This window comes from Saccharopolyspora galaxeae (assembly GCF_016526145.1).
Taxonomy (GTDB): domain Bacteria; phylum Actinomycetota; class Actinomycetes; order Mycobacteriales; family Pseudonocardiaceae; genus Saccharopolyspora_C; species Saccharopolyspora_C galaxeae.
This window is the reverse complement of record NZ_JADDUE010000008.1, coordinates 229,746-285,847: the sequence shown is the minus strand read 5'-3', so window position 1 is coordinate 285,847 and position 56,102 is coordinate 229,746. Positions and strand designations below refer to the sequence as shown.

The 56,102-nt window shown below is 69.0% G+C and carries 54 protein-coding genes and 1 pseudogene (2 of these 55 cut by a window edge); 33 read left to right on the top strand and 22 right to left on the bottom strand.

The features are described 5' to 3' along the window. The 3 genes in view from INP57_RS19865 to INP57_RS19855 are tightly spaced (at most 33 nt apart) and all read right to left on the bottom strand, a layout consistent with a single transcriptional unit that may run on beyond the window. A protein-coding gene (locus INP57_RS19865) for an AbgT family transporter (RefSeq protein ID WP_200071776.1) crosses the window boundary here: on the bottom strand, positions 1–921 show its 5' portion. It extends 624 nt beyond the left edge of the window; 921 of the gene's 1,545 nt are visible here — the first part of the coding sequence; it begins with the start codon at positions 919–921; its stop codon lies beyond the left edge, outside the window. A gap of 30 nt (positions 922–951) precedes the next feature. Further along, the gene (locus INP57_RS19860) at positions 952–2,118 is read right to left on the bottom strand and encodes an NAD(P)/FAD-dependent oxidoreductase (protein ID WP_200071775.1); all 1,167 of its coding nucleotides are present in this window, start codon (positions 2,116–2,118) and stop codon (positions 952–954) included. A 33-nt stretch (positions 2,119–2,151) separates the two neighbouring features. After that, positions 2,152–2,865: a GntR family transcriptional regulator gene (locus INP57_RS19855; protein ID WP_200071774.1), complete on the bottom strand. Its 714-nt coding sequence runs from the start codon at positions 2,863–2,865 to the stop codon at positions 2,152–2,154. 370 nt (positions 2,866–3,235) lie between these two features. Here INP57_RS19855 and INP57_RS19850 point away from each other — a divergent pair, with 370 nt between their 5' ends. Further along, positions 3,236–3,622 carry a hypothetical protein gene (locus INP57_RS19850; RefSeq protein WP_200071773.1) on the top strand — a complete coding sequence of 129 codons (387 nt, stop codon included), beginning with the start codon at positions 3,236–3,238 and terminating at the stop codon, positions 3,620–3,622. A gap of 141 nt (positions 3,623–3,763) precedes the next feature. Further along, a complete protein-coding gene (locus INP57_RS19845) occupies positions 3,764–4,597 on the top strand; it encodes an SDR family oxidoreductase (RefSeq protein WP_200071772.1) in 834 nt (277 codons plus the stop codon). Positions 4,598–4,850: 253 nt separating this feature from the next. Here the strand turns inward: INP57_RS19845 and INP57_RS19840 are convergent, their stop codons facing one another. After that, on the bottom strand, positions 4,851–5,246 hold the full coding sequence (locus INP57_RS19840; protein ID WP_233627899.1) for a hypothetical protein: 396 nt from the start codon (positions 5,244–5,246) through the stop codon (positions 4,851–4,853). A gap of 23 nt (positions 5,247–5,269) precedes the next feature. After that, positions 5,270–5,773: a MarR family winged helix-turn-helix transcriptional regulator gene (locus tag INP57_RS19835; RefSeq protein WP_200071770.1), complete on the bottom strand. Its 504-nt coding sequence runs from the start codon at positions 5,771–5,773 to the stop codon at positions 5,270–5,272. A 107-nt stretch (positions 5,774–5,880) separates the two neighbouring features. On the opposite strand from INP57_RS19835, the gene INP57_RS19830 reads away from it, so the two are divergent. The 5 genes from INP57_RS19830 to INP57_RS19810 all read left to right on the top strand — a co-directional run bounded on the left by INP57_RS19830 (position 5,881) and on the right by INP57_RS19810 (position 10,738). Continuing rightward, the gene (locus INP57_RS19830) at positions 5,881–6,864 is read left to right on the top strand and encodes an NAD(P)/FAD-dependent oxidoreductase (RefSeq protein ID WP_307850179.1); all 984 of its coding nucleotides are present in this window, start codon (positions 5,881–5,883) and stop codon (positions 6,862–6,864) included. A 321-nt stretch (positions 6,865–7,185) separates the two neighbouring features. Beyond that, a complete protein-coding gene (locus INP57_RS19825; protein ID WP_200071768.1) occupies positions 7,186–7,692 on the top strand; it encodes a CGNR zinc finger domain-containing protein in 507 nt (168 codons plus the stop codon). Between the two features lie 259 nt (positions 7,693–7,951). Further along, a complete protein-coding gene (locus tag INP57_RS19820; RefSeq protein ID WP_200071767.1) occupies positions 7,952–8,545 on the top strand; it encodes a TetR/AcrR family transcriptional regulator in 594 nt (197 codons plus the stop codon). A gap of 104 nt (positions 8,546–8,649) precedes the next feature. After that, positions 8,650–9,897: an alpha/beta hydrolase family protein gene (locus tag INP57_RS19815; protein WP_200071766.1), complete on the top strand. Its 1,248-nt coding sequence runs from the start codon at positions 8,650–8,652 to the stop codon at positions 9,895–9,897. A 319-nt stretch (positions 9,898–10,216) separates the two neighbouring features. Then, positions 10,217–10,738 (top strand): nitroreductase family deazaflavin-dependent oxidoreductase, encoded by a 522-nt coding sequence (locus tag INP57_RS19810; protein WP_307850178.1) that lies wholly within the window; start codon positions 10,217–10,219, stop codon positions 10,736–10,738. Between the two features lie 18 nt (positions 10,739–10,756). Here INP57_RS19810 and INP57_RS19805 read toward each other — a convergent pair whose 3' ends face one another. Together INP57_RS19805 and INP57_RS19800 are read right to left on the bottom strand one after the other, a co-directional pair. Next, positions 10,757–11,107 (bottom strand): YrhK family protein, encoded by a 351-nt coding sequence (locus INP57_RS19805; protein ID WP_200071765.1) that lies wholly within the window; start codon positions 11,105–11,107, stop codon positions 10,757–10,759. Next, positions 11,107–11,853, bottom strand: coding sequence for an AAA family ATPase (locus tag INP57_RS19800; RefSeq protein ID WP_200071764.1), 747 nt, complete (start codon positions 11,851–11,853; stop codon positions 11,107–11,109). The genes INP57_RS19805 and INP57_RS19800 overlap by 1 nt, the downstream gene beginning before the upstream one ends. Before the next feature lie 275 nt (positions 11,854–12,128). On the opposite strand from INP57_RS19800, the gene INP57_RS19795 reads away from it, so the two are divergent. The 7 genes from INP57_RS19795 to INP57_RS19765 all read left to right on the top strand — a co-directional run bounded on the left by INP57_RS19795 (position 12,129) and on the right by INP57_RS19765 (position 19,052). Next, the gene (locus INP57_RS19795) at positions 12,129–12,782 is read left to right on the top strand and encodes a TetR/AcrR family transcriptional regulator (protein WP_200071763.1); all 654 of its coding nucleotides are present in this window, start codon (positions 12,129–12,131) and stop codon (positions 12,780–12,782) included. 228 nt (positions 12,783–13,010) lie between these two features. Further along, positions 13,011–14,549: a flavin-containing monooxygenase gene (locus tag INP57_RS19790; RefSeq protein WP_200071762.1), complete on the top strand. Its 1,539-nt coding sequence runs from the start codon at positions 13,011–13,013 to the stop codon at positions 14,547–14,549. Then, the gene (locus INP57_RS19785; protein WP_200071761.1) at positions 14,549–15,475 is read left to right on the top strand and encodes a metal-dependent hydrolase; all 927 of its coding nucleotides are present in this window, start codon (positions 14,549–14,551) and stop codon (positions 15,473–15,475) included. Before INP57_RS19790 ends, INP57_RS19785 begins: the two co-directional genes overlap by 1 nt. A gap of 19 nt (positions 15,476–15,494) precedes the next feature. Continuing rightward, complete coding sequence (locus INP57_RS19780; protein WP_200071760.1) at positions 15,495–16,571, top strand: PDR/VanB family oxidoreductase; 1,077 nt, start codon at positions 15,495–15,497, stop codon at positions 16,569–16,571. A 30-nt stretch (positions 16,572–16,601) separates the two neighbouring features. After that, the gene (locus INP57_RS19775; RefSeq protein WP_200071759.1) at positions 16,602–17,114 is read left to right on the top strand and encodes an SRPBCC family protein; all 513 of its coding nucleotides are present in this window, start codon (positions 16,602–16,604) and stop codon (positions 17,112–17,114) included. Beyond that, a complete protein-coding gene (locus tag INP57_RS19770) occupies positions 17,111–18,079 on the top strand; it encodes a short-chain dehydrogenase/reductase (RefSeq protein ID WP_200071758.1) in 969 nt (322 codons plus the stop codon). Before INP57_RS19775 ends, INP57_RS19770 begins: the two co-directional genes overlap by 4 nt. 31 nt (positions 18,080–18,110) lie before the next feature. Further along, positions 18,111–19,052, top strand: a complete 942-nt coding sequence (locus tag INP57_RS19765; RefSeq protein WP_200071757.1) for an alpha/beta hydrolase — start codon at positions 18,111–18,113, stop codon at positions 19,050–19,052. Between the two features lie 16 nt (positions 19,053–19,068). On the opposite strand, the gene INP57_RS19760 is transcribed toward INP57_RS19765, so the two are convergent. Both INP57_RS19760 and INP57_RS30100 read right to left on the bottom strand, forming a co-directional pair. Continuing rightward, positions 19,069–19,701 carry a TetR/AcrR family transcriptional regulator gene (locus INP57_RS19760; RefSeq protein WP_200071756.1) on the bottom strand — a complete coding sequence of 211 codons (633 nt, stop codon included), beginning with the start codon at positions 19,699–19,701 and terminating at the stop codon, positions 19,069–19,071. A gap of 302 nt (positions 19,702–20,003) precedes the next feature. After that, a pseudogene (locus INP57_RS30100) lies at positions 20,004–20,204 on the bottom strand (enoyl-CoA hydratase-related protein); the annotation flags it as partial. A gap of 365 nt (positions 20,205–20,569) precedes the next feature. On the opposite strand from INP57_RS30100, the gene INP57_RS19750 reads away from it, so the two are divergent. After that, on the top strand, positions 20,570–21,895 hold the full coding sequence (locus tag INP57_RS19750; RefSeq protein WP_200071754.1) for an MCE family protein: 1,326 nt from the start codon (positions 20,570–20,572) through the stop codon (positions 21,893–21,895). Positions 21,896–22,053: 158 nt separating this feature from the next. Here INP57_RS19750 and INP57_RS19745 read toward each other — a convergent pair whose 3' ends face one another. Beyond that, positions 22,054–23,226: a saccharopine dehydrogenase family protein gene (locus tag INP57_RS19745; RefSeq protein WP_200071753.1), complete on the bottom strand. Its 1,173-nt coding sequence runs from the start codon at positions 23,224–23,226 to the stop codon at positions 22,054–22,056. Between the two features lie 151 nt (positions 23,227–23,377). On the opposite strand from INP57_RS19745, the gene INP57_RS19740 reads away from it, so the two are divergent. Beyond that, positions 23,378–23,593 (top strand): PDDEXK family nuclease, encoded by a 216-nt coding sequence (locus INP57_RS19740; RefSeq protein ID WP_200071752.1) that lies wholly within the window; start codon positions 23,378–23,380, stop codon positions 23,591–23,593. Positions 23,594–23,641: 48 nt separating this feature from the next. Here the strand turns inward: INP57_RS19740 and INP57_RS19735 are convergent, their stop codons facing one another. The 6 genes from INP57_RS19735 to INP57_RS19710 form a co-directional block, all read right to left on the bottom strand. Continuing rightward, positions 23,642–24,232, bottom strand: a complete 591-nt coding sequence (locus tag INP57_RS19735) for a hypothetical protein (RefSeq protein WP_200071751.1) — start codon at positions 24,230–24,232, stop codon at positions 23,642–23,644. Between the two features lie 124 nt (positions 24,233–24,356). After that, the gene (locus INP57_RS19730; RefSeq protein WP_200071750.1) at positions 24,357–24,953 is read right to left on the bottom strand and encodes a hypothetical protein; all 597 of its coding nucleotides are present in this window, start codon (positions 24,951–24,953) and stop codon (positions 24,357–24,359) included. A 27-nt stretch (positions 24,954–24,980) separates the two neighbouring features. Then, positions 24,981–26,522 (bottom strand): IQM protein middle domain-containing protein, encoded by a 1,542-nt coding sequence (locus tag INP57_RS19725; RefSeq protein ID WP_200071749.1) that lies wholly within the window; start codon positions 26,520–26,522, stop codon positions 24,981–24,983. A 95-nt stretch (positions 26,523–26,617) separates the two neighbouring features. Beyond that, entirely contained in the window at positions 26,618–26,818 is a 201-nt protein-coding gene (locus INP57_RS19720) for a hypothetical protein (protein ID WP_200071748.1), read from the bottom strand. Continuing rightward, complete coding sequence (locus INP57_RS19715) at positions 26,811–27,578, bottom strand: hypothetical protein (protein WP_200071747.1); 768 nt, start codon at positions 27,576–27,578, stop codon at positions 26,811–26,813. Before INP57_RS19715 ends, INP57_RS19720 begins: the two co-directional genes overlap by 8 nt. A 58-nt stretch (positions 27,579–27,636) precedes the next feature. Then, positions 27,637–27,933 (bottom strand): WXG100 family type VII secretion target, encoded by a 297-nt coding sequence (locus INP57_RS19710; RefSeq protein ID WP_200071746.1) that lies wholly within the window; start codon positions 27,931–27,933, stop codon positions 27,637–27,639. A 974-nt stretch (positions 27,934–28,907) separates the two neighbouring features. On the opposite strand from INP57_RS19710, the gene INP57_RS19705 reads away from it, so the two are divergent. The 3 genes from INP57_RS19705 to INP57_RS19695 are packed head-to-tail and all read left to right on the top strand — an operon-like array spanning position 28,908 to position 30,516. Further along, complete coding sequence (locus tag INP57_RS19705) at positions 28,908–29,810, top strand: hypothetical protein (protein ID WP_200071745.1); 903 nt, start codon at positions 28,908–28,910, stop codon at positions 29,808–29,810. A gap of 36 nt (positions 29,811–29,846) precedes the next feature. Next, positions 29,847–30,176: a WXG100 family type VII secretion target gene (locus tag INP57_RS19700; RefSeq protein ID WP_200071744.1), complete on the top strand. Its 330-nt coding sequence runs from the start codon at positions 29,847–29,849 to the stop codon at positions 30,174–30,176. A 43-nt stretch (positions 30,177–30,219) separates the two neighbouring features. Continuing rightward, positions 30,220–30,516 carry a WXG100 family type VII secretion target gene (locus INP57_RS19695; RefSeq protein WP_200071743.1) on the top strand — a complete coding sequence of 99 codons (297 nt, stop codon included), beginning with the start codon at positions 30,220–30,222 and terminating at the stop codon, positions 30,514–30,516. Positions 30,517–30,607: 91 nt separating this feature from the next. Here the strand turns inward: INP57_RS19695 and eccD are convergent, their stop codons facing one another. Further along, positions 30,608–31,924: a type VII secretion integral membrane protein EccD gene (gene eccD / locus INP57_RS19690; RefSeq protein ID WP_233627897.1), complete on the bottom strand. Its 1,317-nt coding sequence runs from the start codon at positions 31,922–31,924 to the stop codon at positions 30,608–30,610. 150 nt (positions 31,925–32,074) lie between these two features. Between eccD and eccCb the strand changes: the two genes are divergently transcribed. From eccCb to INP57_RS19670, 4 genes are all read left to right on the top strand, one after another. Beyond that, the gene (gene eccCb, locus INP57_RS19685) at positions 32,075–36,121 is read left to right on the top strand and encodes a type VII secretion protein EccCb (RefSeq protein WP_200071741.1); all 4,047 of its coding nucleotides are present in this window, start codon (positions 32,075–32,077) and stop codon (positions 36,119–36,121) included. Positions 36,122–36,336: 215 nt separating this feature from the next. Then, on the top strand, positions 36,337–40,809 hold the full coding sequence (locus tag INP57_RS19680) for an RHS repeat-associated core domain-containing protein (RefSeq protein ID WP_307850175.1): 4,473 nt from the start codon (positions 36,337–36,339) through the stop codon (positions 40,807–40,809). A 10-nt stretch (positions 40,810–40,819) separates the two neighbouring features. After that, a complete protein-coding gene (locus tag INP57_RS19675; RefSeq protein WP_200071740.1) occupies positions 40,820–41,230 on the top strand; it encodes a DUF7878 domain-containing protein in 411 nt (136 codons plus the stop codon). Between the two features lie 253 nt (positions 41,231–41,483). After that, entirely contained in the window at positions 41,484–41,846 is a 363-nt protein-coding gene (locus INP57_RS19670) for a hypothetical protein (RefSeq protein ID WP_200071739.1), read from the top strand. A 155-nt stretch (positions 41,847–42,001) separates the two neighbouring features. Here the strand turns inward: INP57_RS19670 and INP57_RS30550 are convergent, their stop codons facing one another. Then, positions 42,002–42,112 carry a hypervirulence associated TUDOR domain-containing protein gene (locus INP57_RS30550; protein WP_233627945.1) on the bottom strand — a complete coding sequence of 37 codons (111 nt, stop codon included), beginning with the start codon at positions 42,110–42,112 and terminating at the stop codon, positions 42,002–42,004. On the opposite strand from INP57_RS30550, the gene INP57_RS30545 reads away from it, so the two are divergent. Together INP57_RS30545 and INP57_RS19655 are read left to right on the top strand one after the other, a co-directional pair. Beyond that, on the top strand, positions 42,092–42,409 hold the full coding sequence (locus INP57_RS30545) for a polymorphic toxin type 30 domain-containing protein (protein ID WP_374220958.1): 318 nt from the start codon (positions 42,092–42,094) through the stop codon (positions 42,407–42,409). The two genes, INP57_RS30550 and INP57_RS30545, sit on opposite strands and share 21 nt — an antisense overlap. Positions 42,410–42,429: 20 nt before the next feature. Then, positions 42,430–42,738 carry a hypothetical protein gene (locus tag INP57_RS19655; RefSeq protein WP_200071736.1) on the top strand — a complete coding sequence of 103 codons (309 nt, stop codon included), beginning with the start codon at positions 42,430–42,432 and terminating at the stop codon, positions 42,736–42,738. A 160-nt stretch (positions 42,739–42,898) separates the two neighbouring features. On the opposite strand, the gene INP57_RS19650 is transcribed toward INP57_RS19655, so the two are convergent. Both INP57_RS19650 and INP57_RS19645 read right to left on the bottom strand, forming a co-directional pair. Beyond that, complete coding sequence (locus INP57_RS19650) at positions 42,899–43,108, bottom strand: hypervirulence associated TUDOR domain-containing protein (protein WP_200071735.1); 210 nt, start codon at positions 43,106–43,108, stop codon at positions 42,899–42,901. Positions 43,109–43,175: 67 nt separating this feature from the next. Further along, positions 43,176–44,348 (bottom strand): cytochrome P450, encoded by a 1,173-nt coding sequence (locus INP57_RS19645; protein WP_200071734.1) that lies wholly within the window; start codon positions 44,346–44,348, stop codon positions 43,176–43,178. A gap of 480 nt (positions 44,349–44,828) precedes the next feature. Between INP57_RS19645 and INP57_RS19640 the strand changes: the two genes are divergently transcribed. From INP57_RS19640 to INP57_RS19625, 4 genes are all read left to right on the top strand, one after another. After that, positions 44,829–45,608 carry an OBAP family protein gene (locus INP57_RS19640; protein WP_200071733.1) on the top strand — a complete coding sequence of 260 codons (780 nt, stop codon included), beginning with the start codon at positions 44,829–44,831 and terminating at the stop codon, positions 45,606–45,608. 80 nt (positions 45,609–45,688) lie between these two features. After that, a complete protein-coding gene (locus INP57_RS19635) occupies positions 45,689–46,060 on the top strand; it encodes a plasmid stabilization protein (RefSeq protein ID WP_200071732.1) in 372 nt (123 codons plus the stop codon). 386 nt (positions 46,061–46,446) lie between these two features. After that, positions 46,447–48,243 (top strand): thiamine pyrophosphate-requiring protein, encoded by a 1,797-nt coding sequence (locus INP57_RS19630; protein ID WP_200071731.1) that lies wholly within the window; start codon positions 46,447–46,449, stop codon positions 48,241–48,243. 84 nt (positions 48,244–48,327) lie between these two features. Continuing rightward, positions 48,328–51,252: an FAD-binding and (Fe-S)-binding domain-containing protein gene (locus tag INP57_RS19625; RefSeq protein ID WP_233627896.1), complete on the top strand. Its 2,925-nt coding sequence runs from the start codon at positions 48,328–48,330 to the stop codon at positions 51,250–51,252. A gap of 5 nt (positions 51,253–51,257) precedes the next feature. On the opposite strand, the gene INP57_RS19620 is transcribed toward INP57_RS19625, so the two are convergent. Both INP57_RS19620 and INP57_RS19615 read right to left on the bottom strand, forming a co-directional pair. Next, positions 51,258–51,890 carry a class I SAM-dependent methyltransferase gene (locus INP57_RS19620; protein ID WP_200071730.1) on the bottom strand — a complete coding sequence of 211 codons (633 nt, stop codon included), beginning with the start codon at positions 51,888–51,890 and terminating at the stop codon, positions 51,258–51,260. A gap of 67 nt (positions 51,891–51,957) precedes the next feature. Next, a complete protein-coding gene (locus tag INP57_RS19615) occupies positions 51,958–52,776 on the bottom strand; it encodes a bifunctional allantoicase/(S)-ureidoglycine aminohydrolase (RefSeq protein WP_200071729.1) in 819 nt (272 codons plus the stop codon). 419 nt (positions 52,777–53,195) lie between these two features. On the opposite strand from INP57_RS19615, the gene INP57_RS19610 reads away from it, so the two are divergent. The 4 genes from INP57_RS19610 to INP57_RS19595 form a co-directional block, all read left to right on the top strand. Beyond that, positions 53,196–54,665 (top strand): NCS1 family nucleobase:cation symporter-1, encoded by a 1,470-nt coding sequence (locus INP57_RS19610; RefSeq protein ID WP_200071728.1) that lies wholly within the window; start codon positions 53,196–53,198, stop codon positions 54,663–54,665. Positions 54,666–54,700: 35 nt separating this feature from the next. Then, positions 54,701–55,426 (top strand): aspartate/glutamate racemase family protein, encoded by a 726-nt coding sequence (locus INP57_RS19605; RefSeq protein ID WP_200071727.1) that lies wholly within the window; start codon positions 54,701–54,703, stop codon positions 55,424–55,426. Positions 55,427–55,564: 138 nt separating this feature from the next. Then, positions 55,565–55,954 (top strand): hypothetical protein, encoded by a 390-nt coding sequence (locus INP57_RS19600; protein WP_200071726.1) that lies wholly within the window; start codon positions 55,565–55,567, stop codon positions 55,952–55,954. A gap of 79 nt (positions 55,955–56,033) precedes the next feature. Beyond that, positions 56,034–56,102, top strand: partial view of a PucR family transcriptional regulator gene (locus INP57_RS19595; RefSeq protein ID WP_200071725.1) — the start only. It continues 1,461 nt past the right edge of the window; only the first 69 of its 1,530 coding nucleotides appear in the window; its start codon is at positions 56,034–56,036; the stop codon falls past the right edge of the window.

Below are 56,102 nucleotides of genomic sequence, written 5' to 3'. Positions count from 1 at the left end.
AACGGATCGCGTGATGCTGCCGTCCTCGCCGAGCAGCGGTGATCCGGGGATCGCCAGCAGCGCCACGATCGCAGCGACGTAGCCGGTGAACACGACCGCGGTCAGCTTCAGCGCGCGGCGCTCGGCCGGTGCGAGGTGGATGCGCGCGGGGTCGTGCTCGCCTGCCGGCTCATCGGCCGGAGCGGAGAATTCCGCTCGTTTCGCCAGCACGAGCTCGACCACCAGCGTGATGATCGCGGCGAGGAACACCGCGGAGACCGCGGAGAAGAAGTACGCCGCGACGGGCGTGACGTCGTAGCCGGGATCGACCGTCCGCGCGGCCGCAGCGGTGAGGGCGGCTCGGACGGCATCGGAGGGGTTGACCAGCGGGCTGGCGTTGAACCCGGCCGAGACCGCGACGTAGGCGACCAGTACGCCGAGCACTGGGCTGCGTCCCGCCGCGCGGAAAGCGAGCGCGCCGAGCGGGATCATCACGAGGTACGCCGAGTCGCTCATGATGTGCGCGATCATCCCGGTGAACGCGACCGCGAAGGTCACCCAGCGCCCGGGCAGCCGCACGACGGTGCTCCGCAGCAGCGCTTCGAGCAGGCCACTGCGCTCGGCGACGCTGACGCCGAGGATCATCACCAGCACGATCGCCAGCGGCGGGAATTCCGCGAAGTTGTCCATGACGGACTTCGCGGCGAACTCGATCCCGTCCAGCGAGAGCAAGTTCCGCACCGCGACGACCTTGCCGCTCTGCGGGAGGACGACGGAGACGTCGGCCAGCGACAGCACGAGGCTGACCACGGCCAGCACTGCGGCCAGGATCCAGAACAACCAGAACGGGTGCGGCAGCTTGTTGCCCGCTCGTTCGATCGCGCCGATCGCGCGGAAAAGTCCGTTCGTGCCGGTCTTGGGGGCAGTGTTGCGACGTTGCATAGCTGTCCTTGGCGTGACGGCGACCGCGGGCTATTGCTCGCCGAGGCGGGTCGCGTGCTGGTGCACTGTGTACTCCGAGCGTTGCCGCCCGGCGAAGCGGGTGGGGCGGAAGGTGCTGAGCAGGTCCTGGTGCCCGCCGGTGACGATCTCGGTGGCGGCGAGGCGCCCGAGCGCGGGCGCGAGCGTGATGCCGCTGTGCGAGACGAGGAAGTAGACCCGCGACTGCGGCGAGGTGCAGCCGGCGATCGTGAATCCGTCCGCGGGCAGGGACCGGAACCCGACCCGCAGGTCGATGTCCGGCGTGCCGCCGCGTTCGGGCAGCAAGTCGGTGAGCCGCTGCGTGATCGTGGCCGCGATCGGTCCGGTGCGGGTCGGCGGGTCGGCCGGATCGACGTCGGCGTTGAGGTCGAGCGCCTGCACGACGGCGCCCCCACCGGCCGCCGGGCGCAGGTTGAGCCCCGGTGAGTGGATCACGCAGCGCAGGTCGATCTCGGGGTCGCGGACGTGTCCGAGCAGCCCGACCGCGGGTGATCCGCGGTCGGCGGCAGTCAGCATGGGCAGCTCGATCCCGGCGTCCGCCGCGAGTCGTTCGGTCCAGCGGCCGGTTGCCAGGACGACGCGGTCACCGGTGAAGGTCCGCCCGTCGGCCGTGCTGACCGATGCTTCCCGGGCGTTGTCCTCGATCGCCACGACCTCGCCGATGAACAGCTCGGCGCCGTGCCGCTCGGCGTCGGCCAGCAGGTTCGCCACCAGCCGCTCCGGCAGCACGTAGCCCTCGCCGGGGAAGTGCGCGAACGAGGTGGCGGCCGCCGGAATCCGGAGTTCGCCCGCGATCCGGGCGGCTTCGGCTCGCTGAACCCAGCGGGCCGGGTAGTCGAGCGACCGCAGCCGCTGCACGTTACTCGCGAGCCATCCTTCGCTCGCGGCGTCGGCCCATTGCAGCGCACCGCTGGGGAAGTAGGACTGCGGACCGGGCAGCTGCGCGTCCAGGGCCGCGTGTTCTTCCATGCCGGCGACGTTGAGCCGGTGGTAGACGGGATCGTGCTTGCGGTTGGCGTTGGTCCAGGCGAACGTGGTCGCGGTGGTTCCGGTGCCCGCTCCCCGCTGGTCCAGCAGCTCGACGTCCGCACCGGCGACGGCCAGGGCTCTGGCGACCCCGGCGCCCAGCACGCCCGCGCCGACCACGATCACCTTCATGCGCGCTTCCTTTCCACAATGGACGGACACGGCTCAGACGGCCGATCCGGGCAGTTCCACGAAGAATTCCGCGGTTCCCGGGCGAACGAGGGTCTTGACCACCTCGATCACGGTCCCGTCCGGAACGCGCAACTCCCTGCGCCGCAGCAGAGTCGGTGTTCCCGGCGTGCTGTCGAGCAGCCGCGCGTCGCGCTCGTCGAGGACGACCGGGTCGAGGTAGAGCCGGACCGTGTCCACCTCGACTCCGCGAGCACGCAGGTGCCCCAGCGTGACGAGTTCTTCGAGCTCCTGGTCCAGCAGGTCGGGTGCGGCCGCGAACTGCACGACGTGCTTCTCGACGGACTGCACGCGTTCCAGCAGATCCAGCTTGCGGCGCACCAGCTCGATCACGGCCGCGTCGGGCTCGGCGCCGGGCAGTGGATGGACCGCGTCGGCAGCCCTGACCACTCGCGCGGACACCACCTCGTGCCTGCCCGGAACGCCTTTCCCAGCGGTCTCGGGCACGACGAAGTTGAGCAGGTTGAACCGGCGCACCGAATCGGCGACGAACGACCCGTGCCGCCGGTGGCGCACCGCCAGGCCCGCTTTGGCCAGGTCGTTGAGCGCTCGCTGGGCGGTGGGGCGACTGACGCCGTATTGCTCGCACAGCTCCTTCTCCGTCGGCAGCCGCGCGCCGGGAGCCAGGTCTCCGGCGTGGATCCGCCCTTCGAGCGCACGCCTGAGCTGTTCGTGCAGCGGCTCTGCCATGGTTTGAACTTACGATCGGTGAAATGACATGTCAAATGACCCGGTCGATGCGCCGTACGCCACCCGCGACCGGTCTCAAGCGCTGCGTCGGCCGGAACGGGCGCGGATCCGCGCACCACTCCTGTCAATCGGAAATGCGTGGAAAACTCCGGAAACACCGGCAACTCCCGATTTTCCCGGCTGCGGGCGCTCGTTGCGCGGAGGTCTACGGTTGTCCGCGGGAGTTGCCGCCTGCGCTGCGCCGAATCCCGGCAGCGGCGGGGCGGCCGCCCTTCGCGAGCAACGATTCGAATGGGGTTTGATGGTGCATTGCGTCACTTGTGGCGATCAATTGCCGGCCGATCGTGTCGAGTGGGGATACGAGTACTGCGTGAATCCCGGGTGCGTCGAGAAGAACTTCAAGGGTGTGCGCCTCGTCGAGGTGGCGGTCAACAAGAGCGCCCCGCAAGTCGTGGCCGCCGGTGAGGTCGACGACGCGCTGCGGAAGATGCGCGACGGCGAGTACGCCAAGAAGGACACCTCGCTCGGTGCGGCCGGCCATGGCCAGGCGGGGAACCGAGCCCGAAGCGGGAATCGGAACGTGCGCCGCCGACCGGCGCCCGCCAGGACGGCGAAACGCTGGACTCCGCAGCAGGAGAAGATGGTGCAGGTCTTCAACGAAATGGGCCTGCGCCCGCGGGAGATGATCGAGCGGGCTCCGCATCTGCGGCTCACCGAGAAGCTGATCACGGAGATCATCTGCGCCATCAAGCACTAGCGCGGACCACATCACGAGGACTCATGCCGCTGATGTGATGCGCCCGCGTGACTCGTGGTGGACCGCGCGGATCTCGTCCTCAACACGGCAGCGGCGTTTCCTCGGCCGCGCGCCGGGAAATGCCGGGACGGGAGGCGCGAGATGGCAGGTCAGCAGCAGACGCCGCCGGGACACGAGGCGCCGATGCGCCCGAAACCCGACCACGGCGAGCACAGCTACACCGGTTCCGGCCGGTTGACGGATCGGGTCGCATTGATCACTGGCGGGGACAGCGGGATCGGCAAGGCGGTGGCCATAGCCTTCGCGCGGGAAGGCGCCGACGTGCTGCTGTCCTACTTCTCCGAGCACGACGACGCTCGCGCCACCGCTGACCTGGTCGAACAGGCCGGTCGGCGGGCCGTGCTGGCTCCCGGCGACCTGGCCGAACCGGCGCACTGCCGCGAGCTGGTGGACCGCGCGCTGCGCGAGTTCGGCGAGCTGCACGTGCTGGTCAACAACGCCGCCCACCAGATGACCCGGCACCGCTTGGAGGACATCCCGGACGAGGAGTGGGACCGCACCGTCGCGGTGAACCTGGACGCGATGTTCCACCTGTGCAAGGCGGCCGTGCCGCACCTGCGCCGGGGTGCGTCGATCATCAACTCGACGTCGATCAACTCGGACATGCCGCCCTCGACGCTGCTGCCCTACGACGCGACGAAGGCGGCGATCGCGAACTTCAGCGCCGGCTTGGCGCGGATGTACGGGGACCGCGGCATCCGGGTGAACAGCGTCGCGCCGGGTCCGATCTGGACACCGCTGATTCCGGCGACGATGCCGCCGGAACAGGTGGAGAACTTCGGGCGGGACGTGCCGCTGGGGCGGGCGGGGCAGCCTGCGGAGTTGGCGCCGGTGTACGTCCTGCTCGCCTCCGACGAATCTAGCTACGTGTCCGGGGCGCGCATCGCGGTCACCGGCGGCAGCCCGATCCTGTGAGGCGGCAGCGCACCCGCTGCGGCTCAGCGCTCCGGTCGGTCAGCCGCGAGCGGTGTTGCGCGTGCAAGACTACCCGTCGGTGCTGCGGCACTTGCCGGTGCGGCCCGGGGCGAGACCATTCTCGTGCCGGGCGGCGCGATCCACAGCTTCGGCTCGCGCACACTCGAAAGCCAGGACAACGCCGTGTCAACCGAATGACCGGCTCGAGCGATCGGCTTCGTCCGTCCCACGTTGCAAAGGGCGCGGAACCGGCTCAGCCGGAGTCGGCCGGGTCCGGGTCGAGCAGCGAGCGCACTCGATGGCTGAGCAGGACCTCGTGCGGCGCGCGTTCGAGTTCGGCGGCTTCGACCGGAACGCCTTGACGCCGGGCGATCTCGCGCAGGTAGGCCCAGTGAGCTGCTTCCTCCTGCTCGTGCGAGAAACCATCACGTGGCTCGTCGGGTCCGACCACTGCGCGTGCCGTCCTGCGCACCTCGGTTGCCGAAGTCGTGTCCCAGCCGCCGGACGACGCCCATCCCCGGTCGTCCAGGAGCACCACCCGTCGTCCGTCCACGAGTTCTGCCTCGTGCAGCAACGAAACGGCGAATCCTCCGGGCCTTTCTGCCGCGTCCACCTCAACGGACGTCACTAGACGCGCCACAGTGGACATTTGCGCTCCATGCTCGTCCGATGTCATCGCGAGTGTCCCGCGTTGAGGCGTGACTCCATCGCACCCGCGAAGCGGGTCATGGCCGCGAGGACTTCGTCGCGTTCGGACCCGAGCTCGGCGAGCACTTCCGCATGGGCTTCGAGTTCCCGGGGGAACAGGGCGTCGATGGTGTCCGCGGCTTCCTTGGTGATGCTCACGAGCGTGGCCCGCCGGTCGGCGGGTTTGGCGGAGCGCGTGATGAGGCCGCGTTTGTCGAGTTTGGCCAGGGTTTTGCTGACGCCCGCTCGGGACATGCCGAGTTGCGCGGCGAGATGGGCCGCGGTCACGGGCTGGTCGAGGTGGCGCAGCGGAACGAGCAGCCGGACCTCGGCCGGTGTGACGGTCGCGCCGTCGTAGACGTGCTCGACGGCGCGGTCGAGCGCGGCGTTGATGCGGTTGACCAGGGCTACGACTTCCATCGGAGACGTGTCCAGGCCGGGATTGCGCTCGGCCCAGAGTTCCTGGGTGCGCGCTTGGAGAGGAAGCACGGCATGACTTTCGTTAACCGGTGAACTACTTGTTACGGTAGTTCAGGGTACTGATCCTGCGAGGTGGGCGTCGCGCCCGGTGGGTGGCGATGCGAGGTGGTGGCCGCGTGCGCGCGGACGAGCTGTGGAGCAAAAGCTTGCTGGACAACGATGTTGTGGTGGTCGGCGGCGGTGCCGCGGGGCTGTCCGCTGCGGTGCTGCTGGGTCGATCGCGTCGGCGGGTTGTGGTCGTCGATGCCGGCGAGCCGCGCAACGCCCCTGCCGGGCACATGCACGGATTCCTGTCCCGGGACGGGACGCAACCGGCGGAGCTGCTGAAGATCGGCCGGGACGAGGTCGTGCACTACGGCGGCGAGATCCGCGCCGGTCGGGTGGACGGTCTCGAACGGATCGATGAACGCGGGTTCGCGGTGCGGCTCGCCGACGGGGGAGAGCTGACCGCGCGGGCGCTGCTGGTGGCCACCGGCCTGCGAGACGAACTTCCCGCGATTCCCGGACTTCGCGAGCAGTGGGCCAGGACGGTGCTGCATTGCCCGTACTGCCACGGATTCGAGGTGCGCGACGCCCCGCTGGCGGTCGTCGGTGGTGACAACCGGGCGTTTACCCTGCACCAGGCGCAGCTGATCCGGCAATGGTCGGACGATGTCGTGTTCTTCCCGCACCGGATCGTCCTGGACGACGACGAGCGCGAGCGGCTCACGGCGCGCGGTGTCCGCATCGTCGACGGCGATGTGGCGCGGATCGTGGCCGACGGCAGTGGTGTGTCCGATGTGGAACTCGCCGATGGTTCGGTGGTGCCGCGCACCGCGGTGTTCGTCGGGCCTTCTTTCCGTCCGTGCGACGAGTTGTTGACCGCGCTGGGATGCGAGGTCGGTGACAACGGTTGGGTCCGCGTCGATTCTTCCGGCCGCACCAGCGTTTCCGGTGTGTGGGCGGCGGGCAACGTCGTCGACAGCCCGGCTCAGGTGATCAACGCTGCCGGCGCGGGAGCACAAGCCGCCGTCGCGCTCAACCACCATCTGCTGGCCGCCGACGTCGATCACGCCGTCGCGCGGCATCGTGCTTCCGGTGGGCGAGCGGAATCGTCCTAAAAGGACGTAACGATGCTTCGCGGTGGGAGCGTCCTCGCGGTCATCCGGTGATCGCGGCGCTGGATCCGGCCGCAGTGGTCACTCGCCCGAGGAAGCCGCGGATGTATCCGGCGACGGTGTCGAGGTCGCTCTCGAGCGCGAAGTGGCCGGCATCGAGCGCGGTAGAAGATCCGGTGGTCGTCGACGGACGCGGTCCGGTGGTGCACTGCGATCATGGCTAACCCCTAACAGTGATTTATTTGGTTAGGCTCGGCTGCCGGAGACGCTAGGGACTGCGTGCTAACCTGTCAACTCGTCATGAATTGGTTAGGTCGGAGTCGAATGGTCGATGACCCGGAACTGCTGCTGGCGCTGCTCAACAGCCGGCCGGTGCTTGACGGCGCCGAACGGGACGAGCTGGGTGATGAGCGCAGCGGTCGTGCGTGGGCCACCGCCCACGGCGGTGTCGGGACCGCCGGTGAGCTGCGCCGGCTGCGGGCGGTCCGAGAAGAGCTCACCGAGGTGGTGCTCGGGAAGCGGGCTCCGTCGGTGCTGGCCCACGCGCTCGAAGGCGTGCACCAGCGGCCGGTGCTCGACGACGGCGGACTGAGCTGGGAACTGGTCGCAGGCACCGACGCGTTGCTGCCCGCGCGCGCCGTGTTGGCGTGGGCGTGGGTCGCCGAGCAGCTGCCGGGCCGCTTGCGTCCCTGCGGCAACGAAGAATGCCGGCTGTTCCTGCTCGACCGCAGCAAGGCGAACAAGGCCCGCTGGTGCTCGATGGCCACCTGCGGCAACCGGATGAAAGCCAGGCGGCATTACGAACGCAACCGGCCGCAGGCCCAGCAGTAGCCCGCGGCCGGGAGGGCGCATGAAGATCGTGCCGCTGACCATCGGCTCGCACGGCGATGTGGCCCGTTCGTCGGCCTGGGCGAGCCTTCGGGCGGCCGGTCGGTCGTGGTGAACCCGGTTGCAGAGCCTCGTCCGTCGGTATCGTCCGGAATCCCGCGGGCGGGGAATCCGGTTTTCGGGAGCTGAGCTTCAGCTCCATTCGGGGGAATTCCGCAAAACTAGGTGTACGACGTATACCGCCTTGGTATACGTTGTAGACATGTCGGAGAGGGCGACTCGGGAGTCGAACGCGGGACGGATCGTGGAAGTCGCGTTGTCCATCCTGTCCGAGGAGGGCGCCGATGCGGTGACGATGCGGCGGGTCGCCGCCGACGTCGGCGTGACGCCGATGGCGATCTACAAACATCATGCGAACCGCGAGGCTTTGTTGAAAGCCGTGGCGGATGCGGGTTTTCGCCGGATGGCCGCAACCAGGTCCGAGCGCTCCGGTGCAGCCGGCTTCGCCGAACGCATCGGCGGCCTGCTGGACGACTTCCTCGATTTTGCGCTCGGTGCACCGCACTTGTACTCCTTCATGATCACGGAGCGCCGAGAGCAGGCGCGGCGGTTCCCGGAGGACTTCCGCGAACGAGCCTCGCCCACGTTCACCCCGGTCGTGCGCGCCGTCGAGGACGGGATGCGCGAGGGCTACTTGCGCGACGACGACCCCTTCGAGGTCACGATCGCGATCACGGCGCAGGCGCAGGGGTTGGTGCAGCTGTACTTCGGCGGGCGCATCGACCTGTCCGAGTCGGCTTTCCGCGATCTGTGCCGACGCACCATGTGGCGCACGATCGGCGGCCTTCGCCAGTGAGCGGGTCAAGGGTTCGCGACGGGTCGTGCCGAGTCTCGACGAACAGCATTCGGCGCCCATAGCGCGCGAATGGAGAATTCGATGAAATCTGGGGGAACAACACCATGCGCAGGCAGACCGCACCAACAGAGCAGCCCGTCCGGGCCGCGTCCACGGGAACCGGCGATGCGAGTGCTGACGAGTCCGGGCTCGCAACGACCGGTCGAAGACGTCGATGGGGCCGAGTCGCGGTCGTCGCTGCCGTCGTACTGGTCGTGCTGCTGGTCGGCGGGACCTTCGGGGCCGGTTGGTACGTCAGCAGCCAGCAGCTCGAACCGAACCACTTCAAGAAGGGGCCGTCTGGACTGGTGCTCGGTTTCGGCACCGCACGCGGCGAGCCGACGGTGCTGCTGAGCGCGGCGGAGGGGACCGGCAAGCCCGGTGTCCATGCGCTGACCTGGAACGGCGGCGCGACAATGGTCGGCGACGTCGTGTCGCGCTCAGCCGGGCGCGTGCAGCGCCGGTTGTTGGGGGTGCCACCGCCGGTGGACGTGCAGGTGTCGGTCAAGCCGAAGGTCTACCCCTCCGACCCGCGTTCGTTGCTCGGGTTCCCGGCTGCACAAGTCAGCGTGCCGACCGAGCTGGGCCCGGCCCCGGCTTGGTTCGTGCCTGCCACCGGCCCGGCCGCGTCCACGTGGGTGATCGCGGTGCACGGCCAGCACGGTGATCCGTCGACGGCGATGACCGGGGTTCCGGCGATGCACCGCCTCGGCCTGCCGGTGCTGGCGATCTCCTACCGCAACGACATCGGTGCCCCCGCTTCGCCGGACGGGTTGCTGCACCTCGGGCAGTCCGAGTGGCGCGACGTCGACGCCGCGATCACGCACGCGCGGAAGATGGGCGCGCAGCGGGCGGTCCTGGACGGAGCATCGATGGGTGCAGCCGCCGTGCTGCAAACCCTGAAGCACTCGGCGCAAGCGGACGCGGTCGCCTCGGTGGTGCTGGATGCGCCCGCCCTGGACTACGAAGCGACCGGCTATCACGTGGGCGAGCAGATGGGAGCGCCCGCACCGGTGATCGCGGCGGCGAGCAAGATCATGGAATGGCGGGCCGGACTGGACTTCGACGAGCTCGACACGCTCGACAACCCACCCGCGATCAGGCCGCCGACGCTGCTCGTCCACGGTTCGGCGGACGAAGAACACCCGGTGGCCGGTTCGCGCGAGCTCGCAGATTCCGGGCCGCGGAAGCGTTGGCCGATCCAGTACGAGGAATTCCCCGGTGCCGGGCACACGCAGAGCTGGAACATCGATCCGGAGCGCTACGACCGGGTGCTGACGGATTTCCTGCGCCGCACAGCACTTCGAGGTTGAGCCGGTTGCGGGTAGGCAGCCGGTCCGGAAGTGGTCGCCGAGCAGTGACGCCTTGGCGCCTTCCGGCCGGTACTGCGGTTCCCCGGGGAGCCGTCCCGGACACCTCGCTTCGGGAAGCCCGGGCTTCGAGGAGACACGCCCGGAACCGGGACGGGGGCCGGGCGAAATGAAGGGGGCGCGCGGTCCAACGGGGACAGCTCCCGTTGGACCGCGCGACAAACGTGCATCGCCGCGGGGCGCGACTCGGCCGGACCGGGATGGATAGGAGTCTCTTGTCGTTGGCCCCGCTGGGAAATGCGTAAGGTGCTGGACCCGAGCGGTGCCCGGCTCGCGGATCCACCGCGGCGAAGGGCTGGTGAAGATGCGGAACAAGGGGAGACGGCGGCCGCCGACCGGATTGGCGCGGTGGATGTTCCGGCTGCCGATTCAGCTGTACCGGCTGGGGCTGGGCCGAGTGCTCGGGTCGCGGTTCATGCTGCTGACCCACACCGGGCGCGTGACGGGACGGCAACGGCAGGTGGTGGTCGAAGTCGTCGGCGGTGGCCCGCACGAGGGCAGCTACTTCGCGTGTTCCGGCTACGGGGAAAAATCCGCCTGGTACCGGAACGTGCTCGCGCAACCGCAGGTGCGCATCCAGGTCGGCGACCGCCGCATGATCGCGGACGCCGAGCCGCTCGGTCCGCAGCAGGCGTCCGAGGTGATGGCCCGGTACGCGGCCCGGAACCCGCGCGCGGCGCGGGCGCTGTGCCGGTTCATGGGCTTCGATGTGGACGGCGGTGACGCGGATTTCCGCGCCGTGGGCCGGGAACTTCCGTTCGTCCGGTTCACGCCGCGGCCGTGACCGGAGCTGCGCCGGTGCTCAGAAGTCGTGCACGGCGTGGACCGCGTGCGGTGCTTGCGGGTGGTATCTGCGCAGGTGCACCCGGCGGGTGAGCCGGATGAGCGGGCGGATCAGCATTTCGATGCTGCCCAGCACGAACAGCCAGGTTCCCGCGTAGGTCAGGGCATCGGAGAAGAAGAACAGGCTGCCGACGACGAACCAGGTGCCGATCAGCAGGTCGTTGATGATGCTGACGACTTCGTAGCGGCGGTGGATCACCAGCTCGTCGCGGCCGATGTGCAGGACAACGGTCCCGGCTCCGCCGTCGTCGGTCGAGGTGGAAATGATCGCCTTCCTTTCGCCTGCACGGACGTCCTCGGGGGAGCACATCATTCGACGATGTGTCGCAGATAAGCGGCGGGGTTGTCGAGGTAGCGGCGCCAGTGCCCGACGAGTTCGAGTTCCTCCCAGCCGGTGCGGTGGAATCCCTCCTCGCTCACTTCGACGATGTCGGCTTCCGGGGTGGCGGCCAGGATCGGGGAGTGGGTCGCGCACACCACCTGCGCCCCGCTGCGGCCGAGCTCGTGCATGAGCCCGACCAGTTGCAGGCACGAGGTGAAGCTCAACGCGGCTTCGGGCTCGTCCAGCACGTAGAAGCCGGGCTTGTCGAACATCGACCGGAACACCGCCAGGAACCCCTCGCCGTGGGACAGCTGCGCGGTGTCCTCCTCCCAGTACCCGTGGACTCCGCCGAGCTTCTCGGTCATCTGGAACGCGGTTTCGGCGCGCAGGAAGAACCCTTGCTTCTTGGTGCGCGGGCCGCCCAGCATCCGTGCGGCCGCGGCGGTCTTGTCCAGCGCCAGTACCGCGCCGAGCGGGGTCTTGGCAGCATCCGGTCGCCCGCGCAGGGCGGCCAGCCTGCCGCCATAGGAGTCCAGGCCGAAGCCTTCCGCGATCGCCTCGACGAGCGTCGACTTGCCGGAGCCGTTGTCGCCGACCAGGAAAGTCACCGGCTTGTGGAAGTCCAGCCCGTGCTCGGCGAGTGCGGCCACGCACGGCACGGTGAACGGCCACCGGTCGCGCTGCGCGCGGTCGGGCTGGTTCGCCTCCCGGATGAAGGCGCGTTCGACGAACACGGGACTCCTCGACGTCGTTGGCAGCACACCCGTCCGTCGCACGGCCACCGGCATTCGACCGGCGCGACGGGATGCACGAGCGGGCCGGGCCGAGGATCGCACGCCGTGGTCGGCCGGATGGCGAAGTGGGCGCGCAACTCGCGGACAGCGCCGGGAAAACACGCGCGGGCGGACCTTCCCGCGGCCGAGGTCGGGGGCCGGTCGTCGTGGCGGCAGCTGCGCGGGCGGAAGCGGCACCGGCCGATGCGGATACCGTGACATGCCAAGATGGTCCTATGGCCGAGCACCCGAACGCCGCAGCGCCGCACCGCGTTTGGCGGGGCGTGGACGCGTCGCAACGGCAGGCGCGGCGACGTGCGCAGCTGGTGGCCGCCGGGTTCGCGTTGATGGGTGGCGACGGGTCAAAATCCGTCACGATGCGCGGAGTCTGCCGCGAGGCGGGGCTGACGGAGCGGTACTTCTACGAGAACTTCGGCAACCGCGAGCAGCTGCTGGTCGCCGTGCTGGACGAGACTGTCGAGCAGGCCCGCCAAGTGCTGCTGGACGCCGCCGAGCAGGCGTCTTCCCAGCAGCTCGACACGGTGCGGTACCTGGTGAGCGCGTTCACCGAGTTCGTCACCTCCGACCCGCGGCGAGGCCGGGTGCTGTTCGTGGAATCGCTGGCGGCGCCCGAGGTGGCCCAGCGGGGGCTACGGCTCGTGGAGGAGTTCACGTCGACGATCGCGGAGCTCATGCGCGGCGCGGAGCTCGGTGCTGCGCGGGCGGACGAGCAGGACGTGCGGCTCAACGCCTCCGCGATCTTCGGTGCGCTGGCGCACCTCTACCAGGCGTGGCTGGAAAAGCGCGTCGTCGTCTCGCGCGAGCGGTTCGTGGAGCACGTGGCCCAGGTGATCGAGAACGTGGGCGGCGCCGCTTCGCAGGTCGGCTGAGCCATCCGCTCAGCGACGCTTTATTGACAGAGCGTTAATAGCCGCGGATGCTCTCCGGGTGCGATGAGCAGCGCTCGGCGAGCTGGTCGGGTCGACGCTCACGTCTCGGTTTCGCATGCCGGATTCCTGTTGTGCCAGCGGGGAAGTTGCCACCGAGCAATGTTGACTTCGACTGATGTCAGAAATACCGTTCGCGATGACGTCGGACTTCAGGCGAGGAGGCGGGCGATGGTCGACGCTGGATCAGCGGACGGCAGCGCCGAGTGTCAACAGCGCCGCGTGGTGATCATCGGCGCCGGGTTCGGCGGGCTGGGCACGGCCGCGATGCTCAAGCGCGCCGGGATCGACGACTTCGTCCTGCTCGAACGGGCCGCGGAAGTCGGCGGCACGTGGGCGGTCAACACCTACCCGGGCGCGCAGTGCGACATCCCGTCGATCCTGTACTCGTTCTCGTTCGCGCCGAACCCGGACTGGAGCCGGCTCTACCCGCTGCAGCCGGAGATCAAGGCGTACCTCAACCGCTGCGCCGAAGAATTCGGCCTGCGCCCGCACCTGCGGTTCGGGCACGAAGTGCTCGAGGCCGCCTGGGACGACGACGCGCAGCACTGGACCGTCGTGACCGACCGGGGAACCTGGCAGGCGCAGGTGCTCGTCGGCGCCACCGGCCCCTTCAGCGAACCTTCCGTGCCCGAGCTGCCGGGCTTGGAGAACTTCCGGGGCGCCGTGTTCCACTCCGCGGCCTGGGACCACGAGCACGACCTCACCGGCGAGCGCGTCGCGATGATCGGTACCGGTGCGTCCGGGGTGCAGATCATTCCGCAGGTGCAGCCGGTGGCTCGCGCGCTGAAGGTCTTCCAGCGCACGCCCACCTGGATCATGCCGCACCCGGACCGCCGCATGACGCGCTTCGAGCAGCGGCTGTTCCGGCGTTTTCCCGCCGTGCAACGGATCGCGCGGGAATGCTTCGACCTGTTGCAGGAAGCGCTGGTGCCGGGCTTCGTGCACCGGCCCGGGCTGCTCAAGGGCATGGAATGGGTCGCCCGCGCGCACCTGCGCCGCCAGGTCCGCGATCGTGAGCTGCGGGCCAAGCTGCAGCCGTCCTACTCCTTCGGCTGCAAGCGGCCCACGTTCTCCAACGCCTACTACCCGGCGTTGACGCAGCCCAACACCGAGGTGGTCACGTCCGGAATCCGGCAGGTGCGGGAGAACGGGATCGTCACCGCCGACGGAACGCTGCACGAACTCGACGCGATCGTGCTGGGCACCGGGTTCCGGATGACCGACAACCCCGTTTTCGACCGGGTGCGGGGAAAGCACGGCCGCAGCTTGAACGAGGTGTGGCAGGGTGATGCGCAGGCTTACCTGGGCACGACGATCAGCGGGTTCCCCAACTTCTTCTTCCTGCTCGGGCCGAACTCCGTCGTCTACACCTCGCAGGTCGTGACGATCGAGGCGCAGGTCAACTACATCCTGAGCTGCCTGCGCCAGCTCCAGCGGCAACGACTGTCCAGTATGGACGTCCGGCCGGAGGTGCAGCGGTCCTTCGCCGACGAGGTCGAGCACCGGCTGCGCGGCTCGGTGTGGAACACCGGCGGATGCAGCAGCTACTACCTCACCGAGGCGGGGCGCAACTTCGTGTTCTACCCGGGATTCAACCGGGGCTTCCGCGCCCGAACGCGCGAGGCCGAACTGGCCGACTACCACACACGCAGCGCTGACCGGGCGAACCGGCACAGCGCGATCCCCTCGCAGCGAAGGACGTCATGATGTTCCGATTTCCCCGCATCGGCAGGAATCCGGTCGTCGATCCGCGCGGCGCTCGGCGCTACACCGAGGAAGCGCACGTGATCACGCCGCGCGACGTGGAGTTCTCCTGGGACGGGGTCCCGATGCACTACATCCCCGGAGAACCGCTGGCTACGCACGTCATCAACTTCATGCACCTGGTGCTGCCCGAGGGCGAGCGGGCCATGTCCAAGGCGCTGTCCGAGTCGCTGCCGCTGATCGAAGATGCGCGGCTGCACGAGGAAGTCGTCGGTTTCGTCGGCCAGGAGGCCACGCACGCGTCCTCGCACGAAGGCGCGCGGGAGCACTTGACCTCGATCGGCCTGGACACCGAGCCGATGACGCGCAAGCTGGAGTGGATGGTCGACCACGTCCTCGGCGAACGGGGGCTCAAGGGCCGTGCCAAACATGCGTGGCTGTGCGAACGGCTCGGGATGTTCGCGGCGCTGGAGCACTACACCGCGGTGATCGGCGAGTGGTTGCTGCACGCGGAAGTGTTGGAGCGCAAGGGAATGCACCCGACGATGCTGGACCTCGTTCGCTGGCACGGCGCCGAGGAGGTCGAGCACCGCAACGTCGCCTTCGACGCGTTCATGTACGTCGACGGCAGCTACGCACGTCGGGTTCGCACGGCGCTGCTGGCGAGTTTCACGTTGCTGGTGCTGCTGCTGTCCTCGCTGAACTACCTGTTCAAGAAGGACCCGTCGAAGAACAAGGGCCGCTTCTGGTTCTTGCAACTGCTCAGCGCCATGCGCCGCGGCGTGGTCCCGAACATCATGCTGTTCCTGACCGAGATCCCGAAGTACCTGAACCCGCGCTTCCACCCTTCGCAGCTCGGCAGCATGGACGCCGCGGTGCGTTACCTGGCGCGGTCTCCAGCAGCCAACGCCGGTGGCACGGCCTCGTAGCGGTAGGCGGATCATGACCATGAGCACGCGACAAGACCGTCCCGCGTTCGAGCCTTCGTGGGTGTTGCGGGCGGTGGGCGGATTCAGCGCCGCCTACCGGCACCTGTTCGCCGCGAGCAGTGCCGCACCGCTCCTTTCGCGGCCGAAACCGGTGCGCCGCAGCGGATTCGACCTCTATCTCGTCATCGATCGAATACGTCCGGAAACCGCCGACGTCGTCAGCGTGCGACTGTCCGATCCGGACGGTGGTGCGCTGCCGAGCTGGGTTCCGGGAGCGCACATCGACGTCTTCCTGCCTTCCGGGAAGCAGCGGCAGTACTCGCTGTGCGGCGATCCCGCCGACCGGTTCGGCTACCGGATCGCGGTCCGCAGGCTCGCCGACGGCCTGGGCGGGTCGCGCGAGGTGCACGACGAGCTCGAACCGGGCGACCGCATCACGATTCGCGGGCCGCGCAACGCTTTCCGGCTGGTCGATGCGGAGTCGTACCTGTTCGTCGCGGGCGGCATCGGGATCACTCCGATCCTGCCGATGGTGCGGGAGTGCCACCGGCGCGGCTCGCCGTGGCGGATGGTCTACCTCGGACGGTCCCGGGAGAGCCTGCCGTTCCTGGACGAGCTGGCCGGATACGGCAGCGGGGTGGTCGACGTCCGCCCGGACGACGAGCACGGGCCGCCGGACATCACGGCGATCCTGCCCGAGGCGTTACCCGGCGCGGCGGTCTACCTGTGCGGACCGGCGCCGCTGATGACCACCGCCCGCGACCTGCTGCGCGAGATCAACCCGAGCGGTTCCTTGCACACCGAGCGGTTCTCCCCGTTGCCGGTGCGCGACGGCGTCCCGTTCGCGGTGCGCCTCGCGCGCAGCGGGATCGACGTGCAGGTGCCGTCGGACGAGTCCGCGCTGGCCGCGATCCGCCGCGAGCTGCCGGGTGTGCCCTACTCGTGCCAGCAGGGCTTCTGCGGCTCCTGCAAGGTCCGGGTGCTCGCCGGAGAGGTGGAGCACCGGGACAGGCTGCTGCCGGACGACGAACGCGCGGATTCGATGCTGATCTGCGTGTCGCGTTCGGCGGGCGAGCAGCTCACCATCGACCTCTGATCAGCCGCGCCGTGGAAGGACCGGTTCCGCATGACCCGCTGGTACCCGCTAGCCGAATCCGATGACGATTTCCTGTGCTACGCCGAATTCCGCTTCGCGCACACCGTGGAAGTGCCGGTCGCGGCCGAGCACGTGTGGGCGGCGTTCAGCGCCGATGACGCGCTGGTGTCGTTCTCCCGGTCGATCACCGCAGCGGAGTGGACCTCACCGCGGCCGTTCGGGGTCGGCACCACCCGGACGGTGACGGTCGGGCACGGTGCCGCGTCGCTGCGGGAGCGGTTTTACCGCTGGGACGGGGAATCGCGGATGACGTTCACAGTGGACGCGGCGAATCGGCCGGGCTTGCGGCGGTTCGCCGAGGACGTCGCGCTCGAACCGATCGCCGGGGGCACGCGGTTCACCTGGACCTTCGCGGTGGAGCCAGGGCCCGGGCTCGCTCCGGTGCTGGCGGCGTCCCGGCCGCTGCTGCTCAAAGCGACGCGGGGCTTCGCCGAAGGGGCCGCTCGCCGGGCGGAATCCGGTGCGCGGGGAGGTGCGCGATGACGAGCGGAACCGTTGAGCGAACGTCGGGAAGAGCCCGGCTTGCGGCGACTCTCCGCGATCTCGGCGTCCCGTTGCCCGGCGGAACCTGCTACGACGTCGCCGGCAAGGTCGTCGTGATCACCGGCGGAGCGGACGGGATCGGTTTCGCCCTCGCCCGGATCCTGCACGACGAGCGCGCCGTGGTCGCGCTGGTGGACGTGGACGGCGCTGCCCTGGCCGCCGCCGAGCGCGCGTTGGGCGGGCGACGAGTCCTGACCGCCGTCGCCGACGTCCGCGACCGCGCCGCGATGGACGCCGCTGTGCGCGAGATCGCAACGGAGGCCGGGGGCATCGACGTGATCGTCGCCAACGCAGGCGTGACGCCACCGCCCGCGACGCTGCGCCAGATCGACCCGGCCGACTTCGACCGCGTGGTGGACATCAACCTGACCGGCGCGTTCAACACCGTCCGCCCGGCGATCGACGAGGTCATCGCCCGCCGGGGACACGTGGTGGTGGTCTCGTCGGCGGCGGCGTTCTCGCCCGCGCTCGGAGGTGCCGCGTACGTGCTGAGCAAAGCGGCCGTCGAGCAGCTCGGCCGGATTCTGCGCCTGGAACTCGCCGGACACGGTGCCACCGCGGGAGTCGCCTACTTCGGCATCGTGGACACCCGCCTCGCGCGGTCCACACTGGACGAAGATGAACTGGGTGCGGAGCTGAACTCGCGGCTGCCATGGCCGCTGCGCCGCCGCATCACGCCGCAGCGCGCGGCGCGCTCGGTCGCTCGCGGGATCGCCCGGCGGGCCGGCAGCACCACGGTTCCTCGCTCCTGGCAGCCGTGGGGGCTGCTGCGCGGGCTGCTGAACGTGCTCATCGACGGTCAGCTCGTCACCGACCGGCGCAGCCACGCGTTCATCCGCGACTTGGAAGCCAGGACCGACCGGCAGGCGGCGAACTCGCCCGCGGATTCGGGAAAACCGTCATGACCCTCCGCGCGGTGCGGGTGACCAGCGCTGCATGACCGTCCGGATGCCGATCGGCGGCCGAGTCTCGGTCCGCTCCCGCGCACTCGCGGCGGTGCTGCGCCGGACGCTGCGGCCCCTGATCGAGCGGGCTCCGATCACCGCGGACAGCGTGCGGCGCGTCCGGTCGATCACCGGTGAGCTGGGGCCGCTGCTCGGCCCCGCCCCGCGCGGAACGCGGGTGCACCGGGTGCCCGAAATCCGCGCGGACCTGGTCCGCACGGGACGCGGCGCGCGGCGGGTGATCCTCTACGCCCACGGCGGCGGATTCGTGCTGGGTTCGTCCAAGCTCTGGCGCGCGCAGGTCGCGCGGCTGTCGTCACTGTCCGGGGCGCCGGTGCTGTCGGTGGACTACCGGACCGTGCCGGAACACCGCATGCAAGACGGTGTCGAGGATTGCCTCGACGCGTACCGATGGCTGCTCGAGCGCGGGTATTCCGGCGATGACGTGGTGCTGGCCGGGGATTCGGCCGGTGCGAACCTGGCCTTCGCGGTCGCCCTGCGCGCGCGGGAGCGGGGGCTGCCGCGCCCGGCTGCGATCGCCGCGACGTCGCCATGGCTCGATCTCGCGGGCAGCGGCCCTTCCTACGAAGCGAACCGGCTGCTCGATCCGTACCTGCCCGCCAGGGCCGCCGCCGAGGTGGCGCGGATGTGCGCGCTCGACGCGGAGCCGACCGACCCGCTGCTGTCGCCCCGCTACGCCGCCTTGCACGGGCTGCCGCCCGCACTGATCCAGGTCGGCTCGATCGACCTGCTCCGCAGCGACGGTGAAGTGATGGCGCACCGGTTGGGAAAGGCGGGCGTGCCGTGTGAACTGCAGGTGTGGAACGGGCAGATGCACGCCTTCACCTTGCTGGCGGGTGTGCTCCCGGAGGCGCGAGCGGCGCTGCGCGAACTGGGCGCCTTCACCGCGCGGTGCACCGACCGGCCGGGCTGACGGTTCGTCCTGCCGCTCAGCCGGGCTCCTGCGAGGCCACCACGTTCGGAAAGGTCGTGACGAGCACGTGCAGGATCACGTCGGTCAGCAGCACGTGCAGATCGCTGCGCGAAAGCGCCCCGCGCACCAGCCATTCCCGCGATGCGGCGCGGATCATGCTGCCGTAGGAGCGGATGATAGCCCGCAGCGTCTCGCGGTTCTCGACGACCTCGGTCATCATCGCCGCTTCCAGCACGCGGTCGGCGGCGATCTCGTCGCCTTCCGCGAGGATCTCCTCGACCTCCGGGTCACGTCCCATGGCTTCCGGGCCGATCGCGGTCAGCCACATCTCCTTGTTGCGCTCCACCACGTCCAGCCACCGATCCACGCTGATGGCCAGGCGCTGCTCCATGCTGGTTTTGGGCAGGTGCTCGGTCACCGTCGCCGGGATGACCATCATCTGCCGGATCACTTCCAGGTACAGCCCGCGCTTGCCGCCGAAGTAGTGGTTGATCAGGCCGCGGGCGACGCCCGCCTCGTCGGCGAGGTCGGCGGTGGAGATCGAGGAATAGGTGCCCGCACCGAACACCCGCCGCGCGGCGGCGAGGATCTCCGCTTTGCGCGCTTCCGGATCGAGGCGCCTGCGTGGTGCCGAGGACCGCACACTCATGCGCACCACCTTATCTTCAGCGGGTCAACGGTCTCATCCGGAAACGGCGCGGAAGCCGTGAATATCCGCTGCGACGTGGGAATCGAGTTGTTGGCGATCCGCCAATCAGCGGCCGTGCCCGCCGGTCGGCGCTGGATCAAGTCGCGCGGGTCGTGGGAGCACCCTGCTGGACCCAGGGCAGGTGACTCGGCAGATCGCGCCCGACGGTTCCGGGGAAGTTCGGGGCGCGGCGTTCCAGGAACGACGCCACACCCTCCATCGCGTCCTCGTTCGCCGGCAGCCCCGCGATCAGCCGGGAGTCGATCGGCGCCGACGCAGAAGTCCTTGCCCTCGCCGGTGAACACGACGTCGCGGACGTCCTCGTCCCGGTCCGCGCGGTCGAACGCGTCGGCCAGCTCGTCGGCCATGCCGGCGGTGTGAGCGTTGCGGGCGCGCGGGCGGTTCAGCGAGATCGTGGCGACCGGGCCGGTGCGCGCGTAGCTGATCTCTTCGCAGTGCTCCACTGGCGCACTTCCTCTCTTGCGGCGGCAAGCGTAGCCAGTGGTGAAATATTGACAAGTTGTCAATAATTCACCAACGCTGGGTCGTTGCCGCGATCCGTTGCGGCCCAAGGAAGTTCGGCCGCTTCCATCGGCCGGCTCGGGTCGGTGCCGAGGCGAGCGCCCGATGCAATGACAGCGCCGGAAGAGACGCTCGACGCGGCGTTGTGCGAGGACGGCTCGCCGACCTGAGCAGCCGTGACCCGAACTCTATTGACAGTGCGGCAACGGATCGTGAGGGTGGCGCAGGTCATACGTGGTGCCGTCCGGCGCGGCCGCGGGGCGGCCCCGGCCAGGTGGTGGTGACGGCGAAGGCGAAGGGGCCTGCGATGAGATCACTGGTGGCTCTCCGGCGACGCCTGCTCGGGCTGACCTTCGTCGCGTTCGTGGTGCTGATCCCGGTGCTGTGCATCGCCGTCTACCGCGGTGCCTTCAGCCGCGATTCCGAGGTCGTGCTGCGCGCCGGATCGCTCGGGAACCAGATCCTGCCGCAGTCCAACGTCAAGGTCCGCGGCATGATCGTGGGCCAAGTCCGCGAGGTCGTCCCGGTCCCCGGCGGCGCGCAGCTGCGGTTGGCGATCGCCCCGGACAAGATCAGCCGGATTCCCGCGAACGTCTCGGCGCAGCTGTTGCCCAGCACGCTGTTCGGCGAGCGGTACGTCGCGCTGCGGCCACCCGCGGACGAGTCGTCGAGGCCGCTGACCGCCGGTGACGTCATCGAGCAGGACCGCTCGAAGGCATCGGTCGAACTGCAGCAGGTGCTCGCCGACACGATGCCCGTGCTGCAAGCGGTTCGTCCGCAGGACCTCGCGGTCACGCTCAACGGACTGAGCCAGGCGCTGGACGGCCGCGGCAGATCGGTTGGCGAGACGATTTCGGAGCTGAACCGGTACGTGGCCGGGCTGAACCCGTCGCTGCCGCAACTGCAGCAGAACCTGCGCGAAGCAGTGGGTGTCGCCGAAACCTACGAGCAGGCGGCGCCGGACGTCCTCGAAGGGCTCGGCGAGCTGAGCAGCACGGCCCGGACGCTGGTCGAACAGCGCGCGAACCTCAGCGCGCTGACCGGGCAGCTCACCGCGACATCCGAGGACACGACCGGTTTCCTCCAGGGCAACTCCGAGAACCTGATCCGGATGAACGCCTCGGCCCGTCCCACGCTCGACGTGCTGGCGAAGTACGCGCCCGAGTACCCGTGCGTGTTCGCGCAGAGCGCCGGGATCATCCCCGAGGTCAACCGGGTGTTCGGGGTGGGCACCGCGGAGCCGGGTGTGCACATCACGCTGGAGGTCGTGCCCAACCGGGGCAAGTACGTGCCCAGCGATGCCGCGGTCTACGGCGACGAGCGCGGGCCGCGCTGCTACCCGATGGTGCGGGCGCCCCAATATCCGCCGGACGGCCCGGTGCAGGACGGCACGTCGTCGCCGCCGCCTGCGCGGACCGGGGATCAGGGTGTGCTGCCGAGTTCCGATGCTTCCTCGTCCGCGAACTCGGGGGCTTCCGGGGGCGCCGCGCCGGAGCTCGGGGTCGCCAACTCGCCGGCGGAGCGCGAGCTGATCGCCGCGATCGCGGCACCCCCGCAGGGCGCGGATGTGCCGCCGTGGTCGAGCCTGCTGCTCGGCCCGTTGTTCCGCGGCACCGAGATCACCGCCCGCTGAACCACCGTTGACCGGGGCCCGTCAGCTATCGAGCAACGGCGCTCATGACCGTCCGGGTTCGAGGCCGCCGAGGAGCAACGGTTCGGCTGCCGCTCGCAGACGGCGGCGGAACCCGCCTCGTGACGGTTCGCAGCGAGGCGGGCTCGGAGCCGCCGGGGTCAGGGCAGGGTGCGGATGGTCAGGCCCGCGGTGCGGAGCCGTTCGAGCAGGGCCGAACCCATGGCGGTGGCGGCGGTGACCTGTCCCGCGGTGCTCGGCAGGTCGTCGAAGGCCAGGCACAGCGCGGATTCGGCGAGCATCTTCGCGGTTTCGTCGTAGCCCGGGTCGCCACCGGCGAACTCGGTCTGCACCTGCTGCCCGCCGGCTTCGCCGGTGAAGCGCACCGAGAACCACGACTTCGCGCGGTCTTGCTCGGCCGGGCCGGTGCCGGGGGCGCGGACGGTGGCCAGCGCACGCCGCGCGGGCGGAATCTGCGCGAGCAGCCCGAGGGCTCCGAGCCCGGCGATCCCGCCGACCAGTACGGGAAGCCGTTTGACGGCGGCGTATTGCCGGTAGGTGAAGTCCGGCCCGTACTCGGGCAGCGCGGCAGCCGAGCGGGCGACGATCCGCGGGTCGAGCGTGGGCATCGGCGCCAGCCACATGCCGCTTCCGTGGTCGCGGCGCGGCGATCCGAGGGGCGTGTGGATCCGCCGGTTCTCGGGGCGGGTCTCGACGCGGCGGCGCTGTTTCGCGGCGTCGGCCATCTGGCGCGGCCGGGACAGCGCCGTCAGCACCGATGCGTAGGTGCCGCCGGAGAAGGACGCGTTGGTCCGGACCTGGCCGGTGATGGTGACGGGTCGCTCGGCGGGCAGCTGCCGCACTGTGTGGTAAACGCCCAGGTCGTAGGGGATCGAGTCGAACCCGCAGGCGTGCACGATCCGGGCGCCGTTGCGCACGGCGGTCTCGTGGTGCCGCAGGTACATCCGGTCGACGAACTCCGGCTCGCCGGTCAGGTCGACGTAGTCGGTTCCCGCTGCGGCACATGCGGCGACCAGCGGCTCGCCGTACTGCACGTACGGCCCAACGGTGGTGATCAGCACCCGGGTGCTCTCGGCGAGCTTGCGCAGGCTGGCCTCGTCGGTGCTGTCGGCGTGCAGCAGCGGGAGGTCCGCGCAAGCGGGATTCCGTTCGCTGAGCCGTTTCCGCACGTCAGCCAGCTTGTTCTCGTTGCGGCCCGCGAGCGCCCAGCGGCATCCGGGCGGCACGGCTCCGGCGAGATACTCGGCCGTGAGCTCACCGGCGAACCCGGTGGCGCCCAGCAGCACCACGTCGTAGCTGCGTTCACTCGTCATCCGCTGGAGATCCTTCCCGTTCCCGACCGCGCTCGTCCTCGCAGCAGCGATCGTAACGGCGTTATAGCGCCGGTCTCCATCCCACCGCCGCGCCGGACCCAGGCGCCCATGACGAGCGGCGCTCCGACCCGCACAGCGCGCCGCGCTGGTCGTGCCGCATCACGGCGGACCCGACTGCACAGCGGCGGCTGCACTAGCAGGTGGCGGCGAAGTCGCCAGCGCGTACTTCGGCAAGGCAACGCACGACTTCGCCGCGCGCAACGAGCGCATCCGGCTGATCGAAGGGCCGGAGCTCAAGCACCTGCTCAAGGAGCACCTCGACCTCGACGTGGTCATCGGCGCGAAGATCCCGAACCGGAAGAACTGACCGATGCCGCGTCGTAGCTGGGAGCGCGGGCCCGGCCGCTCGCGCTGATCAGACCGGCGTGAGTTCGCTTTCGGTGAGGTCGGTGTTGGCGAGCAGGTACTTGATGACCTGCTGCGGTTCGGTGTCGTGAGTGAGCAGGGCCATGGCACCGGTTTCGGGCCAATAGTTTGCGACCAGAACGATCTCGGTTCCGGAGACGAGGGCGAGCGGGCAGATGTCGCGGCCATCGTCGGGTGCAGGGCTGAAGGGCTGGCGGAGGCGCTCCTCGGCTTTGAGGGGCGACATCGTCAGTCTGGCGACCGGGGCAGCGTCGGTGAAGTCGCTCCAACGGTTCAGCGGAAGAAGCTGCAGTGGGGGCGGAGTCCAGGGCCGTTGACGATCCATCTCGGCGACCACTTTGGACAGAAACATGCGCAGCGTCTCGTCGCTGTGCGGCTGGGGAATGTTGGCTCCCAGGTCCGCACCGTTGGCCACGGCGTACGCGAGGGCGTCGTACTGCTCCTGCTGGGTCAGCGTGACGTAAGGCTCGGCGAGGAACCGCTGAGCTTCGCGGGCGGCCAGCTCATCGGTGAGCTCCTCAGCGAACTGCACGCAGTAGACGAGGCCGTCGACCGGCCGGCGCCAGGATTCGCCGGGCATGGATCTCCTCGAGCTGTTCGTCGGCGGAATTCGCGGGGCCTCGCTGCCGATCGTCGGGACCGAACACCCCGGCACCGACACTGGACACGCCGAAGTAGCTGCTGAACACCGCGGCAGTCCGTGCTTACCCGACCGGCGCGAAATCGCTTTCGGTGAGATCGGTGTTGGCGACCAGGTAGTCGACGATCTGCTGCGGTTCGGCGGCGTGGGTGAGTACGGCCATGTCGCCGGTTTCGGGCCAGTAGTCGGCGACCAGAGCGATCTCGTTGCCGGATGTGAGGGCGAGCAGGCAGATGCGGCGCCCGTCGTCCGGCCGCTGGACGAAGCCGTGCCGGAGTCGTTCCCTGACGTCGGTGACCGACAGCTTGAGTGCTGCTACGGGGGGTGCGTCGGTGAAGTCGCTCCAGCGGTCGAACGGCAGTACGCGCAGCGGGGGTTCAGTCCAGGGCCGCTGGCGGTCCATTTCGGCGACCACTTTGGACAAAAACTCGCGCAGCTGATCGTCGGAATGCGGCGGTTCGATGTTGCCGCCGAGGTCGTTGCCGTAGGCCACGGCGTGCATGAGCGCGTCGTACTGTTCCTGCTGAGTCAGTGTGACGGTAGGCTGGGCGAGCATACGCTGGGCATGATGGGCAGCCAGTTCGTCGGTGAGTTCATCAGCGAACTGCACGCTGTAGACCACGTTGCGGACCGGCGAGCGCCAGGCTTCGTTGTTGGGCATCGCTTTCCTCTGGACTGTTCGGCTGTGCTATCCGCCGATGATCTTGACGTCGGCGTCGGGATCGAATTTGGCCTTGCGGTCGTTGAACAAGTGGCGCATGAAGTTCATGGTGGCTTCCTTGCCGGGCCGGTAGTGGCCGCTGGCGTTGCTGACGAAGTGCACCATCCCTTCTTTGACGCCGAGTTCGCCCGCGGCGGCAACCGGTTCGCCGGCGGCGAGGCTGGAATGGTGGAACACGTCAAGCTCTTGCCGGTTGGAGGCGAAGATGTCGCCGTGCTTGTCCATGATGAAGATCGCACGCGGGTCGTCCTTCGAATGCAGTGACGTGCCGGCAGAAGTGTCGAACAGCTCGCCCTTGTTGGTGCGCAGCAATCCGTCGTCGCCGACGGTCAGCATGTGGTCCCGGCGTTCGGCAGCGCTGAGGTACTCCACTTGGGTTGCCCGTCCCTCGAAGCCGGGCAAGTGCTCACCGACATACTCGTCGCGCATCGGAATGGTCTCGAACTTCCCGGCGGCGTCTCCGGCGCCTTCCGCGACGTCGTCGGCTGCGCGGGCTGCATCGTCGGCGCCGCCCGCGACCTTCTCGGCGGGTTTGAACACCGACAGGGCGCTCTTGCCGAGTTTGGCCAACCTGCCGATAGGTATGACCGTCAAGGCGGTGTCGACCATTATCGAGGTGAGGCTGCCTTCGCCGGTCGCGGCGTAGACGGCTGCGTCGATGCCCAGCGCCGCAACGCCGGTGGCCGCGCCCACCGCCAGGAAGGCGGCGCCGACGGCGTTGCCGACCACGGGAATGGCCTGCAATGCGAGTCCGATGACGGTGGCCGCGGCCGAGACGACCTTCAGCGCCGAAGAGACGCTCTTGAGCACGTCCTTGTGCTCGCGGACGAAGTCCCGGCCCTGGCCGATGAGGTCGTAACCGGCCGGAGGTTCCTGGAACCGCATCCCCTTGGCCGAGTTGATGACCTTGCAGCAGCTCTCGGTGGCCGCGGTCATCTCGGAACGCAGACTGGTGGCCTTGTGCACCAGGGCGTCCCATTCGCGCTGGGCCGCGGCCAGCTCGGCCGAGGCGCCCGGGGCGGCGGACCGGTGGTGGCTCTGCGGTGCCGTCGGCGCGGGCTGGTTGCGGGCCTGGGCGTCGGCGAGCGCCTGCTGGTGCTGCTGCATCGCCTGCTGCTGCGCCCGGGCGTGGTGCTGATCGGCCGCCTGGGCATCGGCCAGCGAGTTCTTGGCCGCCTGCAAGCGTTCCCAGGCTGCGGGGGCTTGGTCGGCGACCGGCCGCATCCCGCCCTGCAGATCGGTCAGCTGGGACGCGAAGCCACCCAGCGCGGTGGCGACCTTGGTGAACGCCTCGCCGGTCACTCGCAGGTGCGGCGGGATCTCCGAGTCGACCTTCTCCCGGAACTGGTCGGCCTCCGGCCCGACGAACTGGCCGGTGTCCATCCCGGTGACGCGGTCGGCCGCGGCGGACGAGTTCTGCCCGAAGCGGCGGTAGGCCGCTTGTGCGGTGCGGATCGCTTCGGGGGAGCCGCCCATCCGGAACAGGTGCGCCGGAAACTCGGTGGCCACAGTAGTTCTCCAGATCTTCGCCGGAAACCGACAGCAGGGGCTCGACTCGACTCCGGCGGCGCGCACCGCCTTGCGGAGTCCGAGGGGGCGCGCCGTTATCCGCCGACGCCGAGGACCGCGAGCACGATCACGACCGCCACCACCAGCCCGGCGAGCGCGAGCCCGCCCCAGATCGCCGGGGTGGGGCGGCGCAGATCCGCCGGGGCGTAGCGCGATCCGTGCAGCAGCGCGGCCTTGGTCTGGCCGGCTCGCAGCGCGTGCGCCTGCAGGACGATCTTGCTGCGTTGATCAACCATGCTCGGCCTCCCCGGACGGCGAGCGGCGCTGGACCAGGGTGCCGAAGCCGCGGGCGACTCCCGGTGCCGACGGCTTGTCGACCGCCACGAAACCATCCCCCGCGGAGTCGGCGGAGTCGCTGCCGGACTCGGCGGGCGCGTCCGGGGTAGCGGTGAGCACGCTGTGCGCCATCGCGCTGATGACCTCGTAGGTCACCCGCTCCATCTCCGGCTGCGCCGTCGCCGAGGACAGCAGCAGCATCCACGTCGTGCCCGGCACGGGAAGGAAGATCTGGTAGTTCTGCATGCTCACCCGAGTGCGGAACCCGGGCGGGATCAGCGAGGACCGGTCCTGGGCGAGGATCGCCGCCCCGGTCCGGGTCTCCAGCAGCGTGGTGTCCGCGTTCTCCGGCAGCATGTCGCGCACCTGGTCCAGCCCCGCGGGCTTGTCGCCGGTGTCGTGCCAGAGCAGGTGCACCCCGGCGGAGCCGAGTTCGCCGGTGGAGAGCTTGCCGAACTGCATCACGCACAGGATCGTTCCCGCGCGCTGCGACTCGGCGACGATGTGCTCGATCCAGCCGAACACGGTGCGGCGCTCGGCGGCGGGCAGCTTGCGGCCGCCGAACTTGAAGTCGATGAGGCGCTCGGCCGAGACCCGCCACGTGGCCGGAGCGGTGTCGACCATCGCCCAGTCGGACGGGATGCCCACCGACCATTCGAACGGCGGGTGCGAGCTGTCGTGGTTGAGCGTCAGCTCGGCCCCCGGGAGCGGCCCGGCCATACCTGCGTGCCCTTTCTGCTGGTCCGTTCGCCGCGCGTGGTCGGCGGGCTTGATCGCGTTACTGCTTGCCGCCGCGGAACTTGGTGGCCAGCTCGGAGTCGGTCTGCTGGGCCAGCTGCCCGATCTGCTTGGTGAGCTTGCCGGTCTCGCCGAGCTTGCTCTCCAGGTCGAGCAGGCTGGAGTTCCACTCGTCCTGGAAGCCCTCGATGGCGGAGATGATGTTCGCGTGGTCCTCGCCGTCGAGTCCTTCGACGTCCCGGGCACCGTGGTGGTCCTGCTTGAGTTCCTCGTTGAGCGTGTCCAGCTCGGTGCCGAGCTTGGTCAGCTGCTCGTACGGATACTGCACGTACGTCACGGATGCCTCCTCTCCAGCGGTGATCGCGCCGAGTGCCGCACTGTACTGTAGGGCACGGTCGGCCTCGTCCGAGGCGGTTTCGGGTGAGTTCGTCGCAACAGGACCGATTCCGTCCGATCGCGACTCGCTCGACCGCGGTGAACACCTGCGCGCGCCGCCGATCGGCGCAGTCGCGTTGCTCCGTTCAGCTCAATCTGCGGTGTGCGGGTACTTGATTCCCGGCGCGTGCCCGAGACTCCGAAGGCGAGTGCGGGCTCGGTAGCATCCGGGCCGCATTCGACGGGGCGACGATTCGCCGGGGGAGGCGACGACATGCTGGGGAAGGTCGCCGCTCCGGTGCGGGCGACGAAAGGGTGACGATGGGACCACAGCAGTCAGGGCCGCCCCATCGGCCGGAGGGCCAGTGGCGTCCGGCCGCGGGCGATGCGGCCACCCGTCGCGCGCCGCCGCAGGACGACAAGCGCAATGCTCCGCCCAACGGAAACGGTGCAGGTGGCGGAAACGGCGCAGGTAATTCGGGACCGGCGGCTCAGCGGCAGCCACCGCGCAGGCAGCAGGGCCCCACGCCGCCGTCGGGGCGCCCGCAGTCCGGGCCACATGCGGCAGGTCCGCAGCAGCGGTCGCCCGCCGGGGCGCCCCCTCCGCAGCAGACCGGTCCGCATCCTGCCGTTCCTGCGCATCGCACCGGTTCCCAGCCCGCGGTGCCGCGCACCGGGCCGCAGCCGATTGCGCCGCAGCACACGGGTCCGCAACCGATCCAGCCGCACAGCGGCCCCCAGCCTGTGCAGCCGCACAGCGGCTCCCAACCTGTGCAGCCGCACACTGGCCCCCAACCGGTCCAGCCGCGCACGGGCCCGCAACCCGTGCAGCCACGAGTTCCGCGACCGGCGACGGGTCCGCAGCCGGTCCAGCCCGGACCCGCCGCCCCCGGGCCGTCCACACCGGACAAGTCGGGTGCAGCGAAGAAGTCCGATGTGGACAAACCAGCGGGCCGCCGCGGTCCGGGGCTCCTGCGGTTGGCGGCGCGCGCCTGCCTGCCCGCGCTCACGGTCGATGTGGACCGCCACCGCGCGGACCGCCGAATCCTCACCGGCGCCGGGCTCTCGGCCTCGATCGCGGTGCTCGGGGTCGGCGACGCCGCCGCGCGCGGCCATGTTTCGGCGCTGGTGGCGCACGCGCTGGCGGCCTACCAGGGTTCGCGCGTGCTGGCCTTCGACGCCGACACGCGTTCCGGAGCGCTGCGCTCCCGGCTGACGGAGTCCACTCAGGACTCGCTCAACCCCCTGCTGGCCGGGCTCGGTGTCCGGCAACGCGGTCCCCGCCCGGACCAGCCGCCCACGCACCGGTGGGCGCGTTCGCGGCTGACGCCCGGCAGCGAGATCGCGCTGATCGCCGCCGACCCGGCATCGCCCGGTCCCGAGCTGGGCGGCGGTGAGTACGGCTTCGCGCTGCCTTCGCTGCGGCGCTGGTGGCCGCTGATCGTCACCGACCTGCCCGCGCCGAGCGCGGGCGGTGCGACCGAACGCGGAGTCGTCGACGCGGACCGGGTCGTGCTGGTGGCCGACCAGGACTCGGCGGATCCGGCGATGCTGCGCCAGGCGTGGCAGTGGCTCAGCGGACTGCTCGGCGCGCAACGCGCGGCCGAGCGCGTGCTGGTGGCCGAACCGGCGCGGGGGAATCGAGCGAAACCGCACCACCGCGGTCTCGTGGGCGATAACGTGGAGATCGTGCCCGTTCCCGGAATGCCTGCATCGGCGCCGAGCGGGCGGGTGCTGACCTCGGCGACGGAGCCGAGCGTGGCCGCGGCGCAGCACGTGGCCGCGCGGTGCCTGGCGCCGGTGGCCGATGCCGCGGCCGTCGCGGGCTCGGATGCGTAAGCCGCTCGTGCGTCCAGGAAAGGATGGGTTCTCCAGATGAGCACCAAGTTTTCGGTAACCAACAACGCCGTCGGGCAGGCCGCGAGCAAGCTCGACGACGACGCCGCGCAGCTCGAACAGCTCGCGCAGCGGCTGTCCTCGGCGCTGGAGGAACTCATGCCGCACTGGAAGGGCCAGGGCGCGACGGCGTTCCAGCAGCCGAAGGAGCAGATCACCCAGGGCGCCAAGCAGTGCGCCACTGCTGCCCGGGCGCTGCAGGGCAAGGTCGCCCAGGCCGGGCAGTCCTACCAGACCGGGGAGCAGGACCAGGCTTCCCAGATCAAGAGCCAGGCCGCCGGTATGGACCCGGCGAAGTTCAACTTCTGACCGGCGTACGCGACCGACCGGAGCAGACCTCGAGGGAGATGCGATGACCAGTGGCGTGTTCGGGTACGACGAATCGGCCGGGCAGGAGGCCGCCCAGGCCGTGCAGGGCGTGCTGGGCGAGATGCAGGCGCTGATGGACAAGATGCGCGGGGACATGAACCAGACCACGGCCAACTGGGAGGGCGACGAGTCCGGCCAGTACCAGGGGATCATGGGTCAGTTCAATTCCGGTGCGCAGCAGGTCAGCGGCGGGATTGAGCAGATCAAGTCGATGATCACGGGCACGACCGACGCGGTCGGTTCGATGCGCGGTCAGGTCCGCAAGGCCCTCGGCAGCTGACCGGTCGCGCGCCGCCGCGAAAACCCAATAGGCACAACGAAAAACGGACCCCGCGACGGTTTCGCCGCGGGGTCCGTTCTCGCGTTCCGCCTCAGATCAGGCTCTGCACCCAGGTGATGCCGCCGGCGGCCACGAACGCCAGCGGCGGGATGGCGACGACCGCGAGCGTGTCGAGGACGTTGAGCACGCGGCGCATCCGGGCCGCGGTCACGTCGTCGAGGCTCGTGCGGGCGGCGACGAGCAGGACCGCGGTCAGCACGACGAGGATGCCCAGCGCCACCCACGGGCCGACCGCGGGCAGGTTGATCGTGATGCCCAGCGCGGTGACCACGACCCCGAACACCGCCGCCAGCAGCAGCGGCAGCACGTGCGCCGCACGGGAGAACAACCGCGCGCGCAGTGCGAAGGCGGCCGCGGCCAGGAACGCCAGCACCACCGCCAGCGGCTCACCGGTGGTCGCCAGGCCGAATTCCACGACGCTGAGCACTACCGCGACCCCGGCCACCAGGCCGACGAGGATCCGGTGACCGTGGTGCACCGACTCGGTGATCTGGCCCCGCGCGGGGGAATTGCCGTCCTCGTGCGCGCGGGCCAGCCGCACCAGCGAGGACTGGCTCACCGCGAGCTGCGGCGCCAGCCCGAGCGCGAACAAGCCGAGCACGAGCAGGATTCCGCACACGGTGACCATCGGCAGCCCCGCGAGCAGCGACACGGACCCGATCGCGCCGAGCGCGAGCAGCGTGCAGCCGGCGGCCACCACCGCCTGGATCTTGTTGTCGCTGATGAAGAACAACGCCAGCCCGATGCCCGCGGTCGTCAGCGCCAGCATGACTTGGCCCGCCGGGCTCAGCTGCAGCCCGGCGCCCAGCGCATAGCCGATCATCGCCCAGGACGGGACCGGCGCGGTGAGCATCAGGGTGTTCTCGCGCGCGGCGAACATCGCGGCGAACCCGAGCAGCGCGCCGAGCCCGGCGAGGGTGAGCTGGCCGAGCCAGTCGAGCGGGGCGAACGCGGCGATGAGGCCGAAGGCCAGCACGAGCAGCGCGGCGATGTTGGTCAGGCCGCGCTGCCGGACGGGGCCGTCCCATTCGTCGATGTCGGTGTCGAGGACGCCTTTGGTCTCTTCGACGACGTCCTCGGCCAGCAAGGGGTGCGAGCGGCCCTGGGCGGGAACCAGCCACAGCTGCGCCCCGTCCACGATCTGCGCGTCGGACAACGACCGTTCCGGCGGAATCTCCTGGTTCCCGAACGGTTTCGACAGCGTCCAGCGGCGCGGGTCGGTGTTGGCGCCGAGGAGGCTGAAGCTGCGCGCCAGATCCGGCAGGTGCTGGATGATCGGGTCCTGCGAAGGCAGCGGAACATCGACCCGGCGATTGCTCTCGGGCTCTACCACCGTGACGCGCGTCATCGGCACACTCATCGGCATCCCCAGGAATGTAGGCGATCGTGACGTGGCGAGTGATCCACGGTCGATAGGGTATAGCCCGCATTAGGGCTGGAGGGAGTCGCCGTGACACAACGCCTTGTTCATCGGCCGCCGCGGTTACCGGTACCGCGGGTGGAACTGGAACCGGTGCAGGTGGCCGCGCCGCTGACGCTGCCGGGGCGCGCCGCAGGCGGCGGTGCGGGCAGCACGGTGATGTCGATCCTGATGCCGGTGGTCGGCGGCGGAGTCATGGTCGCCTCGCTGGCCGCCCGCGGCAACGCCCTCATGCGCGTGGCCGCGGTGTGCCTGTTCGTGGTGATGCTGCTCGGCACGGTGGCGATGGTGATCCACCGCAATTCCGGCAAGAACAAGGAACTGCAGCAGCAGCGGCAGCGCTATTCCGAGCACATCGCGGAGATCCGCGAGGTCATCCGCACCGCGCGCGCCGAACAACGCGCGGCCGCCGAACACGTGCATCCGGAGCCGTTGGCGCTGATCGACGTGGTGCACAACCCCGAGCGGCGGTGGGAACGCAATCGGCAGGCTCCCGACTTCCTGCTGGCCCGGCTGGGATCGGGCACCGACGCGCTCTGGCGCCCGGTGGAAGTCGGCTCGGTCGGTACGCAGCTGGCCAACCCGGACCCGATCACCCAGGCCGAGGCCGCCATGGTCACCGGCAGGCTGGCGCAGCTGACGAACATGCCGCTCGCGGTGCCGTGGCACGGAACCGTGTCGGTCGTCGGGATGCCGGAGCTGACCCGCGCCGCGCTGCGCGCGATGGTCGCCCAGGTCGCCGCGCTGCACGCGCCGAACGAGGTGCAGCTGGCGTGGGCGGTCGGGCGCAACGTCATCGGCGAGTTCGACTGGATCAAGTGGCTGCCGCACACGATCGACAGCTCGCAGTGGGACGGCACCGCCCCGCGCCGCCTCGTCGCCGACACCGCATCCGGCCTGGTGGGGATGCTTCGCGGCGAACTGGACCGGCGCCTCAACGCGGCCTCCACCCGCAGCTGGGGCCAGACCCCGACGGTGCGCGGCCCGCACCTGGTGGTCATCACCGATCAGGTCTCCGCGGGCAGCGCCGAACTCTTCGCCGACAGCGGCGGCGTTTCGCTGGCGGACATCAAGGTGTCGCAGGTGGTGCTGGTGCCGGACCGGCGGCTCGAACCCGCGCACGTCGACGTCCGCGTCACCGTCGACGGCGACGCCGCCAGCGTCGAAGACCTCCGCCCGACGCCGAATCCGCACGACCCTGCCCAGGCCGGGCGGGCGGAACAGCAACGGCTGGCCGGGGCGCGGGAGGGCACGCTCGATCACGTCAGCGTTCCGGTGATGACCAGGCTCGCCCGGGAACTGTCGCCCTACCGCCTGGTCGCCGACGCCAACCAGTCCATGTCGGCGGACACCGGCGGCGACCTGCGGTCCCTTTTGGACATCGCGGACGAGGCCACGTTCGACGTCGGCAAGGCGTGGGCACCGCGCACCGAGGGCGAGTTCCTCAAAGTTCCCTTCGCGGTGGGCGATTCCGGCCGCCCGATCACCCTCGACATCAAGGAGGCCGCGCAAGGCGGGATGGGACCGCACGGGCTGTGCGTGGGCGCCACCGGCTCCGGCAAGAGCGAGTTCCTGCGCACCCTCGTGCTCGCGCTGGCCATGACCCATCCGCCCGAGCGGCTGAACATGATCCTGGTGGACTACAAGGGCGGCGCGACCTTCGCCGGGCTCGGCGAGCTGCCGCACACCAGCGCCATGGTCTCGAACCTCTCCGACGACACCGGCCTGGTGGACCGGCTGCACGACGCGGTCCTCGGCGAGATGACGCGCAGGCAACGCATCCTCGCCGATGCGGGATCGCTGGCCAGCTTGGTGGAGTACCAGGAGAAGCGGGAAGCGGGCGAGGACCTCGAACCGCTGCCGAACCTGTTCATCGTCATCGACGAGTTCGGTGAGCTGCTCACCGCGAAGCCGGACTTCGTCGAGCTGTTCCTGCAGCTCGGCCGCATCGGCCGTTCGCTGGGCCTGCACCTGCTGCTGGCCTCGCAGCGGCTGGAGGAAGGCAAGATCAAAGGGCTCGAGTCCTACCTCTCGTACCGGATCGGGCTGCGCACCTTCAACGAGCAGGAATCCCGCACGGTGCTCGGCGTCCCGGACGCGTACCACCTGCCCAGCGCGCCGGGCAACGGCTACCTCGGCGCCGAGCACGGCCTGAGCGAACGCTGGAAGGCGCTCTATGTCTCCGGCGACTACCAGGCCCCTTCCGGCGTGGAAAGCGCCCAGGAAACCCCGCGGCTGGCGCCGTTCACCCCGTACAACGAAGCCCAAGCCTGGCTGAACCAGCACGCGCACCTGCAGCCGAAGACCGCGAAGATCGACCGCGACAAGCGCACCGTCTCCGAACCGACCGTGCTCGACGTCGTCGTCCAGCGCGTTTCGCAGCAGCCCGGTGCTCGCGCCAGGCAGGTCTGGCTGCCGCCGCTGCCCGCGACGATGGCGCTGTCGGCAGCGATCGGCCGCGTCGAACCGGACCGCACCTACGGGCTGTCCGCGGTCGACCGGCGGTGGCACGGTTCGCTGGCGATCCCGATGGGCACCGTCGACATCCCCGCCGAGCAGCGCCAGGAACCGCTGGTCGCCGACCTCGCCGGCAGCGGCGGGCACCTGGCGATCCTCGGTTCGCCGCAGAGCGGCAAATCCACCGCGCTGCGCACCCTGATCCTCGGCGGCGCGCTGACCCACACGCCCAGCGATCTGGCGTTCTACTGCGTCGATTTCGGCGGCGGCACGCTCAACGGCCTCGACCGGCTGCCGAACGTCGCCGGGGTCGCCGACCGCTTGGCGCCCGACCGGGTGCGCCGCACCATCAGCGAGATCGCCACGCTGCTCGGCGAGCGCGAAGCCCTCTTCGCCGACTACCGCCTGGATTCCGTGCAGGCGATGCGCGATCAGCACCGCGCTGGCCGGCTCCCGGAACTCACCAGCGCGGACATCTGCCTGGTGATCGACGGGTACCTGGCGCTGCGGCAGGACTTCGAGGACCTGCTGGAGGTGGTGCACGACATCGCCTCCCGCGGTGCCGGCTACGGGGTGCACGTCGTGGTCACCGCGGGCCGCTGGACCGACCTGCGGATGCAGATCCAGTCGGTCATCGCGAACAAGCTGGAGCTGCGCCTGAACGATCCGCTGGACACCACGGTCAAGCGCAAGCTCGCCGAGAACATCAAGGTTCCCGGCCGCTGCCTGACCGACCGCGGACTGACCGGGCACATCGCGCTGCCCCGCATCGACGGCCACGCCGATCCGGCGACCATCACCGCGGGCGTGCAGCACGCGGTCGACGAGGTCGTGCGGCATTGGAGCGGCCCGGTCGCGACGCCGGTGCGGATGCTGCCGGAGCGGCTGGACCACCGTTCCTTCGCCGAACGCGCACCCGACCGCAAGGTGCTGCGCCTCGGGGTGGACGAGACCGAGCTGCGGCCCACCACCGTCGACCTCTTCGGCGACGACCCGCACCTGCTCGTCTTCGGCGACACCCAGGCCGGCAAGACTTCGCTGCTGCGCCTGATCGTCGAGGACTTCACGAGCCGCTACGGCAGCGACGAGGTCGTGTTCGCGCTGTTCGACCCGCGGCGCAGCATGTTGGAGGGCATCGACGACGAATACCTCGGCGGCTACGCGCACAACACCGCCGTGGCCGGCGGGCTGGCCGAAGGCATGGCCGGAGAACTCGCGAAACGGCTCCCGCCGGAGGACGTCACCGTTGAGCAGTTGCGCACCCGTTCCTGGTGGCGCGGCCCGGAGATCGTGGCGCTGGTCGACGACTACGATCTGCTCACCACCGGCGGCGCGAACCCGCTGGCGCCGTTCCTGCCGTACCTGCAGCAGTCCCGTGACATCGGGTTCCACGTGGTTCTGTGCCGTCGCTCCAGCGGCTCCAGCCGCTCGTTGTACGAGCCGTTCGTGCAGGGTGTGAAGGAGTCCGGGGCGGCCGGTCTGCTGCTGTCCGGCGACCGCAGCGAGGGGAAGATGTGGCCGGAGGTCTACTTCAGCCAGCAACCCGCCGGCCGCGGCACTCTGGTGCGCCGCGGCCGCAAACCGCTGCTCGTGCAAACGGCGTACGTGCCGCGCTCGGACGAAGAACCGGCGACGCCGCCCGGCGGAACTGCTGTCCCGCAAGGCTGATCGGGCTGGTCCGGTTGCCCGCCGGGGTGGTTTTCCGCAAGCGGCCCCGGCGGGCCCGGGTGGTGTCGTACACTCGCGCTGATCTGTCGTGATCACGGCTGGTAGTCGCGGGTGAACGCTGCGCGCCGGGCTGTTGTTCGTGCCGGATCGCCGTTCGCGCCGAGGTGTCGGTGCGGGCTGGTCGCGGGAGTGGGTCTCGTGCGGTGGGGGTTGCGGTGGCGGATTTTCCGGGGCACTTGTTCTCGTTGGGTGGTTCGCCGGAGGCGATCGCGGGTTCGGCTCGCCGGTATGACCGTTTCGGCGAGTCCGCGTCGCACGCGGCGGAGCGGATCACCGGCATGGATACCGGCCAGTTCCAGGGTCCGGAGGGTGAGCAGTTCCGGGAGAAGATCGATTCGGAGTTGCCGCCGGATCTACGGGTGACGGGCACGGCGTTCAGCCAGGTCGGCTCGGCGTTGTCCCGGTTTTCCTCGCGGTTGTCCGAGCTTCAGGGGCGGATGCGGCCGTTGGCGCAGCAGGCGCCTGGGTTGTGGGAGCAGCTCAAGGCCAGCGAGGGCCGTGTGGAGCGGGCGCGGTCCGCCGACCGGGCTCATGCGGACAAGGTCCGCGACGAACAAGCCCATGCTCCGGCGGGGCATCCGCCACCGCCCGCAGCGCCGTATGAGTCGGACGCGGGGGATGCGTCGGCGGCGTTGTCGTCGGCGCGGGCGGCGTGGCAGGACTGCGTGGACAAGGCCAACGGTCTGCGCACCGAGATGACCGCCGCCGCCCGGGAATGCACGAACCGCATCAACGACGCCAAGGGAATGCGGTTCAAAGAGCCCCCGGCCAGCTACGACCTCATCGGCCAGGGACAGGACTTCATCCGCGAGAACAAGGACGTGCTCAAGGAGATCTCCTCGGCACTGAAAGTCGTCTCCGGCGCCCTGGCCGTGGTCGGTCTGGTGTTGCAGGCGATCCCGGTCGTCGGCAACGCCGTCGGCGGCGCCTTCCTCATCGCCGCCGGCATCACCGGCGGCGCCGCCCTGGCCATCGACGCCGGTATCTACGCCGCCACCGGTGAAGGCAGTTTGACGTCGATCTTGGTGGATACGGCGTTAACGGTCATACCGTTCGGACGAGTCGCCAAGCTCGGCGGAAAGCTGGTCGGCGCCGGCGGGAAACTGGCCAGTGCGGCGAAGGGCGCGGCTGCGGGAGCGGGCCGGCTCGGGCGGCAGCTGGGGGCGAAAGCCAAGTCGGTGATGCCGTGGGGGAAGAAGTCGTTCCGGATCGATCCGATCGATGTGGACAGCGGCCGGATGCTGCTGTCGCAGACCGACGTCGAGCTCGACGGTGTTCTGCCCCTGGTGCTGGGGCGCACGCACGTGTCGTCGCATCGGCACGGGTTGTTCTTCGGACCGAGCTGGTCGTCCACATTGGACCAGCGGGTGGAGGCCGACGACGACGGCGTGTACTTCGCCTCCGAAGACGGGCTGACGGTGCCGTATCCGCATCCCGGGCCGGGCGCGGCGGTGCTGCCGGTGGTGGGTCCTCGGTGGCCGCTGGAACGCTCGGACGACGGTGCTTATCTGATCACTGATCCGGATCGCGGTCGCACGCTGCGGTTCGTGCAGTACGACGCGTGCTGGCTGCTGTCCTCGATCACCGACCGCAACGGCAATCGGATCGAGTTCTCCTACGACGACACGGGCCTGCCGCAGGAGATCCGCCACAGCGGTGGCTACCGCATCCGCGTCGAGACCAAGGACCGTTTGGTCACCGGCCTGTACCTGCGCGACGCGGACCACGGACAGGGCGTGGCGCTGATGCGCTACGACTACCGCGACGAGCGGCTGACCGAAGTGGTCAACGAGTCCGGGCAGCCGCTGCGGTTCGACTACGACGCCGCGGGCCAGATCACCGGGTGGACCGACCGCAACGGCGTGCAATACCGCTACACCTACGACGCCGAGGGCAGGTGCGTGCGCACCGACGGCTCGGACGGCTTCCTGAGCGGCACGATCACCTACGACACCGACCACGGCATCACCTACGTGACCGACTCGCTCGGACACCGCACCGCCTACCACCTCAACCACTCCGGCCAGGTCGTCCGGGAGGTCGACCCGCTCGGAGCCGAAACGGTCTCCGAGTGGGACGAGTTCGACCTGCTGCTGTCCCGCACCGACCCGCTGGGCCGCACCACCAGCTACGAGTACGACGAGGACGGCAACGTCGCCACGGTTCGCAGGCCGGACGATGGCCTGGTCCGGCTCGATTACAACAAGCTGCGCCAGCCGATCACCGTGACCGCTCCGGATGGCACGGTCTCGCACCGGGAGTACGACGCCCGCGGCAACCTCGTGCGCACTGTGGATCCGGCGGGCGCGGCCACGACGTACGACTACGACGAGCGAGGGCGCCTGCTCAGCGTCACCGACGCGCTGGGCAACACCCGCCGCGTCGATACCGATGCCGCGGGCTTGCCGACCGCGATCACCGACCCGCTCGGCGCCACGACGCGTTATGAGCGGGACGCGTTCGGTCGGGTCACCGCGCTGTCGGACCCGGTCGGCGGGGTGACCCGCCTGGGCTGGACCGTTGATGGCAGGCCTGCGTGGCGGACCCTGCCGGACGGGGCGACCGAGCGGTGGCTCTACGACGGCGAAGGCAACCTGCACACCCACGTCGACGCTCTCGGGCAACGCACGAGCACCGAGGTGACCCATTTCGACCTGCCCGCGGCCGAAGTCCGCCCCGACGGCACGCGCTTGGCGTTCGGGTACGACACCGAACTGCGTCTGACCAGCGTCACCAACGAACAAGGTTTGGTGTGGCGCTACGACTACGACGCGGTCGGGAACTTGGCGCGGGAAACCGACTTCAACGGGCGCGTTCTCACCTACCGCCACAACGCGGCAGGCCAGCTCGTCGAGCGCACCAACGGCGCAGGCGAGACCACCACCTTCACTCGGGACCTGCTGGGCCAGGTCACCGAACGCCGCAACAGCGATGCCGTCGCCACCTTCTGCTACGACCAAGCCGGACGACTGCGCGAAGCCACCAACCCGCACGCACGGGTGCTCTTCGACCGCGACCCGCTGGGCCGGGTGCTGGCCGAAACCATCAACGACCGCACCCTGACCTCCACCTATGACGCGCTGGGCCGTCGCACCCGGCGAGTGACTCCGTCCGGCGCGGCAAGCGACTGGGACTACGACCCGAACGGCAACCCGACCGCGCTGCACACCGCAGGCCGCACGATCCGCTTCGAACACGACGCAGCCGGGCGGGAGACCCAGCGCTCCCTCGGCGACGACGCGGTCCTGGCTCAGGGATGGGGCCTCAACGACCAGCTCATCTCCCAAGCTCTGACCGGCCGCGACGGTCGACGTACCCAGCAGCGCGCCTACAGCTATCGCGCCGACGGGTTCCTCTCCCGCATCGAGGACCAACTTGGCGGTACCCGTACCTTCGACCTCGACCAGGTCGGGCGCGTGACCACGGTCCACGGCTCCGGCTGGACCGAACGCTACGCCTACGACGCGGCGGGCAACATCACCGAGGGGGCGTGGCCGGCACCCACCGACTCGCCCGACTCCGAAGCACTCGGAGACCGCGAGTACAACGGCACCCTCATCCGCCGCGCGGGCAAAGTCCGCTACGAGCACGACGCCCAAGGCCGCATGACCCTGCGCCAGCAGAAACGCCTCTCGGAAAAACCCGCCACCTGGCACTACACCTGGAACGCCGACGACCGCATGACCGGCGTCACCACCCCCGACGGCACCCGCTGGCACTACCACTACGACCCACTCGGCCGCCGCATCGCCAAGCACCGCCTCGACGCCGATGATGAGCTCGTGGAGCAGCTCGACTTCGCTTGGGACGGCTCCGCCCTGGCCGAGCAGACCCGCGCGGGCGGTGTTTCCGAAGACGCTGACCGTGGTGATGCTCGGGCCACGGTTTGGGACTACGCACCCGGTAGCTTCCGCCCGCTGACCCAGCGCGAACGCCCCCCACTGCGCGACGCCTCCCAGCCGTGGATCGACGAACAATTCCACGCCATCATCACCGACCTCGTCGGAACCCCCACCGAACTCATCAACGACCACGGCGACATCGCCTGGACGCACCGCACCACACTGTGGGGACAGAACCTCGGCGAATCCCGCGCCGGAACGTCCACCCCACTACGCTTCCCCGGCCAATACGCCGACCCCGAAACCGGCCTCAACTACAACTACTTCCGGCACTACGACCCGGATACCGGGCGCTACACTTCAACGGACCCGCTTGGACTCGACGCGGGACCCAACCCGCACGTTTATGTCGCCAACCCTTCCGGTCTGATCGATCCGCTAGGGCTGCAGAGTTGTACCGGAATCGGCCTCGAACAAGCATCGAGCTTGGCGTTCAAAGCAGCCGAAAAGCCTCATGAAATATTTATCAAAAATAAGCATCTGTCAGATTTTGGCGGCCGGTACCGCAAGTTCGACACCACTGATCCGCAAGTCGCGCAGCAATGGGTCGCTGACGGGCTGAAAACACCGGACGCCATCTTCAAGCCAAATCAGGGCGATCCGGATTCGTTCCAGGTGTTCGCTGACTTGGGCAGGTCGATCGGCACCAAGGGCGAGTCCACTGTTAAGATCCTTGTAAACTCCGACGGGGAAGTGTTCAATGCGTTCCCGGTGAAGAATATATGATGGTGCTCTCATGCGGATGTCGTTCCGGAACCTGAATGCCGAAGATCTCCGAACGGACAGATGGGCCGAAGTGTTGGTGCATGTAGAGGCTGAGTTTCATGTGGTTGATGCGGGCTGCGTGGTTTACTCCGAGCCGTACTTCCCGGTGGTGGATTTGGCACATGCACTTGCTCTGTGGTCGAGGAGTGGAGCGGACGACCGAGAAAACTTCGAGTTTGAGTCGATGTCGTTTGATGAGCGCGGGGCCGTACGGATCGAAAAGCTCGACGACAGGTGGCGCGTGGGATCTGCTTTCGAGCCCGACAAGTGGAGCGGGCTGCATACGCTGCGCGAGGTGGACGATTGCGTCAGCTTGTTCATCGAAGAGTTGCATTCAGCCGGCTTGCGTCAGTTGAACATGCGTTTGGAGCATTATATTTGATTTTGCGTCGTGTGGTTGATTCGCTTTTTCGTGCCTGCGCAGCCGCTCGTCTCGAATTTCGCTCGTAGGCGAACGCTAGCGGATGAAAATTCGCTTGCAAATCTGAGTCGGTCTTGCAGGCTGAAGTCGGTACCTGCGGATGATGCTGATGAAAGAGACAGGGGAGTCGCTTGGTGCATGTCAGTGTGGCGTGTTTGAGCGTCCGTGCTCGCGGTCCCGTTGGCGGTTCATAATGGTGGCCAGAGTGTTTCCGATGTGGCCCTCCAATGGACGGCTGATCGGTCTCAAGGACATTCTCCGGCTTGTTGGCGATAATTGCTGGGAGTGGCGGATTCATGATCTGGAGGGCACTGGTTCGTTGCCGTATGGCATGTCTTGGGACGAGTTCGACGAGAAGGTCGATGCAGTGCCCTACGTGCTGGCATGGTCCGACTTGGTGAACCTTGCCGACGGGTTGGTTCAGGTGACAAATGGGGAGATCCGAGCTATTTGCGCAGGCGAGGAAACGGCGAGGATTGCAGCGTTCGATAGCAGCGAGTGGACGGTTGACCTTCGGGTGAATGAAGTTTGCGACTTCGAGGACCGACTTGATCGGCTGCTGGCAGATGCCGCGTAGGTGTATGCGAAATTGGTGGCTCGGAGTGTGTTGGGCGGCGTTAGGTGTTAGCGCGCTGACAACTGCGGGTCAGCACGAAGGTCGGCACCAGGAAACGGAAGTTGAAAGGGCCGGTGGGTAGGCCCACGGCGTCCGGTCCGCAAAGAAACACGCGCCTACAGCTTCGTCAGCGCGTCGTCTTTGTGCATGGCGATGTGAGATGTTTTGTCGCTCTTGATCTCGTACTGCGGGTCGTCCGGGCTAGTGTGGTTCCCGACGACGCGCATGTGCGAGAGTTGTGGCCGCACCCGAACGGGGGTTCGCAATACGGTCTCGAGTTTAAGTGGAAGAGCGAAGCGGGGAAGACGGTTCGCCTGCGGATTCATGGGCCGGATGGGACAGCTCCACCCGGTTCGAATTCAGCGATCGGAGAAACGTACAGACTGCAAATCGGGAAGAGGTATCAGGATGAAGCGGGAAACTTGCACCCCGCTCAGGTGCACAATCCGGACAGTCCGAATTTCGACCCTGCGGCGGCGAACGCGACGCACATACCGTGGCCGGCTGAATTCCCGGGGTTGTGATGGGCGTCGGTGATCAGAGCTTGGTCGAGCTGGTCAGGAGAATTGTTTCGGAAAATCCAGAGGGGCGGGTTGCGGGTGCTGACAACGCCAGCGATTGGTCCTCCTTGTACGATCAGCAGGAAGCGGACGTGGTCGTGGGGTTGCTCGCGGTGATGGCAGCACTCGAGGGCGAGGCGGAAATTCGCGAGAATCAACTCCATGCCATCATCAGCATATCTGAATCCGCCACGGTCAAAGGCGAGCTGCTGTCGCCTCTTCGGCGGTTGATCCGGACAGCGTTGGATGACGAGCAGCTGGATTACCTCGACGACCTCGGAATTCAACTTTGAAATCGCTGCGAAACGGTTCCGGGATGGTGGAGTCGTCTGGTTGGTGCCAGTTGGAGATGCGCTTAGAAGGCTAAATATGCTTGCGGAAGCGGCCTCGGAAGCCGGGAGTTCCGTTGGGCGCCCCTGCGGCAGCCGGTCCGCAAAAAGCGAATGAACGCGCCTACAGCTTCGTCAGCGCGTCGCCTTTGTGCATGGCGACGTGAGATGTTTTGTCGCTCTTGATCTCGTACTGCGGGTCGTCCGGGCTGCAGCGGCGCGTGTGGCCCTTGTATTCGACGTCTTCGGTGTGCTTCTCGATGATGACGCCCGAGACGTAGCCCGCTTCGGAATTCCATTCGACGTGGTCGCCGACTGAGAATTGGGGTGCCATCTCGACTCCTTCCCGCGTGATCCTGCAGCGAGTATGTGCGGGTCGACGCCGGTGTGCACGGCTGTGGTCAGCGCGGCCTGGCCTGCACCGCGAGCTGCTTGGCGGCGACCATGGTCTTGGCGTCGAAGAACTCGCCGCCGACCACGTCGATGTGCTGGTAGTGGTCGAACAGCCGGTTCAGCGCCACCTTCGCCTCCAGGCGGGCGAGTGGGGCGCCGATGCAGAAGTGAATTCCCTTGCCGAAGGACAGGTGCTTGTTCGGCTTGCGGTGGATGTCCACTGTGTCCGGTGCGTCGAAATGGCTCGCGTCGCGGTTGGCCGAGGCCAGCCACGGGAGAACCATGTAGTCCTGCGGAATCGGCACCCCGCCGATGGACAGCTCCCGCGTAGTGCGCCTGCCGACCATGGGGAACGGCGACCGATAGCGCAGGAACTCCTCGACGGCCTGCGGGATGAGCTCCCGGTCCGCGCGCAGTTGCCCGGCGATCTCGGGGTGCTCGTTCATGATCTGGATGCTGTTGCCCAGCAGCGCGGTGGTGGTGATGTGGCCCGCGATGAGCAGCAGTCCGGCGAACCCGATGATCTCTCCGTCGGTCAGCGCCCGTCCATCCGCCTCCGCCGCGGTGAGTTGGCTGGTCAGATCGTCGACAGGGGCCGCGCGGCGAGCGCGGATGTGCCCGAGCAGGTACTCGTTCAGTTCCCGCATGGTCGGCTCGACCTGTGCGCGGGTGCGCTCCAGCTGCTCTTGGCTGAAGTCCCCGGCCTGCTGGGACAGCAGCGTGTCCGCCCATTTCCGGAACAGCGGGCGGTCGTCGGTCGGGATGCCCAGCAGCTCCGCGATCACGATCACCGGTAACGGGTAGGCCAGCGCGTCGACCAGGTCGAACTCGGTGCCCGCTGCCGCGAGCAGTCCGTCGGTGACCTCGGTGATCCGCGGTTGCAGCCCCGCGATCACCTTGGGGGTGAAGGCCCTGCTGACGAGCCCGCGCAGCCGGTCGTGCCGCGGAGGGTCGAGGTTGATGAAGTTGCCTTCGGCGAAGACGTCGCCCTGCGTGCTCCGGGGCGCGAGCTCGTTGAGATCGGAGGAGAAGTCGCCGGTCTCGGTCAGCGCGGTGTAGACCTCCGGATAGCCGAACAGCTGCACGGTGCGGTTGTCGTGATCGACCTGCACCGCGGCTTCCTCCCGCGCGGAGCGCAACCACTCGTGCAGACCTTCGAAGGTGGTGGACGGCCTGGTCATGTCGGTCACTTCTTTCCGGTCGGGTGGTGGACGGAGGTCGATGCATTGTCCTCGCACCCAGGGGGGTCGCATCAGTCTTAGGCCAGCACTAGGCTGCACAACCTATAGGTTTCGTCCATCTAGCCGAGAACTCAGGTTGTGACTGATCGACAGCTGCCGCAGTGGGTCTCCAGCATCCGCGAACCCGTGTGGCACATCCCCGTGTCGGGCGGTGAAGTCCCGCATGCGCACTGCGGGTGCGAGGTGCACGGCCCGGTCCACGCCCTTCGTGCCGAGATGCCGCCCGACGACGGCCGCCGCATCTGTCAGGTCTGTGCGGCCCGGGCCGGTCTCGCTTCGCTCGACTACCTGCCGACGCGGCGTCGACCGGCCTTCATCCGGGCATTGAGCGTCGCCGACCCACAACACTGAGCTCGGACGGCCGCGAACCCACCGGCGGTCCGGCGCGTAACGTCCGAGGCGCCCGGGTAGGCCCGGTGCATGGCATCCACCCGCTGCTCGTGCGACTCCGGCCGAGGGACGGCCGGAGCCGTCGGTTTCGGTGTGGCCCTCGGGGTGGTGACCACGGTCGGCATCACGCTCGGCCGCAAGGCGGCGACGCTGGCCAAGATCGGCAAGGGGCATTCCGCGAAGCATCGGGCCCTCGACCTGGCGGCGGGCGTGCTGCAGCCGAAGTATCCGCTGGAGGCGATGAGCACCTACCTCAACGGCTTCCACATGTACGCCGATGAAATGGGCAGGCAGGTGCAGGCGTCGCACTTCTGCGTCCACCTGCGCCACGACCTGCACCAGTGCGTCATCTTCGACCGCAACGCGCCCGATGCCCGGCTGATCGGTATCGAGTACATCATCGGCGAGGACCGCTTCCGCGAACTGCCCGAAGACGAGAAGCGGCTGTGGCACAGCCACGACTACGAGGTCAAGTCCGGCATCCTGGCCGCTCCGGGAATTCCGGACATCGCGGAGAAAACCTACTTCGAAGATCTGGTCAGAACCTACGGGAAGACGTTCCACACCTGGCAGTACGATCGCGACGACTTCCCGTACGGGATTCCGCGACTGATGATGGCGTTCACCGCGGACGGGCAGGCCGACGAGGCGTCGATCCGCGACCGCGATCGCGCGCTCGGCATCTCCGCGCCCGGCAAGCGGCGCAACCGGGCCGACATCCCGACGCCGCAGGTGGCGCCGGGCGCGAACTCCTGGGAAAGCGGCCGGAGCGTGCAGACCCGGCTCGACGAGGTCGACTTCGAGCGGTAGTGCGGACGAGCCGCCGGGTTTAGCCGAAGGTGCACCGGGAAGGCCGTTGGGGAGTGCACGGTCTGCTTGAGGAGGAATCGATGCCACGACAGACCTCTCGGCGGCAACGCCGCAATCCGCGCGAACAGGAGTGGAGCGACAAGGCCGATCGCCAGTACGAGCACGTTGAAGCTTCCCAGGAGCAGCGCGGCGCCAGCCGCGGTCGTGCCGAGGAAATCGCGGCGCGCACGGTGAACAAGCAGCGCGCCCGCAGCGGTGAGGCGAGCCGGCAGAGCAAGACCTCGATGGAGGACATCCCCGCTCCGCGTCGCGGCGGGATCCGCTCCGGCAACCGGTACGGCCCCGGCGGGCGCACCAAGGCCCAGCTCTACGCCGACGCCAAGGCGCGTGGCATCAAGGGCCGCTCGAAGATGACCAAGGCCCAGCTCGAAGAGCAGCTCGCGCGGGCGTGAAGTTCGTGGGAGAAGTCGCCGCGCGGACTCCTTCCGGGCCGCGCGTTACCGCTGGTTAGACCGAAGGACCGCGCGATAAACGTGGGTCCCATGCTCGCCGGGCTGGCAGTGCAAACCGAAATACCTGCTGGACGCCGGATTCCTTGAGTAGCGGCTCATCCGGACGAAATGAGATTCCCGGCCGGGAACAGCACGAACTTGCCGGTCCAACGGTTCTGGTATCTCGGTGACGACGAATCGGCCTAACCGGCCCTGCGCATTGCGGACGAGTTTCCGCTGGCCACGACACCGACCGCACCGGCGCCGGCGGCGGGTTTCGGCCGATGTGGTCCGGGTATCGCGATACTGAATGACGACTGTCGTCTCGGGCGATACGGGGTGCTGACATGGCGGAGTTGGTCTCCGACTACCTACTGCGTCGGTTGCGGGAGTGGGGCGTCGAGAAGGTTTTCTCGTACGCCGGTGACGGGATCAACGGGATCCTCGCCGCGTGGCAGCGCGCAGGCGACGATCCCCGGTTCATCCAGGCGCGGCACGAGGAACTGGCCGCCTTCGAGGCCGTCGGCTACGCGAAGTTCTCCGGGGAGACCGGGGTGTGCATTGCTACCGGAGGTCCCGGTGCGGTGCACCTGCTCAACGGTCTCTACGACGCGAAGCTCGACCACGTTCCCGTCGTGGCGATCGTGGGTCAGCAGGGCAGCACCTCGCTGGGCGGTTCCTACCAGCAGGAGATCGACCTGAAGTCGCTGTACAAGGACGTGGCCAGCGAGTACGTCCAAGAGGTGACGGCACCGCAGCAGCTGCCGAACGTGCTGGACCGGGCGATGCGCACCGCTCGCGCCCGGCGCACCGTGACCGCTGTGATCATTCCCGGGGACATCCAGGACCTGGAGTACACCGCTCCGTCGCACGCGTTCAAGATGGTGCCCTCCAGCCTCGGCCTGTCGGACTCGGTCGTGACACCGGGGCGAGCCGACCTCGACCACGCCGCCGAGATCCTCAACTCCGGCGAGCGGGTGGCCATGATGATCGGCCAGGGCGCGCACGGCGCCGTCGACGAGGTGGTCGAGGTGGCCGACGTGCTGGGTGCCGGTGTCGCGAAGGCGTTGCTGGGCAAGGACGTGCTCTCGGACGAGCTGCCGTACGTCACCGGAGCGTCCGGACTGCTGGGCACCCGGCCGTCCTGGGAGTTGATGCGGGACTGCGACACGCTGCTGATGGTGGGCGCGAGCTTCCCCTACAGCCAGTTCCTGCCCGAGTACGGCCAGGCCAGGGCGGTGCAGATCGACATCGACCCGACCATGATCGGGATGCGCTATCCCTTCGAGGTGAACCTGCTGGGAGACGCGCGAGCGACGCTGCGCGAGCTGCTCGCGCGGTTGCACCGCAAGCAGGACCGCTCCTGGCGCGAGCAGGTCGAGGGCACCGTGCGCAGCTGGCGCAACGTCATGGAACGGCGGGCGGGCGTCGAAGCCGACCCGATCAACCCGGAGCGGGTCTTCCACGAACTCTCCCCGCTGCTGCCGGACGACTCCATCCTGACCTCGGATTCGGGCTCTGCGGCGAACTGGTACGCCCGGCACCTGATGATCCGCGGCGACATGCGCGCCTCGCTGTCGGGCACGTTGGCGACCATGGGCCCGGGCGCTCCCTACGCGACCGGAGCCAAGTTCGCGCATCCCGATCGCCCGGTGTTCGCGCTGGTCGGCGACGGGGCGATGCAGATGAACGGGATCAACGAGCTGATCACCATCGCGCACTACTGGCGGGACTGGGACGACCCGCGGGTGATCGTCGGGGTGCTCAACAACCGCGACCTCAACCAGGTCACCTGGGAGCTGCGAGCGATGAGCGGTTCGCCGCAGTTCCTGCCTTCCCAGCGGTTGCCGGACTTCGACTACGCCAAGTACGCCGAGAGCCTGGGGCTGCGCGGGATCAAGGTCGACGAGCCCGGCGACATCGAGGGCGCGTGGCGACGTGCGCTGCAAGCCGACCGGCCTTGCCTGGTCGAGTTCGTCACCGACCCGGCCGTGCCGCCGATCCCGCCGCAGGCGAACTGGGACCAGATGGAGAACGTCGCTTCGGCGCTGCTCAAGGGCGATCCCGAGGCGTGGTCGGTGGTCGCGGAAGGCGCCAAGTCCAAGGCCCAGGAGATCATGCCGGGCCGTTCGAGCGGGCGCTGAGCGAGCGGACGCGCGGTGCGCGGTCGCGCACCGCGCCGCCGGAGACCGCGCACGGCCTCGAGGTCTTGGGGCCGAGGAGGCGAAATGGTAGCGACCGGACTACCCGGCGTGCCGCGGGTCGACGTCACGGCACTGGAAGATGCGCTGCGGACCACTGTGGACGCCGAGGTCCGGTTCGACGCGGGCTCGCGGGGCGCTTACTCGACCGACGGGTCGAATTACCGGCAGGTCCCGATCGGTGTGGTCGTCCCGCGGTCGGTCGAGGCCGGAGCGCAGGCGGTGCGCGTGTGCCGGGAGCACGACGCGCCCGTGCTCTCCCGCGGCGGCGGCACGAGCCTCGGCGGGCAATGCGCGAACGTCGCGATCGTGATCGACTGGACGAAGTACTGCAACGGCGTGGTTTCGGTCGATCCGTCCGGATATCGCTGCGTGGTCGAGCCCGGCATCGTTTACGACGAGCTCAACCGCGCCCTCGGGCCGCACCGGGAGAAGTTCGGGCCCGCGCCGGCGACGCACAGCCACTGCACGATCGGCGGCATGATCGGCAACAACTCGTGCGGCGCGAGCGCCCAGAAGTACGGCAAGACCGTCGACAACGTCCGGCGGCTGGAGATCCTGACCTACGACGGGTTGCGGTGCTGGGTGGGTCCGCTGACCGAGCGCGAACTCGAGGCCGTCATCGCCGAAGGAGGCCGGCGGGGCGAGCTGCACCGGCGGCTCCGGGACGTCCGCGACCGCTACCGGAACGAGATTCTGCAGCGATATCCGGACATTCCGCGCCGGGTGTCCGGGTACAACCTCGACTCGCTGGTGACCGGGGACGGCTTCAACGTCGCCGCGCTGCTGGTGGGCAGCGAGGGAACGCTCGCGACGGTGCTGCACGCCGAGATCGACCTCGTCCCGACCGTGCCGTGCACCGCGATGCTCGTGCTCGGCTACGCCGATGTCGCCGCGGCTGCCGATCACGTGCCGACGCTGCTGTCGCTCAGCGACCCGTTGCAGCTCGAAGCGGTCGGTGGCGAGCTGACGCATTTCATCCGCGAACAAGGGATGTTCCCCGGATCGCTCGCGTCGCTGCCGGAAGGATCGAGCTGGCTGTTCGTCCAAACAGGAGGGAACTCCGCGGACGAGGCCGACCGGCAGGTGACGCGCGTGCTGGAGGGAATCGGCAAGTCCACTGAGGACGCCGACGTCGCGGTCTCCGACGATCCCGAGCGCGAGTCGCAGATGCTCAAGGCCCGGGAGGCCGGGCTCGGTGCCACCGCGAACCCGCCGGACATGCCGGAAAGCTGGGAAGGCTGGGAGGATTCCGCGGTCCATCCCGAGCGGCTGGGCGACTACCTGCGCGATCTGCTCGCGCTGTTCCGCGAGTTCGACTACGAGCGCCCCGCGCTGTACGGCCACTTCGGACACGGATGCGTGCACATCCGCATCCCGTTCCGGCTCAAGAGCGGGCCGGGCGTGGCCCACTTCCGCGAGTTCGTGCGGCGGGCCTCGCACCTGGTCGTGTCCTACGGCGGGTCGTTGTCCGGGGAGCACGGTGACGGCCAGGCCCGCGGCGAGATGCTCAGCATCATGTTCGGCGATCCGGTGGTGCGGGCGTTCGCCGAAGTCAAGAACATCTTCGACCCGGCCAACCGGATGAACCCGGGCAAGGTCATCGCGCCGTACCGGGTGGACGAGAACCTCCGCCTCGGGCCGGATTACCGGCCCGAGCACTCCTCGACGTTCCTCGGATATCCCGATGACGACGCGAGTTTCCACCAGGCGGTGATGCGTTGCGTCGGGATCGGCAACTGCCGCAGCACGACGGGCGGCGTGATGTGCCCGTCGTACCGGGCAACCGGCGAAGAGGAGCATTCCACGCGCGGGCGCGCGCGGTTGCTCTTCGAGATGATGCAGGGCCACAGCGATTCGCCGATCAGCGACGGGTGGCGTTCCGAGGCCGTCAAGGACTCGCTCGACCTGTGCCTGGCCTGCAAGGGGTGCAAGTCGGACTGCCCGACCGGTGTCGACATGGCCAGCTACAAGGCGGAGTTCCTCGCGCAGCACTACCGGCACCGGCCACGTCCGGCCGCGCACTACTCGCTGGGCTGGCTTCCCGCACTGGCACAGGCCGCGCAATGGGCGCCCGGACCGGTCAACGCCGCCTTGCACGCACCCGGTGCGGCCCGGCTCGGCAAACGGCTCGCGGGCGTGACGCCGGAACGGGAAGCACCTCGGTTCGCCAGGGCGAGCTTCCAGCAGCAGTGGCGCCACCGGGACTCCGCCGAGCCGCGCCCCGGTGATTCCGACGCGGTGGTGCTGTGGCCGGACACCTTCACCAACCACTTCGAGCCGTGGATCGCGCGGGCGGCGGTGGGAGTGCTGGAGAGCGCGGGATTCCGCGTGGCGGTGCCGACGAAGCCGGTCTGCTGCGGCTTGACGTGGATCTCGACCGGTCAGCTGGACACGGCCCGGCGGGTGCTGCGACGCACCCTCCGGCTGCTGCGCCCTTGGCTCGAGGCAGGAACACCCGTGGTGGGGCTGGAACCGTCCTGCACCGCGGTTTTCCGGTCCGACACCCGCGAAATCCTGCCGCACGACGAAGACGCGCAACGGTTGCGGTCCCAATACTGCACGCTCGCCGAAGCGTTGCGCGAGCACGCCTCGCAGGACTGGCGACCTCCCGAGGTCGGTGCGAGCGCGGTCGTGCAAACGCACTGCCACCAGCACGCGGTGCTCGGATTCGCCGCGGATACCGCGATTCTGCAGCGGGCGTCCGTCGACGCGAACGTGCTCGACTCCGGTTGTTGCGGCCTGGCCGGGAACTTCGGGTTCGAGCAGGGGCACTACGACGTGTCGATGGCGTGCGCGGAGCACTCCCTGCTGCCCACCTTGCGCGAGACCGATGCGGACACGCTGGTGCTGGCCGACGGGTTCAGCTGCCGGACGCAGATCGCACACGGCAGCAACCGGCGGGCGTTGCATCTCGCCGAGGTCCTCAGCGGCGAGTCAACTCCTCGATGAGCTGATCAGGCGCTGTTCTGCGCGACGTCACCGCCGACCGGGCTCAGCACCGCGACCAGGAATCCGGAGTCCCGGGCGAGCGGGCGCAAGTCCCAAGTGGACAACTTGAGGTCGGTGCCGAGCCCCGCTGCCGCGGCGTCGGCGAAGAACTCGTCGAAGTCGTATCCCCGGCCCGCCCCGAATCCGACCGCGAGCCGCCCTTCGGCCGTGAGGTGTTCGCGGAAGTTCGCCAGGACGGCGCCACGCGTTCCCGGCGCCAGGAACGGCAGCACGTTCCCGGCGCACACGATCACGTCGAACGGCGCGGTGATGCCGTGCCCGCGCAGCTCGAGTTCGGACAGGTCGCCGACGATCCAGCGCGGTCCGGGATGGTCCTGCTCGGCAGCCGCGATCAGCGCGGCGTCGACGTCGACCCCGACGACGTCGTGACCGGCCGCGGCCAGCGCGGCTCCGACCCGGCCGGGTCCGCAACCCGCGTCGAGGATGCGCGCGCCGCGCGGGGCCATGGCGTCGACCAGGCGCGCTTCACCGGCGAGGTCGTTGCCCGCGCGAGCCATGCCGCGGAGCCGGTCGATGTACCAGGCGGAGTGCCCGGGGTCGGCGGCGACCTTCTGCATCCAAAGACTTTGCTCGGCCATGGCTCCATTGTCCTGCACCTGGACCGAGGTCCGTTGCTGCGGTCGCGCGCGAGGCGCCGGCCCCCGCTCAGGTCAGCTTGATCTGGCGGTTGACGTCCTTGTAGAGCAGGTACCGGAACTTGCCCGGTCCGCCCGCGTAGCAAGCCTGCGGGCAGAAGGCGCGCAGCCACATGAAGTCTCCCGCCTCCACCTCCACCCAGTCGCCGTTGAGCCGGTACACGGCCTTGCCTTCGAGCACGTAGATCCCGTGCTCCATCACGTGCGTCTCGGCGAACGGGATGACCGCGCCCGGCTCGAAGGTGACGATGTTGACGTGCATGTCGTGGGCGAGGTCGTCCGGGTCCACGAACCGCGTCGTGGCCCATGCTCCGTTGGTGTCGGGCATCGGCGTGGGCTGGATGTCCTGCTCCTGGACCGCGAACGCCGCGGGCGCGTAGCCCTCGAGCGGTTCGTAGGCCTTGCGGACCCACTGGAAGCTGGCTCGCTCGCCGGAATCGTTGGCCACCGACCAGTCGGCCCCGGCCGGGATGTAGGCGTATCCACCGGGGGTGAGGTCGTGCCGGGCTCCCTCGATGACCAGCCGCAGCTCGCCGCCGAGCACGAACACGACGGATTCGACGCCGCGCTCCGGTTCCGGCCGGGTGCTGCCGCCTCCCGGCGACACCTCGACGACGTACTGCGCGAACGTCGTCGAGAACCCTTGGATCGGCTTGGCGAGGATCCACGCCCGAGTGCCGTTCCACCCGGGAAGGTTGCTGGTGACGATGTCGCGCAGCACGCCGCGCGGGATGACCGTGTACGCCTCGGTGACCAGTGCGCGGTCGGTGAGCATGGTGGATTGGGACGGCAGGCCGCCCTCGGGGGCGAAGTAGGTCGGCTGGCTCAAGTGATCCCTTCCTCGCTGGGGGGCGGATGCGGCCGCGGAACACGGGATACGTTCACGTATACACAACGGGCGCCGGACGAGGATAGGCAAAAGCAGCCGACTGCGGAAGGCGTCACGCGTCGAACGCCGATGAGCGCGCAGCGCGTCCGCGGAGCCGCCGAGCCGGTTTCGGCGGCGCTGTTGACGGCGATCAGGACGGTCGCTACGGTCTTCCGCATCCCAGCCGTATACTTCCATATTGCGGAAGTTCACATCGCTCGGTGTCGTAGTGCCGCCGATCGCTCCGTCGTGCCCCGCGCGCCTCGTCGCCCGGAGTCGCATGGACCGCGAGAGCGTCGCCCGATCCTGACTCAGCGGAGAGTCCAAATGCGTCGAATGACCGCCGCCCCGGGGGCAGCGCAGAACTCGGAGGCGGCTCGATGACCGCCACCGACAACGAAGCGAGCTGCACCCCGAGTCCCCGGTTGTACAGCTACGACCTGGCCCCGACCAAGAAGGACGGGCGCCGCTGGGGCGCGTACAACGTCTTCACGCTCTGGGCCAACGACGTGCACAGCCTCGGCAACTACGCGTTCGCGATCGGGCTGTTCGCACTCGGGCTGAACGTGTGGGGGATCCTGGCCGCGTTCCTGCTCGCATCGGTGCTGCTGTTCCTGCTGCTGACGCTGTCCGGCTACATGGGGCACAAGGCCGGTGTGCCGTTCCCCGTCATGAGCCGCATCGCGTTCGGGACGAAGGGCGCGCAGATCCCGGCCGCGGTCCGCGGAATCGTCGCCATCGCCTGGTTCGGCATCCAGACCTACCTCGCGTCTTCGGTGCTCAACACCCTCCTGGTGGCGATGTTCCCCGCACTGCGGAAGCTGGAAGCGCAGACGGTGCTGGGGCTGTCGCTGCTCGGCTGGCTCACCTTCCTCGTGCTCTGGCTCGTCCAAGTGCTCATCGTCAGCTACGGGATGCACGTGATCCGCAGGTACATGGCGGTCGCGGCACCGACGACGCTGATCACGATGTTCGGCCTGGCGGTGTGGATGTTCGCCCGCGCGGACTGGTCCATTTCGCCGTCCACGGCCGAGCCGCTCACCGGGGCGGCGATGTGGCTGCAGGTCCTGCAGGGCGCCGCGCTCTGGGTCGTGATCTACGGGACGTTCGTGCTGAACTTCTGCGACTTCACGCGCTCGGCCAAGAGCCGCCGCTCGATCGTGGGTGGCAACCTGGTCGGCATCCCGGTGAACATGCTCTTCTTCGCCACCATCGTCGTGGTCCTCAGCGGAGCGCAGTTCAAGCTGAACGGGCGGGTGATCACCAGCCCCGCCGACATCGTCCAGACGATTCCGAACACGTTCCTGCTGGCGGCCGCGTCGGTCGCGCTGGTGCTGCTGACGATCGCGGTGAACCTGCTCGCCAACTTCGTCGCGCCGATCTACGTGCTGGTGAACCTCTTCCCGCGGCAGCTGAACTTCCGCCGGGCAGGGCTGGTGAGCGCCGTCATCGGCATCGTCATCCTGCCTTGGAACCTCTACGACAACCCGGTGGTGGTGAACTACTTCCTCGGCGGCCTCGGCGCGCTGCTCGGACCGCTGTTCGGCGTGATCATGGCGGACTACTGGCTGCTGCGCAGGACCCGGGTGAACGTCCCGGACCTCTACACCGAGCAAGCCCAGGGCGAGTACCACTACCGGCGCGGGTACAACCCGAAGGCGGTGTGGGCGTTCGTCCCGTCCGCGGCGATCGCCGTCGTGCTCGCGCTGGTGCCCGCCTTCGGCGCCGCATCCGGGTTCTCCTGGTTCATCGGTGCGGCGCTCGGGGCCGTCATCTACGCCGCCATCGGTGACCGCGATCCTGACGGGCGGGACGTGGACGGCGAGTCGATCGCCGTCGCGGCCGAGTGAGCGGCCCCGGCACGGGACTTCGCGAAAGGTGAATCGTGCGCATTCTCATCGTCAACGTCAACACGACTCCGTCGATCACCGAATCGATCGGTGCGCAGGCCGCCGGTGCGGCGGCTCCCGGCACCGAGATCGTCCCGCTGACGCCGCCGTTCGGCGCGGAATCGGTGGAGGGCAACTACGAGAGCTACCTCGCGGCGGTCGCCGTGATGGAAGCCGTCCGGGCCTACCCGGAACCGTTCGACGCCGTCATCCAGGCCGGCTACGGCGAGCACGGCCGGGAAGGCCTGCAGGAGTTGCTCGAGGTCCCGGTCGTGGACATCACCGAGGCCGCCGCGAGCACCGCCCAGTTCGTCGGCCGCACCTACTCGGTGGTGACCAGCCTGGACCGCACCGTTCCGCTGATCGAGGACCGGCTGGCCGCCGCAGGGCTGAACAGCCGGTGCGCTTCCGTGCGCGCGAGCGGTCTGCCGGTGCTGGAGCTCGACCGCGATCCCCGGGCCGCCGTCGAAGCCATCGCCCAGGAGGCGGTGCGCGCGGTGCAGGACGACCGGGCCGAGGTCGTCTGCCTGGGCTGCGGCGGCATGTCGGGCCTGGCCGAGCGGGTGATCGAACGCACCGGAGTGCCGGTCGTCGACGGGGTCACCGCGGCGGTGACGACCGCCGAATCCCTCGTCCGCCTCGGGCTGACGACCTCGAAGGTGCGCACCTACGCACCTCCGCGGCCCAAGACGATGACCAACTGGCCGCCGCGTCGAGGCTGAGCGCGGCCCGGCCGGGGGAGGCGGCGAGCAAGCACCTGTGACGGAGCGGGTCGGGCCGGCCGCGTTCTGCTGCGAGGCCGGTCCGAACGGGACGGTCCTGTACGGCCCGGCCGGGGACGGGCCTGGTAGACATCGGGCATGACCTCTAGCGACGGTTCGGTCGAGCCCGTGACGGTGTTCGTCTCGGACGCCTTGCAAGCTCGCCTGGACACCTACCGGGACGAACGCCGCACCGCTACGTCCGTGGTGTTCGAGGCGATCGAGGCGTTGGGCGATCGGTTGCCGGACGTGGTGCACGCCGCTCGCGCGATGATCAACTCGCCATCGGCCCGGGAGATCCACTACCTCGGCTCCGGGCCGGTGCTGATCCGGGTCCGGCCGGACGCGGCCCAGGCGGCCGAGCTGGCCAGGTTGTCCGACGAGGTCGGAATGCCGGTCGCGGGCTGGCTGCCGCCGTTGCTCAACGCGCACCTGCCGGGGCGCAAGGAACCCGAGAACATGCCGTGGCTCGTCCCGGTGCAGCAGTAGGAACCGTTGCACGGCGCCGGAGCCGCCCGGCGCCCTCAGCCGCTCAGCGATGGCTCAGGCGCTGCGGGAGTGAAGTTCGATGATGGTGCTGGACCGCCTGGTCAACGTCCTGGGTGGCTACGGCGTGCGGTTGTGCTGCTGTCCGCTT

Bases quoted from the DNA above. Each gene is read 5' to 3' on its own strand.
- INP57_RS19735 (WP_200071751.1), bottom strand. From the start codon at position 24,232: ATGCCCGGCGAATCCTGGCGCCGGCCGGTCGACGGCCTCGTCTACTGC.
- INP57_RS19775 (WP_200071759.1), top strand. From the start codon at position 16,602: ATGACCCGCTGGTACCCGCTAGCCGAATCCGATGACGATTTCCTGTGC.
- INP57_RS19625 (WP_233627896.1), top strand. From the start codon at position 48,328: ATGGTAGCGACCGGACTACCCGGCGTGCCGCGGGTCGACGTCACGGCA.
- INP57_RS19815 (WP_200071766.1), top strand. From the start codon at position 8,650: ATGCGCAGGCAGACCGCACCAACAGAGCAGCCCGTCCGGGCCGCGTCC.
- INP57_RS19770 (WP_200071758.1), top strand. From the start codon at position 17,111: ATGACGAGCGGAACCGTTGAGCGAACGTCGGGAAGAGCCCGGCTTGCG.
- INP57_RS19805 (WP_200071765.1), bottom strand. From the start codon at position 11,107: ATGTGCTCCCCCGAGGACGTCCGTGCAGGCGAAAGGAAGGCGATCATT.
- INP57_RS19780 (WP_200071760.1), top strand. From the start codon at position 15,495: ATGAGCACGCGACAAGACCGTCCCGCGTTCGAGCCTTCGTGGGTGTTG.
- INP57_RS19820 (WP_200071767.1), top strand. From the start codon at position 7,952: ATGTCGGAGAGGGCGACTCGGGAGTCGAACGCGGGACGGATCGTGGAA.
- INP57_RS19645 (WP_200071734.1), bottom strand. From the start codon at position 44,348: ATGACCAGGCCGTCCACCACCTTCGAAGGTCTGCACGAGTGGTTGCGC.
- INP57_RS19635 (WP_200071732.1), top strand. From the start codon at position 45,689: ATGCCACGACAGACCTCTCGGCGGCAACGCCGCAATCCGCGCGAACAG.
- INP57_RS19765 (WP_200071757.1), top strand. From the start codon at position 18,111: ATGACCGTCCGGATGCCGATCGGCGGCCGAGTCTCGGTCCGCTCCCGC.
- INP57_RS19620 (WP_200071730.1), bottom strand. From the start codon at position 51,890: ATGGCCGAGCAAAGTCTTTGGATGCAGAAGGTCGCCGCCGACCCCGGG.
- INP57_RS19860 (WP_200071775.1), bottom strand. From the start codon at position 2,118: ATGAAGGTGATCGTGGTCGGCGCGGGCGTGCTGGGCGCCGGGGTCGCC.
- INP57_RS19750 (WP_200071754.1), top strand. From the start codon at position 20,570: ATGAGATCACTGGTGGCTCTCCGGCGACGCCTGCTCGGGCTGACCTTC.
- INP57_RS19630 (WP_200071731.1), top strand. From the start codon at position 46,447: ATGGCGGAGTTGGTCTCCGACTACCTACTGCGTCGGTTGCGGGAGTGG.
- INP57_RS19760 (WP_200071756.1), bottom strand. From the start codon at position 19,701: ATGAGTGTGCGGTCCTCGGCACCACGCAGGCGCCTCGATCCGGAAGCG.
- INP57_RS19720 (WP_200071748.1), bottom strand. From the start codon at position 26,818: ATGGTTGATCAACGCAGCAAGATCGTCCTGCAGGCGCACGCGCTGCGA.
- INP57_RS19695 (WP_200071743.1), top strand. From the start codon at position 30,220: ATGACCAGTGGCGTGTTCGGGTACGACGAATCGGCCGGGCAGGAGGCC.
- INP57_RS19670 (WP_200071739.1), top strand. From the start codon at position 41,484: ATGTGGCCCTCCAATGGACGGCTGATCGGTCTCAAGGACATTCTCCGG.
- INP57_RS19600 (WP_200071726.1), top strand. From the start codon at position 55,565: ATGACCTCTAGCGACGGTTCGGTCGAGCCCGTGACGGTGTTCGTCTCG.
- INP57_RS19785 (WP_200071761.1), top strand. From the start codon at position 14,549: ATGTTCCGATTTCCCCGCATCGGCAGGAATCCGGTCGTCGATCCGCGC.
- INP57_RS19855 (WP_200071774.1), bottom strand. From the start codon at position 2,865: ATGGCAGAGCCGCTGCACGAACAGCTCAGGCGTGCGCTCGAAGGGCGG.
- INP57_RS19700 (WP_200071744.1), top strand. From the start codon at position 29,847: ATGAGCACCAAGTTTTCGGTAACCAACAACGCCGTCGGGCAGGCCGCG.
- INP57_RS19730 (WP_200071750.1), bottom strand. From the start codon at position 24,953: ATGCCCAACAACGAAGCCTGGCGCTCGCCGGTCCGCAACGTGGTCTAC.
- eccD (WP_233627897.1), bottom strand. From the start codon at position 31,924: ATGACGCGCGTCACGGTGGTAGAGCCCGAGAGCAATCGCCGGGTCGAT.
- INP57_RS19745 (WP_200071753.1), bottom strand. From the start codon at position 23,226: ATGACGAGTGAACGCAGCTACGACGTGGTGCTGCTGGGCGCCACCGGG.
- INP57_RS19795 (WP_200071763.1), top strand. From the start codon at position 12,129: ATGGCCGAGCACCCGAACGCCGCAGCGCCGCACCGCGTTTGGCGGGGC.
- INP57_RS30550 (WP_233627945.1), bottom strand. From the start codon at position 42,112: ATGCGCGTCGTCGGGAACCACACTAGCCCGGACGACCCGCAGTACGAG.
- INP57_RS19840 (WP_233627899.1), bottom strand. From the start codon at position 5,246: ATGTCCACTGTGGCGCGTCTAGTGACGTCCGTTGAGGTGGACGCGGCA.
- INP57_RS19640 (WP_200071733.1), top strand. From the start codon at position 44,829: ATGGCATCCACCCGCTGCTCGTGCGACTCCGGCCGAGGGACGGCCGGA.
- INP57_RS19825 (WP_200071768.1), top strand. From the start codon at position 7,186: ATGGTCGATGACCCGGAACTGCTGCTGGCGCTGCTCAACAGCCGGCCG.
- INP57_RS19845 (WP_200071772.1), top strand. From the start codon at position 3,764: ATGGCAGGTCAGCAGCAGACGCCGCCGGGACACGAGGCGCCGATGCGC.
- INP57_RS19790 (WP_200071762.1), top strand. From the start codon at position 13,011: ATGGTCGACGCTGGATCAGCGGACGGCAGCGCCGAGTGTCAACAGCGC.
- INP57_RS19610 (WP_200071728.1), top strand. From the start codon at position 53,196: ATGACCGCCACCGACAACGAAGCGAGCTGCACCCCGAGTCCCCGGTTG.
- INP57_RS19715 (WP_200071747.1), bottom strand. From the start codon at position 27,578: ATGGCCGGGCCGCTCCCGGGGGCCGAGCTGACGCTCAACCACGACAGC.
- INP57_RS19650 (WP_200071735.1), bottom strand. From the start codon at position 43,108: ATGGCACCCCAATTCTCAGTCGGCGACCACGTCGAATGGAATTCCGAA.
- INP57_RS19675 (WP_200071740.1), top strand. From the start codon at position 40,820: ATGCGGATGTCGTTCCGGAACCTGAATGCCGAAGATCTCCGAACGGAC.